General features: G+C 73.0%; 55 protein-coding genes (2 of these 55 only partly in view). 11 read left to right on the top strand and 44 right to left on the bottom strand.

Annotated features, from left to right (window positions below):
• From SLAV_RS39990 to SLAV_RS40050, 13 genes are all read right to left on the bottom strand, one after another.
• Nucleotides 1–507, bottom strand: partial view of an NAD(P)/FAD-dependent oxidoreductase gene (locus SLAV_RS39990; RefSeq protein WP_031943751.1) — the start only. The gene continues 672 nt to the left of window position 1, outside the view; 507 of the gene's 1179 nt are visible here — the first part of the coding sequence; the start codon lies at nt 505–507; the stop codon falls past the left edge of the window.
• Complete coding sequence (locus SLAV_RS39995; RefSeq protein ID WP_030237858.1) at nt 507–1835, bottom strand: lysine N(6)-hydroxylase/L-ornithine N(5)-oxygenase family protein; 1329 nt, start codon at nt 1833–1835, stop codon at nt 507–509. Before SLAV_RS39995 ends, SLAV_RS39990 begins: the two co-directional genes overlap by 1 nt.
• 57 nt (nt 1836–1892) lie before the next feature.
• On the bottom strand, nt 1893–3155 hold the full coding sequence (locus SLAV_RS40000) for an MFS transporter (protein ID WP_031943750.1): 1263 nt from the start codon (nt 3153–3155) through the stop codon (nt 1893–1895).
• Nucleotides 3145–4512, bottom strand: coding sequence for an ATP-grasp domain-containing protein (locus SLAV_RS40005; protein ID WP_031943749.1), 1368 nt, complete (start codon nt 4510–4512; stop codon nt 3145–3147). Before SLAV_RS40005 ends, SLAV_RS40000 begins: the two co-directional genes overlap by 11 nt.
• On the bottom strand, nt 4509–5714 hold the full coding sequence (locus tag SLAV_RS40010) for a saccharopine dehydrogenase C-terminal domain-containing protein (RefSeq protein WP_031943748.1): 1206 nt from the start codon (nt 5712–5714) through the stop codon (nt 4509–4511). The genes SLAV_RS40005 and SLAV_RS40010 overlap by 4 nt, the downstream gene beginning before the upstream one ends.
• Entirely contained in the window at nt 5704–6774 is a 1071-nt protein-coding gene (locus SLAV_RS40015) for a saccharopine dehydrogenase (RefSeq protein WP_030237870.1), read from the bottom strand. Before SLAV_RS40015 ends, SLAV_RS40010 begins: the two co-directional genes overlap by 11 nt.
• Before the next feature lie 90 nt (nt 6775–6864).
• Nucleotides 6865–8052: a cytochrome P450 family protein gene (locus tag SLAV_RS40020; RefSeq protein ID WP_030237872.1), complete on the bottom strand. Its 1188-nt coding sequence runs from the start codon at nt 8050–8052 to the stop codon at nt 6865–6867.
• A gap of 69 nt (nt 8053–8121) precedes the next feature.
• Complete coding sequence (locus SLAV_RS40025; RefSeq protein ID WP_030237875.1) at nt 8122–9318, bottom strand: acyl-CoA dehydrogenase family protein; 1197 nt, start codon at nt 9316–9318, stop codon at nt 8122–8124.
• An 11-nt stretch (nt 9319–9329) separates the two neighbouring features.
• Nucleotides 9330–11624, bottom strand: a complete 2295-nt coding sequence (locus tag SLAV_RS40030) for an iron-containing redox enzyme family protein (protein ID WP_031943747.1) — start codon at nt 11622–11624, stop codon at nt 9330–9332.
• Nucleotide 11625: 1 nt separating this feature from the next.
• A complete protein-coding gene (locus tag SLAV_RS40035; protein WP_031943746.1) occupies nt 11626–12678 on the bottom strand; it encodes a 3-oxoacyl-ACP synthase III in 1053 nt (350 codons plus the stop codon).
• Nucleotides 12675–13559, bottom strand: coding sequence for an isocitrate lyase/PEP mutase family protein (locus SLAV_RS40040; RefSeq protein ID WP_031943745.1), 885 nt, complete (start codon nt 13557–13559; stop codon nt 12675–12677). Before SLAV_RS40040 ends, SLAV_RS40035 begins: the two co-directional genes overlap by 4 nt.
• Nucleotides 13560–13597: 38 nt before the next feature.
• Nucleotides 13598–14389, bottom strand: coding sequence for a thioesterase II family protein (locus tag SLAV_RS40045; protein WP_031943744.1), 792 nt, complete (start codon nt 14387–14389; stop codon nt 13598–13600).
• Nucleotides 14390–14464: 75 nt separating this feature from the next.
• Complete coding sequence (locus SLAV_RS40050; protein WP_158740839.1) at nt 14465–14746, bottom strand: hypothetical protein; 282 nt, start codon at nt 14744–14746, stop codon at nt 14465–14467.
• Nucleotides 14747–15003: 257 nt separating this feature from the next.
• Here SLAV_RS40050 and SLAV_RS40055 point away from each other — a divergent pair, with 257 nt between their 5' ends.
• Nucleotides 15004–15861: a helix-turn-helix transcriptional regulator gene (locus SLAV_RS40055; protein ID WP_031943743.1), complete on the top strand. Its 858-nt coding sequence runs from the start codon at nt 15004–15006 to the stop codon at nt 15859–15861.
• Nucleotides 15862–15934: 73 nt separating this feature from the next.
• Here the strand turns inward: SLAV_RS40055 and SLAV_RS40060 are convergent, their stop codons facing one another.
• Nucleotides 15935–16852 carry a DMT family transporter gene (locus tag SLAV_RS40060; RefSeq protein ID WP_030237895.1) on the bottom strand — a complete coding sequence of 306 codons (918 nt, stop codon included), beginning with the start codon at nt 16850–16852 and terminating at the stop codon, nt 15935–15937.
• 143 nt (nt 16853–16995) lie between these two features.
• On the bottom strand, nt 16996–17832 hold the full coding sequence (locus tag SLAV_RS40065; protein ID WP_030237898.1) for an alpha/beta fold hydrolase: 837 nt from the start codon (nt 17830–17832) through the stop codon (nt 16996–16998).
• A gap of 174 nt (nt 17833–18006) precedes the next feature.
• Here SLAV_RS40065 and SLAV_RS40070 point away from each other — a divergent pair, with 174 nt between their 5' ends.
• From SLAV_RS40070 to SLAV_RS40080, 3 genes are all read left to right on the top strand, one after another.
• A complete protein-coding gene (locus SLAV_RS40070) occupies nt 18007–18462 on the top strand; it encodes a MarR family transcriptional regulator (RefSeq protein ID WP_030237899.1) in 456 nt (151 codons plus the stop codon).
• A gap of 156 nt (nt 18463–18618) precedes the next feature.
• On the top strand, nt 18619–19806 hold the full coding sequence (locus SLAV_RS40075; protein WP_030237910.1) for an NAD(P)/FAD-dependent oxidoreductase: 1188 nt from the start codon (nt 18619–18621) through the stop codon (nt 19804–19806).
• Between the two features lie 60 nt (nt 19807–19866).
• Complete coding sequence (locus SLAV_RS40080; RefSeq protein WP_030237913.1) at nt 19867–20763, top strand: RNA polymerase sigma-70 factor; 897 nt, start codon at nt 19867–19869, stop codon at nt 20761–20763.
• A gap of 57 nt (nt 20764–20820) precedes the next feature.
• Here the strand turns inward: SLAV_RS40080 and SLAV_RS40085 are convergent, their stop codons facing one another.
• From SLAV_RS40085 to gdhA, 3 genes are all read right to left on the bottom strand, one after another.
• Nucleotides 20821–21606, bottom strand: coding sequence for a thioesterase II family protein (locus SLAV_RS40085; protein ID WP_030237915.1), 786 nt, complete (start codon nt 21604–21606; stop codon nt 20821–20823).
• Nucleotides 21603–22961, bottom strand: a complete 1359-nt coding sequence (locus tag SLAV_RS40090; protein WP_030237918.1) for an AMP-binding protein — start codon at nt 22959–22961, stop codon at nt 21603–21605. Before SLAV_RS40090 ends, SLAV_RS40085 begins: the two co-directional genes overlap by 4 nt.
• A gap of 149 nt (nt 22962–23110) precedes the next feature.
• Complete coding sequence (gene gdhA, locus SLAV_RS40095; RefSeq protein WP_030237921.1) at nt 23111–24460, bottom strand: NADP-specific glutamate dehydrogenase; 1350 nt, start codon at nt 24458–24460, stop codon at nt 23111–23113.
• Between the two features lie 233 nt (nt 24461–24693).
• Between gdhA and SLAV_RS40100 the strand changes: the two genes are divergently transcribed.
• Nucleotides 24694–25191, top strand: coding sequence for an anthrone oxygenase family protein (locus SLAV_RS40100; protein WP_030237924.1), 498 nt, complete (start codon nt 24694–24696; stop codon nt 25189–25191).
• A gap of 10 nt (nt 25192–25201) precedes the next feature.
• Here the strand turns inward: SLAV_RS40100 and SLAV_RS40105 are convergent, their stop codons facing one another.
• Nucleotides 25202–25762, bottom strand: a complete 561-nt coding sequence (locus SLAV_RS40105) for an anthrone oxygenase family protein (protein ID WP_031943740.1) — start codon at nt 25760–25762, stop codon at nt 25202–25204.
• A gap of 118 nt (nt 25763–25880) precedes the next feature.
• Nucleotides 25881–26348: a winged helix DNA-binding protein gene (locus SLAV_RS40110; protein WP_030237929.1), complete on the bottom strand. Its 468-nt coding sequence runs from the start codon at nt 26346–26348 to the stop codon at nt 25881–25883.
• Between the two features lie 225 nt (nt 26349–26573).
• Between SLAV_RS40110 and SLAV_RS40115 the strand changes: the two genes are divergently transcribed.
• Both SLAV_RS40115 and SLAV_RS40120 read left to right on the top strand, forming a co-directional pair.
• Nucleotides 26574–27017 carry a nuclear transport factor 2 family protein gene (locus SLAV_RS40115; protein WP_030237931.1) on the top strand — a complete coding sequence of 148 codons (444 nt, stop codon included), beginning with the start codon at nt 26574–26576 and terminating at the stop codon, nt 27015–27017.
• Between the two features lie 123 nt (nt 27018–27140).
• Complete coding sequence (locus SLAV_RS40120; protein WP_030237934.1) at nt 27141–27728, top strand: NADPH-dependent FMN reductase; 588 nt, start codon at nt 27141–27143, stop codon at nt 27726–27728.
• A 102-nt stretch (nt 27729–27830) separates the two neighbouring features.
• Here SLAV_RS40120 and rfbA read toward each other — a convergent pair whose 3' ends face one another.
• On the bottom strand, nt 27831–28745 hold the full coding sequence (gene rfbA / locus SLAV_RS40125) for a glucose-1-phosphate thymidylyltransferase RfbA (RefSeq protein ID WP_031943739.1): 915 nt from the start codon (nt 28743–28745) through the stop codon (nt 27831–27833).
• A gap of 261 nt (nt 28746–29006) precedes the next feature.
• Between rfbA and SLAV_RS40130 the strand changes: the two genes are divergently transcribed.
• From SLAV_RS40130 to SLAV_RS40145, 4 genes are read left to right on the top strand one after another with little or no spacing between them, the layout of a single operon-like run.
• Nucleotides 29007–30152 (top strand): acyl-CoA dehydrogenase family protein, encoded by a 1146-nt coding sequence (locus SLAV_RS40130; protein ID WP_030237937.1) that lies wholly within the window; start codon nt 29007–29009, stop codon nt 30150–30152.
• A gap of 56 nt (nt 30153–30208) precedes the next feature.
• Nucleotides 30209–30679, top strand: a complete 471-nt coding sequence (locus tag SLAV_RS40135; protein WP_031943738.1) for a nuclear transport factor 2 family protein — start codon at nt 30209–30211, stop codon at nt 30677–30679.
• 19 nt (nt 30680–30698) lie between these two features.
• Nucleotides 30699–31766: an LLM class flavin-dependent oxidoreductase gene (locus SLAV_RS40140; RefSeq protein ID WP_030237942.1), complete on the top strand. Its 1068-nt coding sequence runs from the start codon at nt 30699–30701 to the stop codon at nt 31764–31766.
• On the top strand, nt 31763–32707 hold the full coding sequence (locus SLAV_RS40145) for a 3-hydroxyacyl-CoA dehydrogenase NAD-binding domain-containing protein (RefSeq protein ID WP_030237944.1): 945 nt from the start codon (nt 31763–31765) through the stop codon (nt 32705–32707). Before SLAV_RS40140 ends, SLAV_RS40145 begins: the two co-directional genes overlap by 4 nt.
• 73 nt (nt 32708–32780) lie before the next feature.
• On the opposite strand, the gene SLAV_RS40150 is transcribed toward SLAV_RS40145, so the two are convergent.
• From SLAV_RS40150 to SLAV_RS40260, 23 genes are all read right to left on the bottom strand, one after another.
• Nucleotides 32781–33617 (bottom strand): AfsR/SARP family transcriptional regulator, encoded by an 837-nt coding sequence (locus SLAV_RS40150; protein WP_031943737.1) that lies wholly within the window; start codon nt 33615–33617, stop codon nt 32781–32783.
• 272 nt (nt 33618–33889) lie between these two features.
• The gene (bpsA, locus tag SLAV_RS40155; protein ID WP_030237949.1) at nt 33890–37741 is read right to left on the bottom strand and encodes an indigoidine synthase BpsA; all 3852 of its coding nucleotides are present in this window, start codon (nt 37739–37741) and stop codon (nt 33890–33892) included.
• Between the two features lie 303 nt (nt 37742–38044).
• A complete protein-coding gene (locus SLAV_RS40160; RefSeq protein WP_030237951.1) occupies nt 38045–38986 on the bottom strand; it encodes a ribose-phosphate diphosphokinase in 942 nt (313 codons plus the stop codon).
• Between the two features lie 14 nt (nt 38987–39000).
• A complete protein-coding gene (locus SLAV_RS40165) occupies nt 39001–40083 on the bottom strand; it encodes an alkene reductase (RefSeq protein WP_030237953.1) in 1083 nt (360 codons plus the stop codon).
• A gap of 69 nt (nt 40084–40152) precedes the next feature.
• Complete coding sequence (locus SLAV_RS40170) at nt 40153–41097, bottom strand: pseudouridine-5'-phosphate glycosidase (protein ID WP_030237956.1); 945 nt, start codon at nt 41095–41097, stop codon at nt 40153–40155.
• A gap of 10 nt (nt 41098–41107) precedes the next feature.
• Nucleotides 41108–41341: a tautomerase family protein gene (locus tag SLAV_RS40175; protein ID WP_030237957.1), complete on the bottom strand. Its 234-nt coding sequence runs from the start codon at nt 41339–41341 to the stop codon at nt 41108–41110.
• 179 nt (nt 41342–41520) lie between these two features.
• Entirely contained in the window at nt 41521–42438 is a 918-nt protein-coding gene (locus SLAV_RS40180) for an EamA family transporter (protein WP_030237961.1), read from the bottom strand.
• Nucleotides 42435–43103, bottom strand: a complete 669-nt coding sequence (gene upp, locus SLAV_RS40185) for a uracil phosphoribosyltransferase (RefSeq protein WP_030237963.1) — start codon at nt 43101–43103, stop codon at nt 42435–42437. Before upp ends, SLAV_RS40180 begins: the two co-directional genes overlap by 4 nt.
• Before the next feature lie 96 nt (nt 43104–43199).
• Nucleotides 43200–43880, bottom strand: a complete 681-nt coding sequence (locus tag SLAV_RS40190; RefSeq protein WP_078950582.1) for a phosphoribosylanthranilate isomerase — start codon at nt 43878–43880, stop codon at nt 43200–43202.
• Between the two features lie 190 nt (nt 43881–44070).
• Entirely contained in the window at nt 44071–44976 is a 906-nt protein-coding gene (locus SLAV_RS40195) for an alpha/beta hydrolase (protein ID WP_030237967.1), read from the bottom strand.
• Nucleotides 44977–45003: 27 nt separating this feature from the next.
• Nucleotides 45004–45198 carry a hypothetical protein gene (locus tag SLAV_RS40200; RefSeq protein WP_030237969.1) on the bottom strand — a complete coding sequence of 65 codons (195 nt, stop codon included), beginning with the start codon at nt 45196–45198 and terminating at the stop codon, nt 45004–45006.
• Between the two features lie 7 nt (nt 45199–45205).
• Complete coding sequence (locus SLAV_RS40205; protein ID WP_030237972.1) at nt 45206–45703, bottom strand: nuclear transport factor 2 family protein; 498 nt, start codon at nt 45701–45703, stop codon at nt 45206–45208.
• A gap of 72 nt (nt 45704–45775) precedes the next feature.
• Complete coding sequence (locus SLAV_RS40210) at nt 45776–46741, bottom strand: Gfo/Idh/MocA family protein (protein ID WP_030237973.1); 966 nt, start codon at nt 46739–46741, stop codon at nt 45776–45778.
• Nucleotides 46741–48138 carry an NDP-hexose 2,3-dehydratase family protein gene (locus SLAV_RS40215; protein WP_031943735.1) on the bottom strand — a complete coding sequence of 466 codons (1398 nt, stop codon included), beginning with the start codon at nt 48136–48138 and terminating at the stop codon, nt 46741–46743. The genes SLAV_RS40210 and SLAV_RS40215 overlap by 1 nt, the downstream gene beginning before the upstream one ends.
• The gene (gene rfbH, locus SLAV_RS40220; protein ID WP_030237979.1) at nt 48135–49439 is read right to left on the bottom strand and encodes a lipopolysaccharide biosynthesis protein RfbH; all 1305 of its coding nucleotides are present in this window, start codon (nt 49437–49439) and stop codon (nt 48135–48137) included. The genes SLAV_RS40215 and rfbH overlap by 4 nt, the downstream gene beginning before the upstream one ends.
• On the bottom strand, nt 49436–50449 hold the full coding sequence (rfbB, locus tag SLAV_RS40225) for a dTDP-glucose 4,6-dehydratase (RefSeq protein ID WP_030237981.1): 1014 nt from the start codon (nt 50447–50449) through the stop codon (nt 49436–49438). The genes rfbH and rfbB overlap by 4 nt, the downstream gene beginning before the upstream one ends.
• A gap of 87 nt (nt 50450–50536) precedes the next feature.
• A complete protein-coding gene (locus tag SLAV_RS40230; RefSeq protein WP_030237982.1) occupies nt 50537–50773 on the bottom strand; it encodes an acyl-CoA carboxylase subunit epsilon in 237 nt (78 codons plus the stop codon).
• Between the two features lie 35 nt (nt 50774–50808).
• Nucleotides 50809–52371, bottom strand: a complete 1563-nt coding sequence (locus tag SLAV_RS40235; protein WP_030237989.1) for an acyl-CoA carboxylase subunit beta — start codon at nt 52369–52371, stop codon at nt 50809–50811.
• Nucleotides 52372–52401: 30 nt separating this feature from the next.
• Nucleotides 52402–53352 carry an ACP S-malonyltransferase gene (locus SLAV_RS40240; protein WP_030237992.1) on the bottom strand — a complete coding sequence of 317 codons (951 nt, stop codon included), beginning with the start codon at nt 53350–53352 and terminating at the stop codon, nt 52402–52404.
• A 30-nt stretch (nt 53353–53382) separates the two neighbouring features.
• Nucleotides 53383–54210: a 4'-phosphopantetheinyl transferase family protein gene (locus SLAV_RS40245; RefSeq protein WP_031943734.1), complete on the bottom strand. Its 828-nt coding sequence runs from the start codon at nt 54208–54210 to the stop codon at nt 53383–53385.
• On the bottom strand, nt 54207–54569 hold the full coding sequence (locus tag SLAV_RS40250) for an acyl carrier protein (protein ID WP_030237997.1): 363 nt from the start codon (nt 54567–54569) through the stop codon (nt 54207–54209). Before SLAV_RS40250 ends, SLAV_RS40245 begins: the two co-directional genes overlap by 4 nt.
• Nucleotides 54570–54649: 80 nt before the next feature.
• Nucleotides 54650–56125 (bottom strand): MFS transporter, encoded by a 1476-nt coding sequence (locus tag SLAV_RS40255; RefSeq protein WP_031943732.1) that lies wholly within the window; start codon nt 56123–56125, stop codon nt 54650–54652.
• A 147-nt stretch (nt 56126–56272) separates the two neighbouring features.
• A protein-coding gene (locus SLAV_RS40260) for an SDR family oxidoreductase (RefSeq protein WP_030238003.1) crosses the window boundary here: on the bottom strand, nt 56273–56445 show its 3' end. The gene runs 2152 nt beyond the window's last position; the window shows 173 of its 2325 coding nt (coding positions 2153–2325); the start codon falls outside the window, past its right edge — the gene reads right to left on this strand; its stop codon occupies nt 56273–56275.

A 56445-nucleotide genomic window follows, 5' to 3' on the forward strand; every position in this document is an offset into this window, starting at 1 on the left:
GCCCTCCCAGGCCCCGAAGTTCTCCGGCAAGGGCCCCACCACGGGCGGGAGTTCGGCGGTCCAGCGGAGTTTGGCCTCGGGCAGGTAGACCTCGCGCAGCCGCTCCTCGGCGCTCTCGGGGGCCAGGACGGTCATGCCGAGCGGGTGGATGGGCAGGTCCGGGCGGGCCGTGTGGAGGTCGGCGTAGAAGCGCTCGCTCTCGGCGGCCAGGGTGCGGACGGTGTCGTTCGCGCCGCGCGGGAAGTGCAGTCCGGCGGAGCGGCGGGTGGCGCCCGAGCCGATCATGTCCCGGTCGAGGACGGTGACGGTGGCGGCGGGGTCGCGGGTGAGGATCTCGCGGGCGATGAGCACCCCGAGGATGCCCGCGCCGACGACGGCGACGCCGGTGCGGGCGCCGGTGGGGCCGCCCGCGTCGGGGGCGGTGGCGCGGTAGGCGGCGGGCCCGGTGGCGGCGGGGCCGGTGGCGGCGCCGCTGAGGGGCCCCGTGGCGGGGCCGGTGGCGGGCATCAGGCGCTCCACCGTTCGTCCTGCGGGGCCTTGGAGGACCACTCGATGAAGGAGGCGAGCTGCTCGTCGCCGCGTACGCCGCACAGCCGGTCGGCGATGCGCCGGCTGCGCCAGGCGTTCAGGCTGAGGTTGGGGTCGGCGAGGCCGCGCTGGCCGCGGACCCCGTTCTGGACGAAGATCCGGCGGTCGGCGGGGCCGTCCCAGCGGACGGCGTAGTCCTCGTCGACGCGCAGTTCCTCGCCCTCGTGCTCCAGGCGGGCGGTGAGGGGGGCGAGGAAGTCCATGGCCGCGGGCCGGTATCCGGTGGCCCAGACGACGATGTCGGCCTCGAACCGCTCCACGGACTCCGGCTCGCCCGTGTGGCGGGCGCACACCTCCCAGCCGCCGAAGGGGCCGGTGGAGACGTCGAAGACCTCGCGGCCCGGGTGCAGGGCGACCAGGTCCTCGTTGCCCTCGACGAACCGGTGGACGTAGATGGTCTGGTAGATGTCGCGCAGCGTGGACTCGGAGATGCCGTCGCTGGTCAGGATGTTGCGGGAGTTCATCGACTGGCGGCGCTCGCGCGGCAGCCCGTAGAAGTACTCCGCGTGGCTGGGCATGTAGTAGTCGTTGGTGAAGGGCGAGTCGTCGATCGGGAGGTAGTTCGGCCGGCGCGAGATCCACGAGACCCGGCGGGGGAGGTCCCAGCCGCTGCGGGAGATCAGGTCGAGGAAGGCCTCGGCGCCGGACTGGCCGCCGCCGATGACCACGACCCGCTTGCCGCCGACGTCGCGGGCGGCGTTCAGGTAGTCGGCGACGTGGAACTGCGTGGGGCCGAGCTGCCCTTCGCCCTGCGGCGGGACCCAGGGGCGGCTGCCGACCCCGACCACGACGTTCTCGGCGGTCAGCTCGCGGCGGTCGGTGCGGACGGTGAACGCGCCGAGGCCGTCGTCGAAGCCGACCTCCCGGACGCCCTCGCCGAAGACGATGTTCTCGTTGCGGCGGCTGGCCCAGGCCAGGTAGTTGCGGAACTCCAGCCTCGGCACGTCGTCGAAACGGGCGTTGAGGAAGTGGTAGACCCGTCCCTTGGCGTGCAGGTACGACAGGAACGAGAACGGGTTCGCGGGGTCGGCGAGGCTCACCAGGTCCTTGAACTGGGAGACCTGGAGGGTGGTGCCCGGGATCTGCTGGCCGTCGTGCCAGCTGAAGGTCTCCTTGCGGTCGAGGAAGAGATTGGGTACGTCCGGCCGGCTGTGCAGCAGGGAGGCCAGGCTCAGGTTGGCCGGGCCCACGCCGACTCCCAGGCAGCGGAAGTGCGTGATGCCCGGCCGGAAGCTCTCGTGCCCCATGGTCGGAACCTCTCGTTCGATTCGGTAAGGGAAGAGGAGGGGGTGGGGTGGGGAGCGCTAGGCCGCGGCGGCCGGGCGCGTGCGTACGGCGATCAGGCCGAACAGGGTGGCGAGCAGGGAGCAGGCACCGACCAGCGGCCAGACCAGCCCCCCGAACTGGAGGAAGAGCCAGGTGCCGGCCATCGGCCCGAGGGCGGAGCCCAGGCCGAAGGTGAACTGGAAGCTGCCGATGTAGCGGGAGCGCAGTGCCTCGGGCCCGGCGCCGGCCGGGTAGGCGAAGACGGCGGGGCCGCCGAGGATCTCGCCCAGGGACCAGACGAGGGTGCCGATCACCACGGCGGCGGGCCCGATCGGCAGTCCGTAGCAGGCGACGCCGGCGCCGACGAGGGCGAAGCCCAGACCGATGGTGATCTTCAGGGGCCAGCGCTGCGAGACCTTGGTGACCAGCAGCTCGAAGGCGATGACGATGAAGCCGTTGAGGGCGACCGCGAAGGTGTACCAGAAGAGCGCGATGTGCGCGTCCTTCAGGGACAGCGGGAGGGTGGACAGGTACTGCATGTAGACGGCGGAGTGGAAGAAGGCGGCGACGAGGTAGAGCACGTAGCGGCGGTCGCGCAGGACCGCGCCGTAACCGCCGGTGGCGGCGGTGGGGGCGGCCTCCCGCACCGGCTCGGGGCGGACCCGGCTCCTGGCGGGCAGGGTGGCTCGGGCGACGAGCGCGTAGCCGAGGGCGAGGGCGGCCTCGCCCCAGAACAGCAGGGTGTAGGTCTGCCCGCCGGCGTTGTAGAGGGCGTAGCCCAGCAGCGGGGCGGCGGTCGCGCCGACGTTGAGGCCGAAGCGGTACATCGCGAAGATCATGATCTGCCGGTCGCCGTCGGTCTGCTCGGCGAGCAGGGTGGCCGAGGCGGGGCGGAACAGCTGGGCGCCCAGGCTGACCAGGGCGATCGCGGCGAGCAGCAGGGTGAAGTCGGGCAGGTAGAGGAGGGAGGCGGTGAGCACGGCCGTGCTGCTCATGGAGAGCACGGTGGCGCCGCGGATGCCGAGCCGGTCGGCGAGGGTGCCGCCGGCCAGGGAGCCGACGACGGCCCCGCCGCCGTAGACGCCCAGCGCGATGACGGTGTGGCCCTTGGAGTAGCCCTCGGCGGTGAGGAAGAGGACGAGGAAGACGTGCAGGAAGCCGCTGAGCCGGTTGACGAGCACCCCGGCCAGTACGGTCTTCACCGCGCGCGGGGCCTCCTTGAAGGTCACCCACACCCCGGGGGCGGCGGGCGCGGCCGCCTGCTCCGGGGCGGCTTCGGCGGGGCGGACGTCAGTGCTCATCGGCGTCGGTCTCCGGTTCGGTGACGACGGTGACGGCGGCCCGCACGGACCGCTCCAGTTCGTCCAGGCCGTCGGCGGTGGGGGCGTCGAGGAGGAAGGTCACCGCGCGGTCGTCGGAGCTGGCGAGCGGGCCCAGCCGGGCGCCGGCCTCCTTCAGCACGAGGAGCGCGCGCAGCGCGGCCGGGTCCCCGGCGGCTCCCGGCCGCCACTCGGGCCACATCCCGGCCTCGCCCACCCATTGGGGGCGTACACCGGGCCAGTCGAGGGTGACGTCGGCGAGGACTCCCGGCGCGTGGTCGAGGTAGACCTGGCGGGTGAACCGGCGCGGGGCCGGGTAGGAGGCGCGCTCGCCGAGGGCGATCTTGATGATCTCGGGTTCCATCGGCTGCCCGGTGGCCAGGTGGTAGAGGGCGAGCAGGCCGTCGCCGGGGGTGCGGGCGGCGACCTCCATCAGGCAGGGCCGGCCGTCGGCGCCGACGCGCCACTCGGAGTGGGCGATGCCGTCGCGGAAGCCGAGGGCGTCCAGCATCCGGCGGTTGGCGTCGAGCAGGACCGCGTCGTGGGTGCCGGAGGGGTCGGGGACGGAGTGGGCGAGCTCCACGAAGGTGCGCGCGCCGGACTCGGTGGTCTCCTTGCGGGTCACCGAGGTGAAGACGGGCTCGCCGTGCTGGACCAGGGTCTCGACGGAGTACTCCTGGCCGGTGGCCTTCTCCTCGATCAGCACGGTCTCGTGGGCGGGGTACTCCCCCAGCAGGACGCGCATCGCCTCCGCGTCCTCGACGGCGACCACGCCCGAACTGGAGTGCCGGGTGGCGGGTTTGGCGACGACCGGGTAGTTCAGCACGGTCGGGTCGGCGTCCTCGCGGCCGCCGGGCGGCACCACCAGGCAGGCCGGGCCGAAGGCGTCGAGGTACCAGCGCTGGAGGTACTTGCTGCGGCAGACGCGGGTGGCGCGCAGACCGGGTCCGGGCAGGCCGAGGGCGTCGCACAGCAGGCCGGTCTGCTCGACGAGGGTCTCGCCGACCGCGTAGGCGCCGCGCAGGGTGTAGCGGCCGTGCCAGGCGCGGGCCCGGGCGGCGAAGCCGGGGGTGAAGGAGCCGTCGAGGTCGAGGGAGCCGTCCACGTAGGCGATCTCGTCGATCAGGGAGGCCGGGTGGTCGGGGTCCTTGCGGGCGGTCTCGGCGGCGTCCCGGTAGGACTCGGGGGTGATCAGGAGGATCTTCAGCCCGCGGGCGGCGAGTTCCTCCAGGTAGCGGGGGTTGCGGCAGACGACCCGGAAGGCGCCGGTGAGGACGAAGGCCTCGGGGAGCGGGAGGGCGGCGGCGGGGTGGGAGGGGTGTGCGGTCGGGTGGGTCATGCCGGGACTCCTGAGGGGGTGGAGGAGGTTTCTTCGCAGGTCCCGCCCAGGCCGTGGGCGGCGAGGAAGGTGAGCCAGCGGGTGGTCTCCCGGGGCGTCTCGGCGGCCCGGTTGAGGCCGGCGGGGAGGGCGCCGGCCAGGATGCGGGTCACTCCGTAGGCGACGGGGAGGGAGACGCAGCGGGCCATCGCGGACTCGTCGCCGTCGCCGGTGAGGTCCAGCAGGTGGGAGCCGCGCCAGCGGGTCCCGGCGGCGGTGCGCAGTTCGAGGGAGACCGACAGGACGACGCGGTCGCGGTCGGCGGGGGTGGTGGGGTAGCGGGCGGCGAGGGCCGCGGCCAGCGCGCGGACGGCGGCGGGGTCCCCGGCGGAGACGGTGTCGAAGACCTCCTTCCAGGCGGTGCGCCAGCCCGCGTTGCGCAGGGTGCCGCGGACGAAGGTGGCGAGCTGCCACTGGTGCGGGATGCCGTACTGGGCGACGAAGGGGAGGCTGTCGCGGTTGGGGTAGACCTCGAACTCCTCGCCCGCCAGGACCAGCGGCCGGGTGGCCTCCCAGGGGCGGGCGGCAGTGCGTTCGGCCCCGGAGTCGATGTGCCGGGCCGGGGATCCGAGGGCCGCGAGGACCCCGTACGGGGCCCAGCTGAAGCGGTAGCGGAAGGCGTTGGGGACCGCCGGGACCCCTCCGCAGTAGGAGGTGAACGCGGCGGTCGCCGGTGCCGGGCCGATGGCCTCGCGGCCCCGGGCGACCAGGTCGTGGGCCATCAGGTGGTCGATGCCGGGGTCGAGTCCGGCCTCGGTGAGCACGACGGTACGGGTCCGCGCGGCGGCCCCTTCGGCGAGCGCGGCGAGCTCCGGGGAGACGTAGCTGGTGCAGGCGAAGTGGGCCCCACGGTCGGTCGCCAGCCGCAGCAGCGCCGGGTGTTCGGCGGCGGGGAGCATGGAGACGAGGACGTCGCCGGGGCCCACCCCGTCCGCCAGGGCGGACGGGGTGAGGGCGCGGACCTCCGCGCGGCCCGCGAGGCCGTGGGCGGCCAGGCGGGCGGCGGCGCGCTCGGCGGTGCGGTCCCACAGGACCACGCGGCGGGCGCGCTCGCAGACGAGGGACAGGCCGGAGCGGCCCGTGGAGAGGCCGGTGCCTATCCAGTGGACGGTGCCGGACGCCGGCGCCGCGGCCGCGGCGGGTGAGGGCGGGTCAGCGGACAAGGGGGGCCTCCTGGGCTTCGACTGCGGTCCGGTACGTGTGCAGGGCGCGGGCCCAGACGCCGTCCCACTCGGCCAGGCGCATCAGGTGCGGGGCGAGTTCGGCGGAGAAGGCGGTGCTGGCCTCGACGGGGAGGAGGGAGGGGAGGTTGTCGATGGCGATCAGGTCGAGGCGGGGGGCCTCGGCGCGCAGGGTGCGGACGGGCTCGGTCCAGGTGGTGGTCTCGTCGTAGACCGGCAGGACGTTGCAGTCGGAGGTGACGTCGCAGGTGACGTCGGAGAGGACGGAGAGGCGGCGGGCGGGGTCGTCGAGGTCGCTCTTGGTCAGGAACGGCGGTACGGGGGTGGTGGTCAGGACGGTGTTGACCATCAGGTCGTGGCCGAGCAGCGCGGCCCGGTCCAGGGAGCGGGTCTCGGCGAGGTCCCAGCGGGTGGGCTCCAGTCCGGCCCGTACGAGGGCGTCGCAGGCGCCGCGGCCGCTGCGGCCGAGGGCTCCGACGACGAGGGCGGTGGTGGGGTCGCCCGCGGTGGCTCCGGAGGCGAGGAGGGCGTCGAGGGCGGGGCGGTCGGTGGGGCGCAGCGGGGTGGTGAGGGTGCCGCGGTGGTGCAGGACGGCGAGGGCGGCGCCGATGTATCCGGCCCAGTAGCCGAAGGCGGCGACGCGGCGGCCGGCTCCGTCGGTGAGGTACTCCATGTCGAGCAGGGCGCCGCCGCCGGCGGTGAAGCGGGAGAGCAGTTCGGCGGCGCCCGACTGGCCCTTGTAGGCGTGGGCGAAGTAGATGTGGCGGTGGCGCAGGGCGGGGGCGGCGGGGCCGGCGGGGAGTTCCTTGAGGCCGAGGACGTAGGCGTCGGCGGGGGCCTCGGCGTGCCAGGAGGCGGTGGGGGCGGTGGCGCAGCCGGCGGCGGCGTAGTCGGCGAGGGGGAAGGCCCGCTGGTCCGACTCCTCGACGGTGATCCGGACTCCGGCCTCGACCAGGCGGCCGGCGTCGTGCGGGGTGAGGGGGGCGCGGCGCTCGGTGGGGCGGGCCTCGTGGCGCATCCAGAGGTGAGTACTGTCCGACATGATGCGTTTTGTCCTGTCTGAAGGCATAGGGGTGGGAGACCCCCGGCCTGATCGCGGTTGCGGGGGCGACGTCCTGGGAGTGCCTGCGCGCTAGAGGAGCGGGATCCGGGCGTTCGCCAGAGGGCGGTAGGCGGGGGTCGCTGTGGTGCTCCAGCCTGCCGTGCGCAGTTCGGTGACGACGGCGGTGGCGAGCGCCACCGCGAGCGGCTCCCCCGGGCAGCGGTGGGCCGCCGCCCCGAAGGTGAAGATCACGGGATTCACCCGGCCGGGGTGCAGGGTGTGGGGGTCCGGGTTGACGGCGGGGTCCCGGTTGGCGGCGGCGAGCACCACGAGGAGCTGCTGCCCGGGTTCCACGGTGGAGCCCGCGTGGGTGAAGGCCCCGGCGGCGAAGCGGCGGGTGTTCTGGATCGGGGCGTCGTGGCGGACCACCTCGCGCACGAGCGCGCCCGTGTCGGGGGCGTCCGCACCCCGGGCGAGGGCGACCAGGGTGTTGCCGATGAGCCCGGCGGTGGCGTCGTAGGTCTGGGAGAGGAAGCCGATGGCGTTGGAGAGCAGCGGCCCGAGGTCGACCAGGCCCTCCCGGTCGGCGGCCCGCACCAGCTCGGCGAGCAGTGCGTGCGCCCGGCCGGAGCCGTACCCCTCCCGGATCCCGGCACCGGACCCCGCCGCGGCCTCCGGGCCGGCGGCGGCGGCCGAGTCCAGTACCGGGCCGAGGAGTTCGCGCAGCCGGACGGCGGCCACCGAGGCCGCCTCCCGGTCCTCGGGGCCGGCGGTGGCGGGGATGCAGCGGACGAAGTCGGCGATCGCGCGGGCCGCCTCGCGGTCGGCGCCCCCGGTCAGCCCGGCGAGCACCGCGACCACCCGGGCCGGGACCCCGAACATCAGCTCCTCGTACGGGACTTCGCCGCCCCCGGCGAGCGCCTCCCGGGTGAACCGGGCCGCCAGATCCCCCGCGTACGCCGTGTCGGCGCGGGCCAGGGCCCCCGCGACGGCCCCCTTCAGGCGGGCCGTCGCCGCGCCGTCCGTCATCCGCACGAGCTGCCCGAACACCTCACCGGCCGCCGTCCCGGCGAGCCCGGCCGGAACCGGCTCCGCCACGGGCCGTACCCGCAGGACGCCGCTGCCGAGCACCGCGCGCACCGCGGCCGCGTCGGCCGCCACCCAGGCCCCGAGCGCCTCGTCGAAGGCGAAGGGGCGCTCGGCCACCAGGCGCGCGTAGAAGGGATAGGGGTCCGGGAGGCGGACGGCCTCGACGGGGGTGACGGTCGTGGTGCTCACTGGGAAACTCCTTGTCGAACGGGTGGTGCGGGTCGAACGGGTCGAGCGGGTCGTGCGCGTGGAGAAGGATCAGGCTGCCGTGGCGCGGGCCGCCCTGCGCATGTCGAGGGAGCCGGCGATGGCCATCCTCAGCACCTCCGAGGTGCCCTCGTAGACGCGCAGGGAGCGGATCTGGCGGTACAGCCGCTCGGTGACCGAGCCCTGCACGATGCCCGCCGCCCCGAGCAGTTGCACGGCCGCGTCGACGACCCCCTGGGCGGCCTCGGTGGCGTGCACCTTCGCGATGTTGGAGTGCCGGGCGAAGCGGCGGCTGCCGCGGTCGGTCTCCCAGGCGGCCCGAGCCACCAGCAGCGCGGCCGCGTTCAGCTGCACCTCCATGTCGGCGAGGGAGGCCTTCACCAGCTGGAGGTCGAACAGGGTGGCCCCGTACGCCTCCCGCCCCAGGACGTGGGCGAGCGCGGTGTCGAAGGCCCGCCGGGCGAAGCCGAGGGCCGCCGCGCCGACCGTCGTACGGAACCGCTCCAGCAGGTCGACGGCGACCACGAACCCCTTCCCCGGCCGCCCCAGCAGCGCGTCCGCGGGCAGCCGGCACTCCTCGAAGGACAGGTGAGCGAAGGACCGCGGGGCGATCGCGTCGATCCGCTCGACCCGCAGCCCGGGAGTCGACGCGGGCACCAGGAAGGCCGACAGCCCCAGCGGGCCGGGGCCCTGGCCGGTGCGGGCGATGACCACGAACACGTCGGCGATGGTCCCGTTGGCGATCCAGGCCTTGCGCCCGCTCAGCACGTACGAACCGTCCGCCGCGTCCTTCACCGCCTCCAGCCCCACCGAGGCCACGTCCGACCCGGCCTCCTTCTCGGAGACCGCGAAGGCCCCGATCAGGGTCCCGGCGGCCATCCCCGGCAGGTAGCGGCGGCGCTGCGCCTCGCTGCCGAAGCGCAGCAGCGGGGTCGCGGCGAGCGCCTGGATGGAGAAGGCGAAGTCGGCGAGGTCCTCCGCGTACGCGAGGGCCTCGCGGCGCAGGCACACCGCGCGGAAGTCGTCCACCGGCGCGCCCCGGGGGTCCAGTTCGGCCAGCCAGCCCGCCGCGCCCAGGGCGCGCACGAGCCGGCGCCCGGCCGCGTCCGGGTCGAGGGAGCGGATCTCCTCCCACAGCACCCGGTTGCTGTCGCACCAGGCCCCGGCCTCCTCGGCGAGGCGGCGGTGGGAGTCCTCGTAGAAGGGCAGGGCGAGGACCTCGGGGTCGAAGCTCGTCGTCAGTTCCATCGTCCGGCTCCTCAGATGACCAGGTCGGCGGGGGTGTCGGCGGGGGCGTCGGCCGGCTCGGCGGCGGCCTCGGCGGCGCGGACCCGCTTCACCAGGGCGTGTTCGACGAAGTAGGCGAAGGAGGCGTAGCCGCGCCAGATGCGGCGCCACTCGCGCTGCACCGCCTCCTCGCCGGAGCCGCGCAGCACCTCGTCGAGGTAGGCCACGACGATCTCGGCCGACTGGCGGGCGTGGCCCGCCGAGAAGTTGTCGATGGACAGGTGGGCCTCTTCGTAGGAGACGTCGAGACCGTGGCGGCGCAGTTTCTGGATCTCGTGCAGCCGCATCGCGCCGAGGCCGAACATCTCGATGCCCAGGTTGTAGCCGAGGATCTCGTTGTAGAGGCTGTCGGGGAAGAGCGACAGGCACACCTGGTGGATGGAGAATCCGTACAGGTGGTCCGGCAGGTCGCCCTGGTGCAGGAAGGCCTCCTGCCGGATGTGCGGCAGGTCCATGTCCATGCTGGCCAGCACCTTGTGGATGATCGTGATGTGGTTCTTGGCCATGTCGCCGCGGCCCATCTCGTCCGCGTAGATGGAGAAGAGCAGGTCGTCGCTGCGCCGGCCGCGGCGGCCCAGGTTGCCGATCCGGTGCGCCCAGGTGCCGTCGATGAGGCTGCCGAGGGCGTACGTCGACTGCTCGAAGACCACTTCGTCACGGGAGGGGATCTCGGTGAGCGGCTCGTACGGGTCCACCAGCTTGTCCCAGTAGATCCGCTCGACCCGCTCCATCAGCGCCTCGGGCGTGTACGGGAACCAGCTCGCGTCGGTCAGCACCCCGTCGGCCCCGTGCGCGAAGAGCAGTTCGGCCTCGGCCAGCCCGGCCTCGGCGCGGGCGCGGGCCTGCGGCAGCACGTTCGGGTGGCGCTCGAAGGTGACGAGGCGGTGGAAGAAGCGGCGGTGGTCGCCGGGGTCCTCGGGCTCGCGGACGAGCACGTCGGTGGGCCGCACGGTGGCGAGCCGGCCGCTCCAGGCACGGGCCGGCTCGTCGCCCGCGGTGGTGGGCACGAGGTCCGCGCCCGCGGGCTCGCCGTCGGCGACGGCCTGCGCCCAGGCGGCCAGGACGGCCGCCTCCCGCTCGTCGAAGATGCCGAACATGGGGCCGCCGAACTTGATGGACTTCAGGAAGCGGCAGGGGCCTCCGTCGCGGGCGGGCCGGATCTGGCGGGCGGTGCGGAACTCCCGTACGAAGGCGGCCGGGTCGAACTGCCCGTCGTCGAGCCAGTCGGTGAGCTTGCGGGTGCCGAGGCGCACCGCGCGGTGCTGGCGGCCCGCGTGCGGTGCGTGCCGCTCGACGATCCGCGCGACCCGGGCGTCCAGCGACAGCCCGTCGTACCAGGCGGCGAGCTCGGCGAGGGCCGCGGTGTGCTCGCGTTCCAGCCGGACGAGCAGGCGCACGGCGGCCAGCACGCGGCGGCGGTCCTCGGCCCCGGTGGGCGACTCCTCGGTGAAGGAGAGGTACTCGGCGAGCAGGGGGCGCACGTCGCCCTCGGCGAGCATCGGCTCGATGCCGAGCAGCAGGTCGTCGAGGCCGAGCGCGTGGGCCGCGTAGTGGACGCCGACGACCTCGGGGAGGAAGGAGGCCGGCAGCCGGGACAGGGCCAGGTGGAAGGCGCCGTGCAGGGCGGTGAGGGGCCGGGCGCCGGTCTCGTCGAGGAAGGCGGCGGCCTCCACCCCGGACAGGAACACCCCGTGGCCGACCAGGGCCCGGCGGCGCCGGCCGAGCATCCCGGCCTCGGCGGTGCCCTCGCCCTGGAGCATCCAGTGCTGCCCGAAGAGGCGGCCCACGATCTCGGCGGGCTGGGTGGCGGCCTGCGAGAGGGTGTCCAGCCAGCAGCCGCCGGTCAGCGCCAGGGGGGCGCGCTGGCGCAGGACGGCCGTGCGCACCTCGGGGTCGGGGTGGGTGCGCAGCGGGGCGAGGACGGCGGCGAGTTCGGCGCGGGCGGCCAGCACCTGAGCGGCGACCTCGTCGGCGTCGGCGGGCTCCGGCAGCTCCGGGTCGTCGGGCTCGGGGGCCAGGAAGGCGGCGAGGACCCGGCGGGCGGCGAGCAGGACGCCCTCGCTCTCCTGGTCGGCGAGGAGGCGGCGGAACAGCCCCGCGGGGGGCAGGGCGGTGATCCGCGCGGCCTCGGCGGCTCCGGCCGGGGAGGCCTCGAAGGGGGCGGGCGGCAGGGAGGTGGTCAGGTCGGGCAGGGTGAAGGCGGGCGCGAAGGAGCCGCGCGCCATGTCGAGGGAGGTCTCCTCGCCGGGGGTGAGGGGCGCGTTCATGTCAGTGTTCCCCCTGCCGGGCGGAGGCGGTCGGGGTCGCGGTCGGGGCCGCGGTCGGGGCCGCGGGTGCGGTCTCGGTCGCCGCGTCGGTCGCCGGAAGCTTGCGCAGCAGGACGCCGATGCGCACGCCCGGGACGCTGGAGGCGAGCAGGTAGTGCCCGCGGGGCCGCAGGTCCCCGGCCGCCTCCCGGTCGACGAGGTTGATCAGCGGGTCGGCGGCGAAGCAGTGGCCCACGCGCGGGATGTTGTCCAGGAAGAGCTGCTCGCGGGTGAAGCCGGCCTGGCGTTCTTTGAGGACGACCAGCGGCTTGAAGAGGTTGGGGTGGAGCACGCCCTGGATGTCGCCGATCTTCATGCCGGCGTCTTCGAGGATCTGCCGGTTGACCTCGCGGGCGAGGTCGGAGCTGATCTCGTTGGACCAGTCGAGACCGGCCGGGTCCTGGGCGCCGGCGCCCGCGACGATCTCGTAGGAGTCCGGGCCGAGGGGGGCGGCGCTGATCAGGCAGGAGGCGGCGCCGTCGCTGAAGAGCGCGAAGTTCTCCATGCGGACGGACTCGTCGGTGACCCGGTCGGCGGTGACCACCATGACCGTGCGGTACATCCCGGAGGCGACGTAGGCCTGGCCGGTGCGGATGCCCGCGAGGAGGTTGGCGCAGCGGCCGAGGGTGAGGCCGGTGAAGGCGGCCGCGCCGAGGCCGGTGGCGGCCAGGACGTTCTCCACGAACGCGCCGTGGGTGCGCGGGCCGCCGGGGAAGCGGGTGGAGCACAGGATGAGGCAGTCCACGTCCGCCGGGGCGGCGCCCGCGCCGTCGAGGGTGGCGCGGGCGGTCTCGGCGGCGAGGGTCTCCAGGGCCTTGGCGGTGCGGTGGACGGTGCCCCAGCCCCACAGCTCGGCACGGGGAGGCATGCCGAACGTACGGGCCCGCTCCGCCAGGCCCTCGACCGTGGTGTGGGCGGCGGGGAGTTCACCGAGGACGTAGCGGGGCGCGGACAGGTGGACGGCGGGGGCCGCGGATAACGCGGAGGCGGCGGGTGACGCGTACGGAAGGCTCACGGTGCCGGATCGCTCTCTCGGTCGGCGGACGGGGCGGGGGCGGCGGGGGCCAGGAGGGCGTTCGCCTCGGCGTACGGGAGGGCGTCCAGGCCGAAGTCGAAGGTGCCGGTCCCGGTGATCTCACGGGCGGCGCGGACGAGGGCGCCGAGGGCGGCGCGGGACAGGGCCGAGCCGGTGCTGACGCGGCGCACGCCGAGCTCCCCGAGGTCGGCGACGGACAGCTTGAGGGCGCCGGTCATCAGGACGTTGACGGGCCGGTCCACGGCGGAGCAGACGGCGCGAATGGACTCGGCGTCCGGCAGGCCCGGGGCGTAGAGCACGTCGGCGCCGGCGGCCTCGTACGCCTGGAGGCGGCGGATGGTGTCGTCGAGGTCCGGCAGGCCCTGGAAGAAGTTCTCGGCGCGGGCGGTGACGGTGAAGGGGAAGTCGAGTCCCTTCGCGGCCTCGACGGCGGCGGCGACCCGTTCCACCGCCTCGCCGAGCGGGCGCACGGGGTCCCCGTCGCGGCCCGTGGAGTCCTCGACGGAGCCGCCGACCAGCCCGGCGGCGGCGGCCAGCCGGATGGTCTCGGCGACGTCCTCGGGGCGTTCCCCGAAGCCGCTCTCCAGATCGGCGGTGACGGGCAGGCCGGTGGCCTCCACGATCGCGGTGGCGTTGTCCAGGATCTCGGCGCGGCTGAGCTGGTTGGTGCCGTCGGGGCGGCCGAGGCTGTGGGCGAGTCCCGCGCCGGTGGTGGCGAGGGCGGCGAAGCCGAAGGAGGCCAGGATGCGTGCGGTGCCGGCGTCCCAGGGGTTGGGGACCACGAAGGGGCGGGGACCGGTGTGCAGGTCCCGGAAGGCGACGGCGCGCCGGAGTCGGGCGGCGTCGGTGGTGCTGGTCATGGGTTCCTCACAAGTGCTGGGGTACGTCGGCCGGTTGGTCAGATCAGCTCAACGTACTCATCTCCGCTGCGGGTCGCCGCCGAGGCCGCGCGGGCCAGCGGGCGCAGGACGGCGGTGACGGCGTCCGGACGGTCCTCGAAGTAGAAGTGGCCGCCCGGCGTCCAGCGGAGCTCCGGCTCCGCGGCGCACTCGTGGGCCCAGGGGCCGAGCGCGGCCGGGCTGACGTGCGGATCGTCGGTGCCGTTGAGGAGGGTGAGCGGGACCGTGAGGGGGGTGTCCGGCGCGTAGCGGTAGCCGGCGACCATCCGGAAGTCGGCCTTCAGGTGCGGCAGGAGCAGTTCCTGTACGGCCTCGTCCTCGATCACCTCGGGGGGCAGTCCGCCGAAGAACCGGACGGCCTCGGTGAAGGCGCGGCCCTCCAGTGCGGCGGCCTCGACCACGCGGGGGGTCGGCAGCAGCGAGGGGGCGGAGCAGCCGGAGGCGACGAGGCCGGCGAAGCCGCGGATGCCGTCGAGGCGGCGGGCGACCTCGAAGGCGAGGGCGGCGCCGAAGCTGTGGCCGAAGAGGAGGAAGGGACGGTCGGCGGCGAGGGTGATGGCGGTGGCGGCGCCGTCGGCGAGCTCGGCGAGGGAGGCGGGGGCCGGTTCGCGGAAGCGGTGGCCGCGGCCGGGCGGGCAGACGGCGAGGATCCGCGCGTCGGGCTCCATGGCGGGCTGCCAGTCGAGGAAGGTCCGGGGGTTCCCGCCGGCGTGCGGGAAGCAGTAGACGCGGGCGGCGGGGTCAGGGCCGGCCGTGGTCTCGGACGTCAGGAACCAGGGGGAGGCAACCACGAGGATCAGCCATTCCTTTGCCGGTCGGTCGGAGGCGGGAGGGGAAGCAGTGCAGTACGGGGCCGTGGTGGTGGATCAGTTCCAGCCAACGTCGTTGGTGGAGCTGGGCTGGGGGGTGGGGGTGGTGCCGGGCTGCGGGTTGTTCCAGCCGACGTCCCCGGCGTCACCGGCGACGACGTGCGGGTTCGCGTTGTTCCAGCCGACGTCGCCGAGGCGCAGGTGGCTGACGGAGTCGGCCGTGGAGGCACCGTGGGCGAGGCCGGTGACCGCCGTGCCGACGCCGAGGGCGATGCCCGCGGCGGCGAGGACCGCACGGCCGCGGATTCCCGAAACGCGGCCGGCCCGACGAGTCACCATGTGGTTCTTCCCCATTTTGCCCAGTCCCCTCAAGTCGTTTCGCCTTTGGCGATTCCAGGAACGCCAAACCGAGGCGGGTTTCCGGCGGTGCTGATCTCCGGGGCGCCTTCTCGGTGTTCGTTCCTGCGGTGAGACCAAATCTCCCCTGCCGGGTCACGACGAGGTAGACCTACGATGGCTCCGGTTTACGCATTGCGGGAACCCACGGGGTCTCAACCGCTACAAACAGCTGCATACCGGACAGACAGGGGTGGCACGTGGACGTAGTTAAATACGTCAAAACCGCACAAAGCGGCGCACCTGAAGCGCTGTGCGCGGCTGCGGCGGGGGAACCGCAGGCGTTCTTGCGGGAACTCGCAACGCACCTGGGCCTGCTGGCGCAGGAAGCCGCACAGCAGGCGGCCCGGCCCACCCCGGCGCCCGCGGTGGAGGCCCGTCCGGACGAGGAGGTCGTGGGCCCGGGAGTCCGCTACCTGCACGGCCTGGGCAGCATTTCGGCGGCGATCAACGAGGCACTGGGCGCGGTCCGCCGGGACATCCTCACGGCGCAGCCCGACGGGGCGCGGCCGAGCGCGGTGCTGAAGGACGCTCTGGAATCCGTGCGTCGGCACATCTCGGCGGGGATCGCCATGCGGACCCTGTATCAGCACACCACGAGATTCGACGAGGCGACCAAGGAATATGTCCGCGCCGTAACGGAATACGGCGCCCAGGTTCGCACCCTGGAAGAATTCTTTGACCGTTTGATCATTGTGGACGATGTCGCCTTCATTTCTGCGAACGAGGACCGTACCACGGCGATCTCCATTACCGAACCGACTATCGTACGATTTCTTCGCGACACGTTCGACAAGGCCTGGGACCGGGCGAAGCCCTTTCCCTTCGTCCCGCTGCACGCGGCGAAGGCGGCCGACGAGGTCGTCCCGGCGATCCGGGAGTCCATCAGCCGGCTTCTGGTGGAGGGCTACTCGGACAAGGCGATCGCGCGCCGCATAGGCATCAGCGAACGCTCCCTCCAGGCCCACATCGCGGCCATCAAGCAGGAACTCGGAGCCCTCAACCGATTACAGCTCGGCTACCTCCTGGGCCGCAACGAGGCCACCTACGTCCTGTGACCCCGCCGCTCCCGCAGGGGGGACCCTCCCCCTCCCCAAGAAGGGGAAGGGGGAGTCCCTCACTCGGAGAACCTCACTCGGGCACGCCCGCCGGGCTCGGGGCCGGCCGGGGGCGCCTGCGGGAGACGGCCACGCCGCCGAGGCAGATGGCCCCGCCCAACAGGGTCAGCCAGCCGGGGACCTCGTCGAGGACGAACCAGGCGATGACCACCACGACGGCGGGCACGGCGTAGGTGGTCGCGCCCATCTTCCCGGCGGTGGTGCGCGACAGGGCGTAGGTCCAGGTGGTGAAGGCCAGGGCCGTCGGGAAGAGCCCCAGGTAGACCATGTTGAGGGTGGCGGTGAGCGGGGCGTCCGGGATCTGGTCGATGAGCTGCCCGGCGAAGGGCAGGGTGCAGGCCGTGCCGACGAAGCAGCCGTACGTGGTCACCTGGAGCGGGCTCGCGTGCTGGAGGGCGGGCTTCTGCGACACCACCCCGGCCCCGTAGGCGAGCGCGGCGACCAGGCAGAGCAGCACGCCGGTGAGGGAGGAACCGCCGCCCTTGGAGGTGGACATCCCCACGACGGCCGCCCCCGCGAAGGACACGCCCATCCCGACGAGCAGCATCGGCGGGAAACCCTCCTTGAGCAGCCAGCCGCTGAGCAGGGCGATGACGATGGGGCCGATGTTGACCACCATGGCGGCCGTACCGGCGTCGACCCCCTGCTCGCCCCAGTTCAGCGTCACCATGTACAGCCCGAACCAGAGCACTCCGGACGCCAGGATCCCGGGCCACGCCTGCCGCGACGGCGGCGGCACCCGTTTCACGAGCAGGACCACCCCCAGCGCGACGGAGGCTGTCAGCAGCCGCCCCAGCGCGAGCGCCCCGGGCCCGAAGTACTCGGCGGACGCGCGGATGGAGACGAATGCGGAGGCCCACATCACGACGGTCACGGCAGCCGCCGACAGGGCACGTTGATCGGTTCTGGACTCGCCAGCCGTTTGATCCATCCCCCGATGTTGGCAGGGATTCCCGTCTGCGGAGGGCGAGTTGGCCCGCATGCGCCACCCCGACGTCCACCTCCGGCCATCTCCGTCCGGCCCCGGCCCCCTGCCCCCGGCCCTGCGGATGACGCGGGGCGGCGGGTGGAGGTTCAGGCGGTGGCGAGGAGGGCGCGCAGGCGGGCGGCGTAGGCGCGGGGGTGGGTGGTGTTGCCGTTGTGGCCGCCCGGGAAGGTCTCTGTTCCGGTGCCCAGGAGTTCCGCCAGGGCGATGACGCAGCCGTGGTCGAAGACGGTGGCCGGGGTGGTCGCGCCGACGGCCGCGAGGATGCGGGTCGTGGAGCCGGCCAGGGCGGCGGGGTCGAGGGTGTCCTGGAGGACGGCGAGGACGTCGTGCTCCAGAAAGTAGCCGAAATTCGCGCGGCGCCGCTCGTCCATGGGCTGCGGGGTGAGGCCCGGCTCGGTCTCCTGGCGGACGGGGTCTATGCCGAGCGACCGGGCGACCGCCGCCAGGGCCTCGGCGAGTCCGGCCGTGCGGTGGAGCTCGCGGATCCCGGCGAGCTCCGCTTCGTGCCGGACGCGTCCGGCGGCCGGCAGCAGGCGCGGCGCGACCGGCTCATGGGCGACGAGGGTGGACACCTGTCCGGGGTGACGGGCGGCCAGGTGCAGGCCGATGACCGCGCCCAGGCTGCATCCGAGCATCAGGGCGGGCCCGTCGGTGACGGCGGCCAGCAGCCGGTGGACGTCCTCGGCGTGCTCGGCGATGGAGGTGGTCCGCCCCGGCTCCGCGAGCCGGCTGCGGGAGAGCCCGCGGCGGTCGTAGGTCAGGACCGTGAACGCATCGGTGAGGTGCGGGACCAGGTCCACCGTGCGGTCCGCGTCGCCCTCGCCGCTCTGCGAGATCAGCAGCAACGGCCCCGACCCTTCGAGCCGGTAGTGCAGGGTCGCGCCGGGGACGGGGAGCGAGGAGGTCTGACGGGTGCTGTCCATGGTGACGTGCTCCTTCTGCGGTCGGCTCCGTGCGGTGTGCTCGGCGCGGGCGGTGCGGTCGGCGGGCGGACCCTTCGTCCGCCGCTCTGCAACCAACGTAATCCATCGAGATCGATACATCAAGAGAGATGGATCGATTTCGATGAATCCATTGCGATGCAGTAGGCTGGAGCCGTGGACGGAATCGAACTCTTCCTGCTGGGCCGGGCCTTGATGAAACTCGGCGAGGAAGCCCTGCCCGAACCGCCCGGCGGCTCCGGCCGCTACGCCGGCGGCACCCGCTCCGTCGTCATCGTCGCCGGGGACATCGCCGCGCACCCGGACACCACCGTCGGCGAGACCGCGCAGCGCACCGGCCTGCCGCAGAGCCAGGTCTCGGGCGCCGTCGCCCGGCTGCGCGAGGCCGGCTCCGTCGAGACGGCGCCCGACCCCGCCGACCGCCGCCGGACGCTGGTGCGGCCCGCCCCCGTGGCCTCCGCGCGCGTCGCGGCCGTACGGGCCGCGGGCAGCTCAAAGGTCGAAGAGGCCCTCGCCCGGGCCCTGGGCGAGGAGGGCGCCGACCGGCTCCCGGAGGTGACACGGGCCCTGGAGGTCCTCGCCCGCCACCTCGCGGTCCGCCCCGGGCCCTGACCACGCGTCGCGACCACCCCTGCGACCACCGCCACGACCACTCTGGCGAACACCCCGCAGCCGCCCCCGCGAAGTGATCCGGCTCACACCATGTCACAACCGCGCTCCCTCCGGTGTCTTGAGGCCGAACGAGGCCGGACCCGAAGGAGAGACACCATGACGCAGCGCACCGAGGTGGTCGTGATCGGCGGCGGATACGCCGGCGTGATGGCCGCCAACCGCCTGACCCAGCGCGACGACGTGACCGTGACGCTGATCAACCCGCGCCCGGACTTCGTCGAGCGGATCCGCCTCCACCAGCTGGTGGGCGGCACCCACGACGCGGTCCTCGACTACCGCAAGGTCCTCGCCGGGGGCGTCCGGCTGGTGGTCGACAGCGCGACCCGGATCGACGCGGCCGGACGCACCGTGACCCTGGCGGCCGGAGCTCCCGTCGCCTACGACTACCTCGTCTACGCGGTGGGCAGCGGCAGCGCCGACCCCCGCGTGCCCGGCGCGGCCGAGTTCGCCCACCCGCTGGCCGGCCTGGAGGAGGCCCGGCGGCTGCGACCGCTCCTCGACGCCGCGCCCGCGGCGGCCCCGGTCACGGTGGTCGGGGGCGGCACGACCGGCATCGAGACCGCCGCCGAACTGGCCGAGCGGGGCCGCGCCGTCACCCTGGTCTGCGGCGGGCTGCTCGGGCCGTCCCTGCACCCCCGGGCCCGGCGCGCGGTGGCCCGGCAGCTGGCGAGGCTCGGAGTGACGGTGCTCGCGGGCCCCGACACCCGGGTGACGGCCGTCTCGCGCGACGCGGTGCGGCTCGGCGACGGCCGCGAACTGCCCAGCGCGGTGACCATCTGGACGGCCGGGTTCGGCGTGCCCGACCTGGCGGCCCGCAGCGGGCTGAGCACCGACGCCCTGGGCCGCCTGCTCACGGACGAGACGCTGACCAGCGTGGACGACGTACGCATCGTCGCGGCCGGGGACTCGGCCGCCCCCTCGGACCTGCCGTTCCGGATGAGCTGCCAGGCCGCCGTCCAGCTGGGCCCGCAGGCCGCCGAGACGGTGCTCAGCCGGCTCGCCGGGAGCCGGCCGCAGCCCGTGGACGTGGGGTTCGCCGCCCAGTGCCTCAGCCTGGGCCGCCGCGCCGGCGTCCTGCAGCTGTCCCACAAGGACGACACCGTCAAGAAGTACCACCTGGCCGGCCGGCCGGGCGCGCTGGTCAAGGAGCTCATCTGCAAGGGCATCCCCTGGCAGCTGGGTTACGAGGCCCGCAAGCCCGGCGCGCGCACCTGGTGGAGCAAGGACGAGAAGCGCCGGCAGCTGCTGCGCACCGAGCGCGCCACGACCCCGGCCACCCCCTGAATCCCCTGCATCCCCCCCGTACCGACCCGTCGACGACAAGGACCCCCTGTGGACGCACACCTGAGCGACCATGCCGCCGGCCCGGCGACCGACACGTTCGTCTCCCTGCGCAACCTGCTCTTCACCGTCGCCTACGAGATGCTCGGATCGGCCGCCGACGCGGAGGACGTCCTCCAGGAGACCTGGCTGCGGTGGGTCGAGGTCGACCCGGCGCAGGTCCTCGACCACCGCGCCTACCTGGTCCGGATCACCACCCGGCAGGCGCTCAACCGGCTGCGCACGATGCAGCGCCGCAAGGAGGCGTACGTCGGCCAGTGGCTGCCCGAGCCGCTGCTCACCACGCCGGACGTGGCCGAGGACGTGGAGCTCGCCGAGAGCATGTCGATGGCGATGATGCTGGTCCTGGAGACGCTCTCGCCGACCGAACGCGCCGTCTTCGTGCTGCGCGAGGTCTTCGACGTCGACTACGAGGAGATCGCGGCCGCCGTCGAGAAGACCCCGGCCGCCGTCCGCCAGATAGCGCACCGCGCGCGCCGGCACGTCGACGCCCGCCGTCCCCGCCGGACGGTCTCCGCGGGCAAGGCGCGGGCGGCCGTGGAGGCGTTCCGGCTCGCCCTCGAAACCCGCAACCTCCAGGACCTCCTCGACGTGCTCGCCCCCGAGGTCGTCCTGGTGAGCGACGGCGGCGGGGTCAAGCAGGCCGCGCTGCGGCCGGTCGTCGGCGCAGGGAAGGTGGCCCGCTTCTACCTCGGCGGCTCCGCCAAGGCCGGGTACACGGTCACCTGCGAGCTCACCACGGTCAACGGCAGCCCGGCCCTGGTCGTACGCCTCGACGGGGAGATCGACGGAATCATGGCGGTCCGCGTCGAGGACGCCCGCATCAGCGGCCTCTACTACGTCCGCAACCCCGAGAAGCTCGCCCGCGTCGCCTCGGAGACACCGCTGACCCTCCGGTGACCCCCTCGGCCCCGCGGTGAACCCCGCCGCCCGACCCCGCCCTGGACCCCCGCGCCGTCAGCCGGACGCCGGCGCGGGGACGAAGGACGCCAGGTCCTCGGCGACCGCGCGGACCACGTCCGCGTGCCGCTCCGCCAGGTAGAAGTGCCCGCCGGGGAAGGAGCGGAAGGTGAAGGCCGCCCCTGTCAGCTCCCGCCACCCCATGGCCTCGGCCACGCTCGCCCGCGGATCGGACTCCCCGCACAGCACGCTCATGGCGGTGCGCAGCGGCGGCCCCGGCTCGTACCGGTAGGTCTCGACGGCCTTGTAGTCACTGCGCAGCGACGGGAGGATCAGCTCCCGGAACTCCGGGTCCGCCAGCAGCCCGGCGTCGGTGCCGACGAGTGCCGTCAGCTGCCCGATCAGGGCGTCGTCGCCCTGGAGGTGCAGGGCGGCCTCCTCGCGGTGCGCCAGCGGGGAGCGCCGCCCGGACAGGACCAGGCCGCGCGGGCCCTCCCCCGCGCGTTCCCACCGCCGGGCCAGCTCGAAGGCGAGTACGGCGCCCATGCTGTGCCCGAACAGCACTACGGGCCGCTCCCGCCACGGCAGCAGCGCCCGTTCCACCCCGTCGACCAGCCCGTCCACCGTGTCCGGGCCGGTCTCCCCCAGCCGCTCCTGGCGGCCGGGGTACTGGACGGTGAGCACCTCGGCGTGCGCGGCGAGGTCCCGGGAGAACGGGAAGTAGAAGGAGGCGTTGCCGCCCGCGTGCGGGAGGACGACGAGGACGGGCGCGGTCGGGGGGTGCGCCGTCGGGTGGAAGCGGCGGATCCAGGGGTCGCGGCGGGTGCCGGTGGGGGCCGTCATCGCGCCTCCCCGCCGAAGTGGCCGTCGAGCAGCAGCTTCTTCTGCGGCTTGCCCATGGCGTTGCGCGGTACGGAGGCTACGAAGCGGACCTCGCGGGGGCGTTTGTGGACCGAGAGGTGGGCGGCGACGAAGTCGGTGAGTTCGGCGCCGGTGACCCCTTCGGCGACGACGAAGGCGACGATCCGCTGCCCGAGGTCGGCGTCCGGGACGCCGACGACGGCCGCCTCGCTCACCTTGGGGTGGTCCAGCAGGGCGTTCTCGATCTCGCCCGCGCCGATGCGGTAGCCACCGGACTTGATCATGTCGATGGAGGCGCGGCCGACGATGCGGTGGACGCCGTCGCTCTCGTCGACGGCCGCGATGTCACCCGTACGGAACCAGCCGTCCTCGGTGTACGCGGCGGCGGTGGCCTCGGGGCGGCCCAGGTATCCGGAGAACAGGGTGGGCCCGGTCAGCTGGAGTTCCCCGATCTCGGCGCCCGGCTCGGCGGCGATGCGGGTCCGGATGCCGGGAAGCGGGGTGCCGACGGTGCCGGGGCGCACTTCGCCGCCGGCCCGGCCGCTGACGGTGATCAGCGTTTCGGTCATGCCGTAGCGCTCGACGGGGCGGTGCCCGGTGAGGCGTTCCAGGTCCCGGAAGACGGGGGCCGGCAGCGGGGCGCTGCCGGAGACCAGGAGGCGGGCCCCGGACAGGGCGGCGGCCGACGCCGGGTCGGCGGCCACGCGGGACCAGACGGTCGGCACCCCGAAGTACAGGCTGCCGCCCGCGGCGGCGTAGGCCTGCGGGGTCGGGCGGCCGGTGTGCACCAGGCGGCTGCCGGTGCGCAGGGCGCCGAGGACCCCGAGGACGAGGCCGTGCACGTGGAAGAGCGGGAGCCCGTGCACGAGGGTGTCCTCGGCGCTCCACTGCCAGGCTTCGGCGAGGGCGTCGAGGTCGGCCGCGAGGGCGTCGGCGGCCAGGACCACGCCCTTGGGCGGGCCGGTGGTGCCGGAGGTGTACAGGATCAGTGCGGGGTCCTGCGGGGAGGCGCCCGGAGCGGCGGTGGGCGGGGCGGCCCGCCGGGCGAAGTCGGCCTCGATCGCGACGGCGCCGGAGTCGCGCAGGATGTGGTCGCGTTCGGCGGGTCCGGCGTCGGGGGGCAGCGGTACGCAGGGCACCCCGGCGAGCAGGGCGCCGACGACGGCGGCGACGGTCTCCAGCGAGGCCGTCGCGGTGACGGCGACGGCGGGGGCGCCCGCGATGTCGGCGGCCACGGCGCCGGCCGCGCCCAGCAGTTCCTCGTACGAAGCGGTGCGGCCGGCGACGCCGATGGCGTCCGCGCGGTCGCCGTACGTCCCGTCCAGTGCGGTCAGCACGCGGCAACTCCCTGTCGATGGTGGGAACCCAGGCTACGTTCCCCCACCCGGCGCGCGGCCGGGTGGTCCCGCCCCGACCCTGGGGGCGGGACGGAACCACCGCGTCCGCGCGGGACCGCACCCGGGACGGCGTCCGGGTCGGTCCGCCGCTAGATGACGCCCTGGGCCAGCATCGCGTCGGCCACGCGCTCGAAGCCGGCGATGTTGGCGCCGGTGACGTAGTCGCCCGGGGCGCCGTAGCGGGCCGCCGTCTCGTGGGAGACCTCGTGGATCGAGCGCATGATGCCCGCGAGCTCGTCCTCGACCCGGTCGCGGCTCCAGGCCACCCGGCCCGCGTTCTGGGCCATCTCCAGCGCGCTGACGGCGACGCCGCCCGCGTTGGCGGCCTTGCCCGGTCCGAAGGCGACGCCCGCCTCCTGGAAGAGGTGCACCGCGTCGGGGGTGGTGGGCATGTTCGCGCCCTCCGAGACGGCCTTGACGCCGTTCGCGACGAGCGTGCGCGCGTCCTCGACGCCCAGCTCGTTCTGGGTCGCCGACGGGAAGGCCACGTCCGCCGGGACCTCCCAGACCCGTCCGCCCTGCACGAAGCGCGCGGAGGGCCCGCGGCGGGCGGCGTACTCGGCGATGCGGCCGCGCTCGACCTCCTTGATCTGCTTGAGCAGGGCGAGGTCGATGCCCTTGTCGTCGACGACGTAGCCGGAGGAGTCGGAGGCCGTCAGCGGGTTGGCGCCGAGCTGCTGGAGCTTCTCGATCGTGTACAGGGCGACGTTGCCGGAGCCGGAGACCACCGCGGAGAGGCCGTCGAGGGACTCCCCGCGCACCTTCAGCATCTCGGCGGCGAACAGGACGGCGCCGTAGCCGGTGGCCTCGGGGCGGATCGCGGAGCCGCCCCAGCCCCGGCCCTTGCCGGTCAGGACGCCGGCCTCCCAGCGGTTGGTGATGCGGCGGTACTGGCCGAAGAGGTAGCCGATCTCGCGGCCGCCGACGCCGATGTCACCGGCCGGGACGTCGGTGTGCTCGCCGATGTGGCGGGACAGCTCGGTCATGAAGGACTGGCAGAAGCGCATGACCTCGGCGTCCGACTTGCCGTGCGGGTCGAAGTCGCTGCCGCCCTTGCCGCCGCCGATGCCGAGGCCGGTCAGGGCGTTCTTGAAGATCTGCTCGAAGCCGAGGAACTTCACGACGCCGATGTCCACCGACGGGTGGAAGCGCAGGCCGCCCTTGTAGGGGCCCAGCGCGCTGTTGAACTCGACGCGGTAGCCGCGGTTCACGTGCACGCGGCCCCGGTCGTCGGTCCACGGCACGCGGAAGATGATCTGCCGCTCGGGCTCCAGGAGCCGCTCGACGAGTCCGGCTTCGGCGTACTCGGGGCGGGCCGCGAGAACGGGGGCCAGGGTGTCGAGGACCTCCCGTACGGCCTGGTGGAACTCGGGCTGCGCGGGGTTGCGGCGCTCGATGTCCGCCCGCAGTACGTCCAGCCTGTCCTTGGCGTCGGTCACGTCTGTTTCCTCTCCGAGATGTGTCGAGGGGCGTGCGGGCCCGGCCGAAGGAGCGTACCGTGCCCGGGCTGCGCTCCGGCAAAGCTCGTTCCAAGGCTCTGAACTGGGACTTTGGCCCGCGTCGGATATGTCGGGACGTGGCCGTCCGCGAGCCGTAGGATCGCCCCGGACCGGCTCCCCGTCGCTTGGACGGTCCGACGGGGGGCGACACGAGCGCGAGGGAAGAGGGCTGCGTGGAGACGGCACGGACGGCTTCGCTGATCGCCGCGGTGGTGACGACGGGTCTGGTGAGCGGGCTCTTCTGGGGATTCGCGGTGGCGGTCATGCCCGCCCTGCGCGGCGCGGGCGACCGGACGGCCGTGGAGGTGATGCAGCGGGTCAACGTCTCGATCCTCAACGGCTGGTTCCTGGCCGGTTATCTGGGCGCGCCGCTGTTCACCGGGCTCGCCCTCGTCCTGCACCTGCCCGCGGACGGACGGGAGGTGCTGCCGCCGCTGATCGCGGCGTTCGTGGCGAGCGTCCTCGCGCTGTTCGTGACGGGGCGGGTGAACATCCCCCTCAACAACGCCCTGGAGCAGGCCGGCCCGGCGGACGGGCTGGCGGACCCGGCCGCCGTGCGCCGCGCGTTCGAGGGCCCGTGGGTCCGCGCGAACGTGTGGCGCACCCTGCTGTGCACGGCGGCGACCGGCCTGCTGGCGTGGGCCCTGGTCCTGTACGGCCAGTCCCGCTAGCCCCGGTCCGCTAGCCCCGGTCCGCCGTGGCGCGGCCGTGCAGGAGCAGGGCGCGGGCCAGGGCGGTCAGGGCGGCGGTGCAGAGCAGCGTGCGGATGATGTTCGTGGTGACCCAGGTGCCCCTGAACTTGTCGAGCACCGGGAAGGCGGTGGCCTCGGCCGCGTCGCCGACGGCCGCGAGCTCGTTGTTGAGCGGGATGTTCACCGTGAAGGTGATGACGAGGACGACGAGGTAGGCGGCGGCGGCCGCGCCCGCCCAGAGCGCGACCGTGCGCCGCCCGCCGCGGAACTCGACGACGGCCGAGGCCGCCGCGGCGAGCAGCGCGAGCAGGAAGACCGTGCCGAAGAGGCCGTTGCCGTCGATGGCGGCGTTGAAGTGCTGCATGGCGGTGACGTACGTGCGGTCGTCGGAGGCGGCCAGCCCCGGCATCACCGAGACGTCGAAGGCGAAGAACAGGCCCGCCATCAGGCCGACCAGGACGGTCGCCAGCCCCAGCAGGAAGCCCGCAGCCCCGGCCCTGGCCCTGCCCCCGTTTCCGCCACCGTGCGGTCTTGAATGTTCCGTTTCCATGGACGTGCCTCCCCGTTGCCGACGGGCCCCGCGCCCGTGCGCGGCCGATGGTGGCATCCCGCCCGGCCCCGGGGCCAGGGTTGTGCCGGAACACGCCGCGGGGCCGGTGGAGCACGGGTCAGGCGGCCGTCCCGCCCGCGTTGCGGACCAGTTGCCGGAGCACCTTCACCGTGGTGACGTAGTCCGTGTCGTCGATGCCCTCGTGGAGGGCGGCGCGGATCGCGGGGGCGTTGCGCGCGAGGTCGACGCGGGCCCGTTCCCCGTCCTCGGTGAGCCACAGCCGGTCCTGCGCGTCCCGGGTCAGCCAGCCGCGCTCCACGAGCACCTCGGCCTCGGCCGCCAGGTCGTCCTCGGCCCGGATGTAGGAGGTCATGGCCTCCCTCAGCTCGGACAGGGTCATCCCCTGCCCGTCGGGCGAGATGTCGTTCTCCGAGAGGTTGCGCAGCAGCCAGAACTGGGGCTGGGTGTAGCCCTTTTCGGCCTGCCGCGCCCGGGTGAAGGCGATGAGCGCCTCGTAGGCGACACCCGTCCAGTAGGCGGCGGGCTGTCCGGCGAGTTCGGCGTCGGAGATCTGCTGGGTGGTCATGGGAGGTCCCCTCGCGGTGTTCCGGGTGCGTGCCCGCACGCCGTGCGGGCGGGCCATGCGCAGACAGTAGGACCTCAAGTGCGCTTGGGGGCAAGCGCGCGGTGTCGCGAAGCCGCCGGTCTTCGAGTCGTTCTCCGGCGGCACCCGGCACCGTGGGACCGGCACCGCCGCACCGCCGAACCGCCGAACCGCGGCGTCCGCCTCCCCCTGCGAGGAAAGGCCCGGATGAGCACCGAATCCCCGACCCAGCCGCCCGCCGGCGCGGACTACGTCTCCGCCGAGCTGTACACCCGGATCCAGCAGTTCTACGCCGACCAGATGGCCCTGATGGACCACGGCGACGCCGAGGCCTGGGCCGCGACCTTCACCGAGGACGCGGTCTTCCCCGCCGGGGTCACCAGCCGGGCGGGCCGCGCCGACTCGGCACGGGCGCACGCCGAGAAGCTGGTCCTGGAGAAGGCGGACCTGCGTCACTGGCTGGGCATGCTCGACGTCCGCCCCCAGCCGGACGGCACCCTGCGCACCCGCGCGTACGTACTGACCGCGCGGACCGTGCGCGGCGAGGAACTGCGGATCACGGCGAGCGTGGTGTGCCGTGACCACCTCGTCGAGGAGGGCGGCCGCTGGAAGGTCGGCGAACGGACCCTGCGGCGCGACGGAACGGTCTGATCCCCGTCCCACGGAAGGGACTTGACCTCAACTCGGCTTGAGGTTCTACGTTCTCCCTTCGAGGCCCCGCCTGCACCATGCACCACTCCTGACCCACTGTTTATTGTGAATCGAGGTACCCCCATGTCCGACAGCCCCCTGAAGGTCGGCGTCCTGGTCGGCAGCGTCCGTACGGGCCGCTTCGCCGACACGGTCGCGAACTGGTTCGTCTCCGAGGCCGGCCGCCGCGACGACATGGAGATCCACGTGATCGACCTGTCGGAACCGGCGATCGTCGAGGAGCTGAAGCTGAACCTCGACCCGCTGGGCACCCCCGGCGAGGCTCCCGCCCTGGCCGAGAGGATCCAGGGGCTGGACGCGTACGTGGTCGTCACCCCCGAGTACAACCACGGCTACCCGGCCTCGCTGAAGCTGGCCGTGGACTACGTGTACGGCGGCTGGCGGGCCAAGCCGGTCGCCTTCGTCTCGTACGGCGGGATGGCGGGCGGCCTGCGCGCCGTCGAACAGCTGCGACAGGTCTTCGCCGAGCTGCACGCCGTCACCGTGCGGGACACCGTGAGCTTCCACAACGCGTGGGAGAAGTTCGACGAGAAGGGCCGTCCGCTCGACGAGGACGCCAGCTCCAAGGCCGCCACCGTCCTCCTCGACCAGCTCGCCTGGTGGGGCGTCACCCTGCGCGAGGGCCGCGCCGCGCGCCCGTACGAGGCCTGATCCGCCCGCGCCCGCCCGCACGACCCACCGGGGCCCCGCCGACGCACCTGCCGGCGGGGCCCCGTCCCGTCCGGACGGGACGGGCCGGGCCGGGCCGGAGCCTCAGGCCCGCGACAGGGAACCGGAACGCTGCTCGGGCGGGAGGCCGCGCAGCGAGTCCGCGACCTCCATCACGTAGCGCCCGTACCCGGACTTGCCCAGGAGCTCCCCGAGCCGGTGGCACTGCTCGACGTCGATGAACCCCATGCGCAGGGCCACCTCCTCGACACAGGCGATGCGCATGCCCTGGCGGCGCTCCAGGGTCTGGATGTACTGCCCCGCGTCCAGCAGCGAATCGTGGGTACCGGTGTCGAGCCAGGTGAACCCGCGTCCCAGGTCGACGAGGGTGGCCTTGCCGCGGGCCAGGTACTCCAGGTTGACGTCCGTGATCTCCAGTTCCCCCCGGGGAGAGGGCCGCAGCCCGCGGGCGATGGAGACCACGTCGTTGTCGTAGAAGTACAGGCCGGTGATGGCCCGGTTGGACTTGGGCCGGACCGGCTTCTCCTCGATGGACACCAGCCGGCCGTCCGCGTCGGCCTCGCCCACGCCGTACCGCTCCGGGTCCCGCACCGGGTAGCCGAACAGCAGGGCCCCGTCGGTGTGTGGCATGTGGCGCTGGAGCAGCCGGGCGAAGCCGGGGCCGTGGAAGATGTTGTCCCCGAGGACCAGGGCGACGGGGTCGCCGCCGATGTGGTCCGCGCCGATGGTGAAGGCCTCCGCGAGGCCGCGGGGCTGTTCCTGCTCGGCGTAGGAGAGGGACAGGCCGAGGGCGCTGCCGTCTCCGAGGACCGCGCGGAACTGTGGCAGGTCCCGGGGGGAGGAGATGACCAGGATCTCCCGGATCCCGGCCAGCATCAGCACCGACAACGGGTAGTAGATCATCGGCTTGTCGTAGACGGGCAGCAGCTGCTTGGACACCCCCAGGGTGATGGGGTGCAGCCGGGTCCCGCTGCCTCCGGCCAGGATGATGCCCTTCACCGCTCGTCACCTCGTGTCGTCGCCGGCCCCACGGCCGGCCCCGGGCCGTGGCCGTTCGAGGCTGCCGGGCTCCGGTCGAGGGCGGGTCGAGACGGCGCTCCCTCCGCACGGACCGGGCGCACGGACCGGGCGCACGGACCGGGCGCCGCCGCGCGGTACGGCGTCGAGCGGCTTTCCAGCGGAGCTGGACGCGCCGCCCCGAGGGTGGGCGCATCGCCCCCGTATGGCGTGCCGCCACGAACGAGCGAGGAAAAGGTGCCGATGCCGAGCTTCCCGACATCAGACACGGATCTGCGGGTCAAGGCGCAGGAGCTGGCGTCCGTGGCGGTCCGCCACGCGGACCGCGCCGACGCCGACCGCGCGCTGTCGCGGACGGTGACCGACGGGATCGTCGGCGCCGGCTTCGCCCGGCACTTCGTGCCCGCCCGCTGGGGCGGTCGGGCCGGTTCGGCCGCCGGTCTGCTGGACGCCGTGGCGAGCCTCGCACAGGGCTGTACGTCGGCGGCCTGGTGCGCCTCCGTCATCGCGGGTGCCGGCCGGATGGGCGCCTACCTCCCGGAAGACGGCCAGGCCGAGCTGTGGGCCAAGGGCGCGGACACCGCCGTGGTGGGCGCGCTGATGCCCCGCGGCAGCGCCACGGCCGTCGTCGGCGGCGGCTGGCGCGTGACCGGCGAGTGGGACTTCACCAGCGCGGTCGGGTTCTCCGACTGGGCCCTGGTGTGCGCGCTGGTGCCACAGGACGGCCACCGGGTCCCGTGGTTCTTCGCCCTGCCCCGCGAGGACTACCGGGTCGCCGACACGTGGACCTCGATCGGCATGCGCGGCACCGGGAGCAACACCCTGATCGCCGACAACGTCTTCGTGCCGGCCCACCGCGGCTTCACCCGCCAGGACATGATCGAGGGGCGCAGCGTCGGATCCGACGCCCGGTGCCACACGGCCCCGCTGCGGCTGCTGAGCGGCCTGCTCTTCGGGGCGCCCGCGCTGGGCGCGGCCCGCGCCGCCCTGCGGGTGTGGGCCGAGGACTCCCCCACGGGCCCCGACCAGGACGATCTCGGGCTGCGCACGGCCGCCGCCCGGGCGGTGATCACCGTCGACGCCGCCGAACTGCTGCTGGCGCGGGCCGCCCGGGTCGCGGACGCCCCGCAGGCCTCCCCGCTCGAACTGGTGCGCTCGCCCGCCGACTGCGCCTACGCCGTCGAGCAGTTGGTGGAGGTCGTCGAGCGGCTGCTGCGGGCGACCGGCAGCTCCGGCCAGCTCGCAGCCCACCCCTTGCAGCGCATCTGGCGCGACGTGCACAGCCTGGCGAGTCACGTGGCCCTGCGCTTCGACCCGGCCGCGGGCGCCTACGGATCGCGCCTGCTGTCCCCGTCCGCCGGGCTCGGCGCTCCGGCCGACACCCCGTGACCCCCGCGGACGCAAGCGATGCCGGTACTCCGGCCCACCCAGGAAAGGCAGCTCGGATGAGCGACTCCACCCCCAGTACCCCGCGCGGCTCGGCGGACCCCTTCGTCCCCGCCGAGCTCTACACGCAGGTGCAGCAGTTCTACGCCCGCCAGATGGGGCTCCTCGACGACGGTTTCCCCGACGCGTGGGCGGACACGTTCACCGAGGACGCCGTCTTCCAGGAGGCGAGCCGTCTCGACGAGCCGCTGCGCGGCCGTGACGCCATCCGGGATTCCTCCCGGGCCCGCAAGAAGCGCCTGGAGGCCGAGGAGATCGACTTCCGGCACTGGCTGGGGATGCTCGACGTCCGCCCGCAGGCGGACGGCTCGCTGCACGCCCGCAGCTACGCGCTGGCCATGCGCACCCGGCGCGGCGGCGAACTCGACATCTTCGCCAGCGTCGTGTGCCACGACCGCCTGGTGTCGGTCGAAGGCGCCTGGCAGGTGGCCGAGCGGGATCTCCACCACGACGGCTCCGGCCGCGACTGACGAGGCTGAGGAGCCCCACGTGAAATTCGGGATCGTCTTCTTCCCCACCGTCGGCCCCGCCGACAAGCCCGCCCAGCAGTACTTCGACGAGGCGCTGCGCCTGGTCGACCTCGCCGAGGAGCTGGGCTTCGACCACGTGAAGATGGTCGAGCACTACTTCTTCTCCTACGGGGGCTACAGCCCCGACCCGGTGACCTTCCTGGCCGCCGCGGCCGGCCGCACCCGGCGGGTGCGGCTCGGTACCAGCGCCACCATCCCCGCCTTCCAGCACCCGGTGAAGCTGGCCGGGAAGCTGGCCATGCTGGACAACATCTCCGGCGGCCGGGTCGACGCGGCCTTCGGGCGGGCCTTCCTGCCGGACGAGTTCAAGGCCTTCGGGATCTCCATCGACGAGTCGAAGGACCGCTTCGTCGAGGGCGTCGAGGCGATCAAGCGGCTGTGGAGCGAGGAGGACGTCGTCTTCGACGGACGGTTCCACCGGTTCGGTCCGGTCACCCTGCTGCCCCGGCCCGTGCAGGAGCCGCACCCGCCGGTGTTCGTGACGACCGCGCGCAGCGCCGAGTCCTGTGCCGAGGCCGGGCGCGACGGGCACAACCTGCAGACCGTGCCGAACGTGATGTCCACCGAGGAGCTGCAGAACCGCCTCGCGCTCTACCGGGCCGAGTGGGCCGCCTCCGGCCGCGCGCCGGGCACCGAGCAGATCCACTTCAGCTACCCGTGCGTGGTCGCCGAGGACGGCGAGGAGGCCCGCGCCAAGGGCCGCCACGACGACGACCGCAACTCGGCGGCGATCCGGGACGCCGTCGCCTCCTGGGGCACCACCCGCTCCGAGGCCTACCCGGGCTACGAGAAGCTGGTCGAGGCCACCAGGACCTCCCACTTCGAGAGCAAGATGGAGCAGCAGAAGCTGCTCATCGGCGCCCCGGAGCAGGTGCGGGCGCAGCTGGAGCAGATCGCCGAGTGGTTCGGCGACGACATCACCATCAGCCTCGGGGTGCACTCGGGCCACCTGTCCTTCGAGGACGCGGCCACCACGATGCGGCTGATGGCCGAGCAGGTCATCCCGAAGCTGGGGGAGGGCGCGTGAGCGGGCGGGAGGAGCGCGTCGTCACCGTGATCGGCGCGGGCACCATCGGACTGGGCTGGATCGCCCTGTTCCTGGGCCACGGTCTGAACGTACGGGTCAACAGCCGGCGCGAGGACGCGCCGCGCATCGTCGCCGAGGGCCTGGAGCTGTTCGCCCCGTACCTGCCGGAGGGCTCCGCGGACCCGGCGGGCTTCGCCGAGCGGCTCACCTTCGAACCGGACCTGGAGCTCGCGGTCGCGGACGCCGACGTCATCGTCGAGAACGCGCCGGAGAACCTGGAGCTCAAGCAGGAGCTGTACGAGCGGATCGGCAAGGCGGCCCCGTCCTCGGCGCTGCTGCTGTCGTCCACCTCCACCCTGAACCCGGACGACATGGGCGCCAGGATGGCCGATTCGAGCCGGCTGGTCGTGGGCCACCCCTTCAACCCGCCGCACGTGGTGCCGCTGGTGGAGGTCGTGGCCGGCGAGCGGACCAGCGAGCAGGCCGTGGCGGAGGCCGTCACCTTCTTCGAGTCGGTCGGCCGGGTGCCGGTGGTCCTGCACAAGCCGATCCTGGCGTTCGCGGCGAACCGGCTCCAGTCGGCGCTGCTGCGCGAGTCCGTGCACCTGGTGCGCGAGGGCGTGGTGACGCTGGAGGAGCTCGACCGGGTGGTCACCCACTCGATCGGGCTGCGCTGGGCGACCGTCGGCCCGTTCCTCGCCTTCCACCTGGGCGGCGGCCAGGGCGGCCTGCGCAAGTGGCTCGGCACGCTCGGCTCCGGTCTGGAGCGCGGCTGGGAGCAGCTGGGCCGTCCCCCGATGGACGACGAGACCATCCGCTCCCTCATCGAGCAGGCGGAGGCGGCGTACGGCTCGAAGACGTACGAGGAACACGTCAAGGACCGCGACGCCAAGCAGACGGCGATCCTGCGCTCGCTCGCGGAGGTCAACGGCCGGCCCTGACGCCCGCCGCGCACGAAGGAGTCCCGGTACGGCCCACGCCGTACCGGGACTCCTTCGTGTCGTGCGCCGGTGCTCAGGAGGCGGCGCGCGCCGTGACCTGCTCCCGGCGGACCTCCCCCTGCGGGGACGGGGGCCGGACGGACCGGGCGGGCTGCGGGACGGGGCTCAGCAGGCGCGCCTGGAGCTGCTTGAGCTCCAGCGAGGGCTCCAGGCCCAGTTCGTCGGCGAGCAGCCGGCGGACGTTCTGATAGGCCTGGAGGGCCTCCGCGCGCCGGCCGGCGGCGCCGAGGGCGCCGATGAGCTGGCTGTGGAACCACTCGTTGAGCGGGTAGTCGTTGATGAGCTTGCGCAGCTCCGGGATGGACTCCCGGTGCCAGCCGAGCTGCTCCTCGCAGGCGATGCGGATCTCGAACGCCCTGATGCGCAGCTCCTCCAGGTGCACGACGTGCCCGGAGAGCAGGTCGCCCGCGGGGAAGTTGGACAGCGCGGGCCCGCGCCACAGGTCGAGCGCCTCGCGGACGGTCCGCAGGGCGGTGGGTGCGTCGCCCTCGGCGAGTTCGAGGCGCGCCTGGGAGACGAGGCGCTCGAATATCCGGATGTCGATCTCGGAGTCGTCCGCCTGGATCGAGTACCCGGGCGGCCTGGTGACGATCAGCGTGCGGCCGGCCGGTGCGAGCGACTCGTTCGTGAACATCCGGCGTGCGTGGTAGATGTACGTCTGGAGCGTCGTGACGGCACTGCGCGGCGGTTTCTCACCCCACAGCTCCTGTATGAGCGCGTCGGCCGTCACGATCTCGCCCGGACGTGTGAGCAGCAGTGCCAGCGTCTGGCAGACCTTGGGGGTCCCCGGCCGGTGGGTCCTGCCGTCGTCCGTGACGATCTCGAATGGTCCGATGAGATTGAAGCGCATGGGTGATGACTCCTCGTCAGCAGAACAGCGGCAATTTCCGAACGGTCGTCGACGGAACCGGGAGCGCAATAGGCGATCCGCCTGGATTATAAGAATTCTCTTCCAGTCCTCAGATGCACGTCAACCAGCCATGTGTCAGAGCGCCGTCAACTTTCGTCAGAATTCTGAACCCCATGCACAATTCCCTTCCCGACAGGTCCTGAAATGCAAAAACACGGCCGCCCCGCCGGATTTCTCCGACGGGGCGGCCGTGTTCTGTGACCGGCTTTCCCCTACTCTCCGAGCAGGTACCGGATGTGCTTGACCAGCTCGCCGATGTCCGGGGTGCGGAGCAGGCTGTAGTGGTCGGCGTCGAGGTCGATGACCGTCGGGGGCTCGGCGGAGTAACCGTTGCTGTTCTCGATGAACGAGTAGTCGTCGCCGCGGGCCTTGAATATGGTCACCGGCGCGGCCAGGGTGCGCTCGGCCAGCTCACGGAACGAGTACTCGAATTCGTAGGTCTGCCCCACGACCGAGATGATCCGCTTCGCCAGATCGACGTCGATTCCCTTCAGTTCGCTGATGAACCCGGCGAAGGACTCCTCGTCCGTGGCGGATTCCAGGCACTTTTCCAGGTCCGGACCCGAAATGGTGCCGGTGAACACCGAGAAGAGGATGGTCGTGTAGGCGCGGTTGGCGAAGGACGCCTCACGGCCGTACACCTTGCCGTTCTCGGCGCGCACGGTCGGCGAGCCCGGGGCGATCAGGAAGAGGTTGTCCACCTTCTCGCCCGCCTGCTCCAGCTGGTAGGCGGTCTCGAAGGCGACGCGGGCGCCGAAGGAGTAGCCCCACAGGGTGTAGGGGCCCTTCGGCTGGAGCTCCTTGATGGCCTCGATGTCGGCCTTGGCCATCTCCGTGATGGTCGCGTACGGGGCCTCGCCCTCGTTGATCCCGTGCGCCTGGATGCCGTAGAACGAGCGGCCGAGGCCGATCTCGCCGGCCAGGGTGCGCAGGTTCATCGGGTAGCCGCCCAGGCCCGGCCAGCACAGCACCGGACGGTCCTTGCCGGTCTCCGCGTGCAGGCGCACCAGCCGGGAGGACTCCTGCGCGACCTCGCGCTCCAGGCGGCGGGAGAGCTTCTCGACCGTGGGGGACTCCAGGACGGACTGCAGCGGCAGGGAGACGCCCAGGCGCGAGTTGAGCTCGCGGATGAGGCCGACGGCGATCAGCGAGTTGCCGCCCGACTCGAAGAAGTCGTCCTGGACCGAGACGCTCTCGCGGCGCAGGGACTTGGCCCAGACCTCCGCGATCTCCTTCTCGGTCTCGGTGCGCGGGGCGACGAAGGGCCGCTCCACGAGCTCGGCGTTGACCTGGTCGGAGGCGGCCAGCGCCTTCGCGTCGATCTTGCCGTTGGCGGACAGCGGCAGCCGCTCGAACACCACGACCCGGTTCGGGATCATGTAGTCCGGCAGGAAGCTGACGAGGTCGTCACGGATCAGCTCCGCCGGACCGCGCATGTGGACGCTGTCCTCGCGCATGCCCTCGTGGCCGAGCTGCTCGTCGCTGACGCGGCCGCCGACGAAGAAGTACGACGGACCGCTCTCGACGCCGTTCGCCTGCAGGACGGAGTCGATCCGGCGGGAGGCCGGCAGCGGGTTGCCGGTCTTCGAGCTGTAGCCCGAGGACATGAAGCCGAGGCCGAGGCCGTTCATCATCAGGTGCTGGAGCTTCTTGCCGAGGGTGACGTAGTGCATCCACTCCTCGGGGGCACGGCTGATCACCGAGATGCCGAAGCTGGCGGCCTGGTACACCGACTGGTTGATCGCGATGACCTGCTTCTTGAGGACGATGTCGTCCGAGAAGCGGGTGAGCGTGCCGTCCGCGTAGCGGTACTGGCCCTCGGGGAGGTTCGCGACCTTGCTGCCGTGGGTCTGGACGTAGACCTCCGCGTGGTCCTCGCGCCGGCCCGTGTGCGGGACCAGCTCGAAGGTGCCGAGGTAGAAGTCCTCCTCGGGCACGTCCAGCAGGTCGCGGACGGCCGGCTCGTAGGCCAGGTCCCGGATGTCGAGGCCGTACGCCGGCAGCACCTGCTCGAAGAGGCCGACGATGTGGCCGGTCTCGATCTCCAGGACCTCCTGGATGTTGTTCTTGTAGACCGGCTCGATGCCGCCGCGCTTGCCGATGAAGTGGATGTGGGCGGTGGGCCGGCCGGTGGCGGCCTTCTCGCTGATCAGGACCAGCTGGTGGCGCTGCGGCTGGTAGTAGTAGTAGCCCGGCTGCAGCCCGCCGACGCCCTCCAGCTCGAAGTACAGCTGCGTCGCGTACAGCGCGCCCGGGGAGGCGTAGCCGTACTTGGGCAGCAGCCGCTCCTCGCTGAGGTACTGGCCGAACCAGCGCAGGATCTGGCCCAGTTCGGCCGGCGCCAGGTCGGCGGCCTTGCGCGAGTAGGCCGCGGGGACCTGGCCGCCGAGGAGCGCCAGCAGGTCGGCCTCGGTGACCGCGCCGCCCTCGTAGAAGCGGTACGTCTTGCGGGCGAAGACCCGGCTGCGCTGCTCGGGGGTCGGCTCGGCGCCCGGCAGGTCGTAGGCGACGCGGGCGGCGAGGTCGGCGTCGTCGCGCAGGCCCGGGTTGGACAGCTGCGCCTTGACCTGGAGCTTGCTCTTCTTCGAGGCGTGGTGGGAGCCGTGGTTGCCCTGGTCCATCAGGGCGGCTTCCTTCTCGCTCAGCTCGACGCAGGCGATGAGGTTCTGGAAGCCGGTGCGGCCGTCGTTCTTGACGATGACGGCGGCGTTGCGGACCCAGTCGTGGTTCTCGATCGCCAGGGATATCTCGTCCAGCTCGACGCGGTAGCCGCGCAGCTTGACCTGGTTGTCGGCGCGGCCGGCGAACTGCACGGTGCCGTCCGGGTTCCACTGGCCCAGGTCGCCCGTCTTGTAGAGGCGGACCGGACCGGCGCCCTCGGTGACCTCGATCTCCAGGAAGCGCTCGGCGGTCAGGTCGGGGCGGTGCAGGTAGCCGCGCGCCAGCTGACCGCCGCCGATGTACAGCTCGCCGATCTCGCCGACGCCGACGGGCTTGAGGTCCTCCTTGCCGAGGATGTGGTACTCGGTGTCGGCAACCGGGGCGCCGATGGAGATGGACTGCGGCGCCTCGCCCAGCTCGGCGGGGTCGACCGCGTACGAGGAGGAGTTGATGGTGCACTCGGTCGGCCCGTAGACGTTGATCAGGGCGCGGCCGGGCATCTCCTGCGTGGTCTGGATCGCCAGGAGGCGCGAGAGGGCCTCGCCACCGCTGAAGATCTGCTGCAGGGAGGTGCACTCGGGGAACTTCTCGGTGTCGAGCAGGCCCTGGAGCAGGGTGGGGACGCACTGCAGGGTGGTCACGCCGTACTTGACGATGGTCTCGATGAGGCCCTCGGGGTCGGCGTAGACGCCGGGGGCGCCCATGACGACGGTGGCACCGTTGGCCGGGGAGAGGATCTCCCACTGGGCGGCGTCGAAGCTCATCGGGGTCTTCTGCAGGATGGTCTTGCTGCGGTCGATGCCGTAGGTCTCGCGCAGCCAGCCGAGCTGGCTGACGATGCTGTGGTGCTCGATCATCACGCCCTTCGGCTTGCCCGTGCTGCCGGAGGTGTAGATGACGTAGGCGAGGCTGTCGGGGCGGGCGCCCTCGATGGCCGGGGCCACCTGGCCCTCGGGCAGGACGAACGCCTCGGACTCGCGCAGGGTGACGACCCTGACGTCCTGCGGGGCCAGCTCGCGCAGGCGGGTGACCAGGCGCTGCTGCGCCAGGATGATCTTCGCCTGGCTGTTCTCGATCATGTAGCGGAGCCGGTCCTCGGGGTACTCCGGGGACAGCGGCAGGTAGGCGGCGCCGGCGGACAGGATGCCCCAGGCGCCGACCATCAGGTCGATGGACGGCTCGACGAAGAGGCCGACGCAGTCGTCCGTCGAGACCCCGAGGTGTCTGAGGTACTCGGCGAGGGCGGAGCTTCTGGACGCCAGCTCGCGGTAGGTGAGCTTCTCGTCCCGGTAGGCGACGGCGGTCGCCTCTGGGTGCTCCGCGACCCGCTTCGCCAGCAGGTCGGGCAACGTGGTGGTGCCGCGCAGGGTGGGCTCAAGCACGCTGGTCTCCTGAAGAGTCATTTCCCGCTTCCTTACGTTCCGTTGTGGAGCAACGGGCGCGTGCGAAACGCCCCCGCACCGGGCCCCGGTGTGTCGGTGAGCCCGCGATGCGACACCTCGCCCGCGCGGGGGGCGCGTCCGCCCGGAGGCGGACACCCGGCACGGTGGGCGTCGGCGGCCGGAGCTGCGTCCGGCCGGGAAAACCGAAGAACGAGGGCGCAAGGCCGGAGCCTCACCACCCGGGATGACCGGAACGGCGCGGTGCGTGCGGCCGCCCTCCCCCAATGGACGGACGGGCCCCCGTCGGCCCGTCCGTCCGGGCGTTCACCGGCTCTGGAGGAGCCGGGTCACTGATCCGTTCTCGAAGACCTCGCGAGAGGCTCCGGCAATGAGCGGGGCGATGGACAGGACGGTGACCTTGTCCAGTCCGAGCGCCCCGGGCACCGGCAGGGTGTCCGTGAAGACGAACTCGCTGACGCGCGAGTTCTTCAGCCGGTCCGCGGCGGGGCCGGAGAGCACCCCGTGCGTGGCCGCCACGATGACGTCCTTCGCCCCCTGGGCGAAGAGGGCGTCGGCCGCGGCGCAGATGGTGCCGCCGGTGTCGATCATGTCGTCGACCAGGACGCACACGCGGTCGCGCACGTCGCCGACCACCTCGTGGGCCGTGACCTGGTGGGCCACGTCCTTGTCGCGCCGCTTGTGGACGATCGCGAGCGGGGCGCCCAGCCGGTCGCACCAGCCGTCCGCCACGCGCACGCGGCCCGCGTCGGGCGAGACCACGGTCAGGTCCTCGCGGTCCACCTTGGAGCCGATGTAGTCCGCGAGGACCGGCATGGCGAAGAGGTGGTCCACGGGGCCGTCGAAGAACCCCTGGATCTGGTCGGCGTGCAGGTCAACCGTGAGGATCCGGTCCGCGCCGGCCGTCTTGAGCAGGTCCGCCACCAGGCGGGCCGAGATGGGCTCCCGGCCGCTGTGCTTGCGGTCCTGGCGGGCGTACCCGTAGAACGGCAGGATCACGGTGATGCTGCGGGCCGAGGCCCGCTTCAGCGCGTCGATCATGATCAGCTGTTCCATGATCGACTTGTTGATCGGCGCCGTGTGGCTCTGGACCACGAAGCAGTCCGCGCCGCGCACGGAGGCGTGGTAGCGGATGTAGATCTCGCCGTTGGCGAAGTCGATCGCCTTCGTCGGGACCAGCGTCGTGCCCAGCTCGGCGGCGATCGCCTCGGCCAGCTCGGGGTGTGCGCGCCCCGAGAACAGCAGCATCTGCCCGGTCTCGCTCACGCGGCGCCGGCCTCGGCGAGGGTCGGGTAGTCGGTGTAACCGGTGTGGTCGCCGCCGTAGAACTTGCTCTGGTCGGCCTCCGCCAGGGCGGCGCCGGTCCGGATGCGCTCGGTCAGGTCCGGGTTGGCGAGGAACGCCGAGCCGAAGGCGACCGCGCAGGCGACACCGGTCTCCAGCGCCTCGGTGGCGATCTCGGCGTTGACCGGGACGCCGTTCTCCGGGTGCGGGCACAGGATGATCGTGCCGGTCCACTGCGCGCGCAGGGCGGCGATGTGGTCGCGGTTGCCGCCCTCCAGGATGTGCAGGAAGGCCACCGGCGGGAGGGCCGCGACGAGCGCCTCGTAGAGGGCGTGGGTGTCGCCCTCGACGATGTCGTTGTACGGGTTCGACGGCGAGATGCGCACGCCGACGCGGTCGGCGCCGATGCGCTCGGAGACCGCCTCGATCACCTCGATCGCGAAGCGGACGCGGTTCTCGACCGAACCGCCGTACTGGTCGGTGCGCTGGTTGCTGTTCTCCGCCAGGAACTGGTGGAGCAGGAAGCCGTTGCCCGCGTGGATCTCGACGCCGTCGAAGCCGGCCTCGATGGCGAGCTCGGCGGAGTCCGCGTGCTCCTTGACGACCTCGGCGATCTCCTCGACCGTCAGGGCGCGCGGCTCGGGGTAGTCGAGCGGGCCCTCGGGGCCGTAGGCCTGGCCGGCCGCGGCGACGGCGGACGGGGCGACCGACTGGTGGCCGCTCGGGTACAGCGAGGGGTGGCCGATGCGGCCGGCGTGCATGAGCTGCACCACGATCTTGCCGCCCGCGGCGTGCACGGCCTCGGTGACGGGCTTCCAGGACTCGGCCTGCTCCCGGGTGTGCAGACCCGGGCTGTTGCCGAAGCCCTGGCCCACGGCGCTGGGCTGCGCGCCCTCGGTGATGATCAGGCCGGCGCCGGCCCGCTGGCCGTAGTAGGTGGCCATCAGGTCGGTGGCCAGACCCTCGGCGGTGGCCCGGTTGCGGGACATGGGCGCCATGACCACTCGGTTGCTCAGGGCCAGCTTCCCCAGGGTGACCGGCTCGAACAGCTTCTCGGACATGTGTCTCTCCAGACTGAGGTCAACGCGTGGTGCGGTGGTGGAACGGAAAACGCCCGTGGGCGGGACGGATCAGCGGCCCGCGAGTTCGGCGAGGTGACGGGAGTGGGCGACGGCCAGCCGGCCGGCGGCCTCGGCGCAGGAGGCGAGGACGGCCATGTTGGCCTTGGCCGAGCGGCCCTCGGTCGCCGCGTCGACGGCGCGCATCAGGTACTTGGTGATGGCCTGGCCCGACACCCCGTCACGGGTGGCCTCGGCGACCGCGGCGCGGATGGCCGTGTCCACCTCGGTGGAGTCGATGGCGTCCTCCTCCCTGACCGGGGTGGTGATCAGGAAGGAGCTGTTGTTGCCGAGGGCCCAGTGGGCCTCGACGGCGCGGGCGATGACCTGCTCGTCGTCCAGGCGGTGGGGCGCCTTGTGGCCGCTCGTACGGCAGTAGAAGGCGGGGAAGTCGTCCGAGCGGTAGGCGACGACGGGGACGCACTGCGTCTCCAGGTACTCCAGGGTCAGACCGAGGTCGAGGATCATCTTCGCGCCCGCGCAGACGACGGCGACCTTGGAGCGGGTGAACTGGATGAGGTCCGAGGACACGTCCCAGGTCTCCTGGGCGCCCCGGTGCACGCCGCCGATGCCGGCGGACGAGAAGAACGGGATCCCCGCGAGCTCGGCGGCGACGACGGAGGTGGCCACGGTGGTGGCACCGAGGCCGCCCTGCGCCAGCACGACCGGCAGGTCCCGGCTGGACACCTTGGGGATGCCCGGCAGGGACGCGAAGCGCTCGATGTCGGAGTCGCTCATGCCGACCCGGATCTCACCGGCCTCGATGCAGATCGTCGCGGGCACGGCGCCACCGGCCCGTACGGCGTCCTCCACCTTGCGGGCGGTGGCCGCGTTGTCCGGGTAGGGCAGGCCGTGCGTGATGACGTTGCTCTCCAGGGCGACGACGGCCGCGCCCTCGTGGAGGGCCTCGCGGACCTCCTCGGTGTAGACGACGGGGATGCCGTTGCTTGCGCTCATCGGGGCTCTCTCAACTCTCGTTCCAGTAGCCGGGCGCTTTGATCAGCTCGTCCCGGCGGGCCGCTATCTCGGCGAGGACCTGGCTGTCCCAGTCCTCCGGTGTGACCGGCTCAAGGGAGATCGAGACGGTGTCCTCCCCGGTGGCGAAGGTGCTCGTCACAGCGGCGGTGACCGCTTCGTCGATGGCCCTGAGCTGCTCTTCCGTGAAGTTCCTCGGGTAGTGCCGGACGTGGATGTGGGGCACGGTCTCGGTCCTCTCACGGAGTGGTGCGCGTTCTGGTGGCTCGGACGTGCGTGTCTGTGGGGGGGTGGGCGGCACACCGCGGACGGGGGAGACCGCGGTGTGCCACCACCGCTCCCCGCCCGCGCCCAGGGGGGAAGGGGCCCGGCGGCGGGGAGTCTCGGGCGGGGGCCGTCGGGGCGTTACGCCTCGACGGATTCCCGCTGGGCAGGGCGGGCCGGCTCGGGCCGCGGCTGCTTGCGGCCCGGCCGCGGCTGGGCCAGGAAGACCGCGCCGACGACGATCAGCGCTCCGACGATCTGGAGCGGCGAGAGCGACTGGTCGAGGACGAAGTAGCCGAGCAGGGTGGCCGCCAGGGGGGAGGCGAAGCTCAGGAACGAGACGGCCAGGGCGGGCAGGCGCTGCACTCCGCGGAACCAGATCGCGTAGGCGAACAGGGCCCCGATGAGACCGAGGTAGAGGAAGCCCCAGACGTTCTTGCCGGTGATCTCGTCGGGCAGGCCCTCGCCGATCAGCGCGATCGGGAGCAGGACCAGACCGCCGACGGTCAGCTGCCAGCCCGTGAAGGGCAGCAGGCCGACGCCCTCGGGGCGGCCCCAGCGCTTGGTCAGCACGATGCCGGAGGCCATGCTGAGCGCGCCCAGCAGGCCGGCGATGACACCGGTGGCGTTCAGCCCGGCGTTCGGCTGGAGGACGAGCAGCGCCACGCCGGCCGCGCCGAGCGCGCAGGCGCCCAGGTGGATCCGCCGGATCTTCTCCTTCAGCAGGACCGCTCCGAGCAGCAGCACGATCATCGGCTGGATGGACATCACCAGCGCGGCGACACCGCCCGGCAGGTGGTAGGCGGCCACGAAGAGCAGGTAGAAGAAGGCGCCGATGTTCAGGACGCCCAGGACCAGGGCCCGCCACCACCAGATCCCCTTCGGCAGCGTACGGCCGAAGAGCACCAGGATCAGACCGGCGGGCAGGGCGCGGAGCACCGCCGCCAGCAGGGGGCGTCCCTCGGGCAGCAGTTCCGTGGTGACCAGGTACGTCGAACCCCAGATCGCCGGGGCCAACGCGGTGAGCGCGGAGTCCGCGAGGGTGCGGCTGCTCTTCATCGGGTGGCTCCCGAGTCGGTCGTGCCGAAGAAGCGGTCACCGAAGTCGCCGATGCCCGGGATCATGAACGCGTGCTCGTTGAGGCGCTCCTCGACCGAGGAGGTGACGATCTTGATGGCCGGGTGCTCGCGGTGGACCGCGGCGATGCCCTCGGGTGCGGCGAGGAAGTTGACGAAGACGATGTTCTCCTCGCGGACGCCCGCGTCGAGCAGCACGCCGATGGCGGCGTTGGCGCTGCCGCCGGTGGCGAGCATCGGCTCCAGGAGCAGGACGTGCCGGTCCGCGATGTCGGCCGGCAGGTTCTGGTAGATCAGGTGCGGAAGCTTGGTGGTCTTGTTCCGCTGGATGAGGACCTTGCCGACGCGGATGTTCGGCACGACCTCGCGCAGCTCGTCCACCATGGAGTCACCGGCCCGGATCACGGGCACGGCGCACAGCTTCGGGACGAACTTGAGTCCTTCGTACGTCTCGCCGACCGGCGTGACGACCTTCTGCTTGTCGAACGGCAGCTGGTCGAGGGCCGATTCGAGCAGGAGGCGGATGATGCGCCGGGAGTAGAACACGAAGTCCGCACGCGACGCGTCGCGGTCCCGGATGATCGTGTGCATGGCCCGGAGCTGGTTGGTCTGCGGCAGCGGGTGGACGTTGTGGTGGCCGGTCGCCATGAGAACCTGCTTCTCGTCGGTCGGTGGAGACGGGCTGCGGCCGGGCCCGGGGCCCAGGGCCCCGGGCGGCCGCAACCGCATGGTGAGGTACCGAGGTCAGGAGCCCGCGATCTCGGCGAACGCCTTGCGCGACTCGGCCACGAACTTCGCGACCTTGGCGCGGTCCTTGCGGCGGTCGTCGCCCTCCAGGAGGCTGTGGGCGTCGACGGCGGCGGGCTTGACGAAGCGGATCGCGTCGGCCACGTTCTCCGGGCTCAGGCCGCCGGCCATCATCAGGGGCTTGGGGGAACGGCGCACGAGCTCGGCGCTGACGTTCCAGTCGTGGGTGAGGCCGGTGGCGCCCTTGGCACCGGTGGCCGGGTTGAAGGTGTCGGTGATGAACATGTCCACCACGTCCGCGACCTCGTCGACGAGCTTGAGCAGCTCCTCGGCGTTGTCCTCCTTCACGACCAGGCTCTTGAGCACGTAGAGGTCGGGGCGGTTGGCCTTGAGCTTGCGCAGTTGCTCCGGCTCGACGTCGCCGTGGAGCTGAACGGCCTTGACCCCGAGCTGGGTGGTGAACGCGCTGATCTCGTCGGCATCCGTCATGTAGCTGATGAGGACGCCCTCCTGAGGTGCCTTCAGGCCGGCGATGATCTCCGTGGCCGCGGCCTCGGAGATGTCGTCCTTGCCCGACGGGAGGCGGAGCGGGAAGCCGAACCAGTCGACGCCCTCCTCGGCCAGCAGAGCGGCCTCCTCGGCGTCGATGATGCCGGCGACCTGGACCAGGTCCTTCACGTCACTCATGTGTGTTCCTTTTCGGGATGAATCTTATGAATCAAAGCGAGTTAGGGCAGAACGAGGTGACGTGCCCCGGTATGACGGATTCGTTACACGTCTCGGGATGCTCACGAAAAGCCTCATTGATACCGATCCAAGGGTCAACGGGCTTTATGTCAGATCCGCGTCAACCTTCTTCAGGTATCGGTCAGGGCGTCGCCACGGGAGCGGTGAGGGCGGCGTCGCGGGCGAGCAGACGCTCCTCCAGGAAGGCGAGGACCCGCAGGTGGTAGGTGCGGGCGGCCCAGCCGAGACTGATGTTATGACCGGAATCGGGCTGGCGGACAGCCTCCACGGGGGCCCCGGACAGCGGACTCAGGAGTTCCTCCAGAGCCCCGCCGTCGGTCCTCCACCACAGCTCCTGTTCCGCGAAGGTGAAGCGGACCGGGACCCCCACCCGGGCCGCGATCGCGGGGTACGCGTCCGGCCACCGCATGGTCTCCCGGGCCTCCAGGACCGGCACCGGACGGATCAGTTCCGCGCCTTGCCGGAAGGCGTCCGGCGGGTAGAAGCGCAGCGCCCCCCAGTGCCGGCGCCACTGGCTCCGCAGGTCCGCCGTCGTCCCGGGCAGCTGCCCGAGCTCCACGGCGAAGCGCCGGCCGAGACCGCTCAGGTCCACGCCGAGCGGCGCGAAACCGTCCCCGGCACCCGCGGCGGACAGGGCGAGCCGGCCGCCGTTGGAGTGGGCCACGAGGAAGTAGCCCGCGCCGAGTTCGTGGCCGCGGGCGAAGTCCTCCAGGGCCGCGAGCAGGGTTTCGGTCTGCCCGGCGAGCTCCTGCCCCTCGGGCAGCGCCGCCGCCGAGGCCCCGTAGCCGGGCCGGTCCAGGGAGAGGACGGTGTAGCCCAGGGAGGCGCCGAGTTCGAGCAGCGAGAGCCCGGGGCGGGCCCGGCTGTCGAAGTAGCCGGCGCTCATCCCGGCGCCGTGCAGGGCCACCACGACGGCCCGGGGCACGGGCCGCGCCGGCAGCGCGAGGAGTCCGGACAGCGGAACGCCGGCCGCGTCGAGGACGACGGGCCGGATCCCGGGGGTTGCGGGCGGCGGTGGGGCGGCCATGCGGCTCCTCCTGGAGGGGAACGGGGGTCAGCGGTGGTGGCGTACCGTCCGGCCCCGGGCGACGGCGAGGCCCCAGGCCGCCCGCCGCCGCAGGAGTGTGGTCAGGGGCGGCACGGGGTGGCCCGGGGCGCGGGGCGCGGGCTCGCGCAGCGGATCGGGTGCGGCCTCGCGTACGGGCTCGCGCGCCGGGACCCAGTACCCGGCGATCTGCACGGCGTTCATCCGGTCCTCACAGCTGGACTCCGGTCAGTTCGGGGAGGCGGACGCCCGAGTCCCACACGACGTGGAAGGCGACGTGGCTCAGCCGCCAGCCGGCCCCGGTGCGCACGGCGCGGGCCTCGGCGTACCCGCCGACGTCGAAGTGGGCGGGCGCCGCGTCCGTGATGTGGTGGACGTGGGTGGTGATCTGCTGGACGCGCAGCGTGGCCCGGTCGCCGTCGAGGTCGATGCGGTGGCCGGCGCTGAGGTGGTGGGTGCGCGCCCACCGTTCACCGGCCTCGCGCTGGAAGGCGGTGAAGGCCTCGATGCCGGTGCAGACGCCGATCGGGAAGGCGAAGGTGACGTCCTCGGTGAACAGCGAGGCGAAGCGCTCGCGGTCCCGGCCGGGCGGGCCGCCGGTGTCGAGGGCGCAGACGTAGCGGTCGAAGAGCTCGCGCAGCTCGGCGTGGTCGCGCAGGACCCGGACCTGCTCGCGCAGATCCGCGATCTCGTCGTGGGGCGAAGGCATGGCCTCTCCAGAGGGCGGACTTCATGGGCGGGTACGGCGTGGCGGCTCCGGACGGCCCCGCGCGGTGACCGCTCACAGGACGCGGGCGCGGCGCCGGATCCCGTCGAGCAGTTCCGCCTGGCGCAGCACCGCGCCGTCGGGCGCGGCGGCGGTGCGCACGGCGGCGGCGAACGCGGCCACCGTGCGCAGCACCTGGTCGTCGGCGGCGAGGACGATCTCCTCGGTGCCGGTGCGGCGTTCGAACAGGACCCGGGGCGGGTGGCCGGCGGGCGGGGTGAAGGCCCGGTCGACGGTGAGGCGCCCCGTGCTGCCGGTGATCTCGTAGCGGGAGCGGTAGCCGTGGTCGAGGCCGAAGGCCAGCTGCGCGCAGACCCCGGACGGGTCGCGCAGCAGGGCCGTGCCGGAGGTGTCGACGGCCCGGCCGGGTCCGCCGCGCACCAGGACGGCGGCCTCGGTCTCCAGCCGGTCGCCGAGGAAGTGCAGGGCGGCCCGGACGGGGTAGACGCCGGTGTCCCACAGGGCGCCGCCGCCGAGGGCCGGGTCGTGGCGGATGTCCGTGTCGGGCAGCCGGGGTATGGCGAACTCGGCGTGGAACGCGCGGAGTTCGCCGATGGCCCCGTCGGCCACGAGGGCGCGGACGGCGGCGTGCTGGGAGTGGTGGACGAACATCACGTTCTCGCGGAGCACCCGGCCGCGTTCCCCCGCCAGGGCCACCAGCCGGCGGGTGGTGGCGAGGTCGGTGGTCAGGGGCTTCTCCGCGAGGACGTGTTTGCCCGCGCGCAGCGCCGCCTCCACCCACTCGGCGTGCAGGGCCGCCGGGAGCGGGACGTAGACGGCGTCGACGTCGGGGCGCTCCAGCAGGGCCCGGTAGCCGGTGACGGCCCGGCAGCCGGCCTCGGCGGCGGTGGAGCGGGCTTTCGCGGCGTCCCGGCTGGCGACGGCAACGAGTTCGGTTGCGGGGCAGTCCCGCAGGGCGGGCAGCATCCGGCGGCGGGCGATGTCGGCGCATCCGAGGACGCCGATGCGCAGGGGGTCCATCAGAGCCGTACCGCTCCCGTGGTCAGGCAGGAGAGCAGAGTGCGGGCCTGCACGTTGAGGTAGTGGTTGTGCCGCAGCAGCGCGGTGAGCTGGCCGGGGGTGGCCCACAGGTATCCGGGCGGAGCCTGGAGCGGGGCCTGGTCCTCGTCCACGTCGAGGAAGAGGTAGCGGCTCTCGGCGTTGAGGAACCGGCCGCCCTCCTCGGAGTGCAGGGCCTCGTAGCGGATCCGCGCCGGGTCGGCGCCGAGCACCAGGTCCAGGAAGGGCGGGCGTTCGGCGTCCGGCAGGTGGGCGTAGTTGGCGGGGGTGTACTGGACGGTGGGGCCGAGCTCGACCGTCTCGGCGAAGCCTGCCTCGACCCGGGCGTGCACCAGCAGGTGGGCGACGCCGCCGATCCGGCGGGTCAGGAAGGCGGTGACGCCGGTGCCGACGGGCTCGAACAGCGGCTGCGTCCAGCCGGAGACCTCGCGGCTGCCCGCCTGGACGGCGACCGCGACGACGCCGAACCAGCGGCCCTCCTCGTGGTCGATGGAGTGTTCGGTGCGCTTCCAGCCGGGCAGGTCCGCCAGGGGCACGCGGTCGGCGGCCACGTCGTGGCGGGAGCGTTCGGCGGTGAACCAGGACCGCAGCTCGGTGTCCCGGTGCAGGGCGAGGCCGTCCGGGTCCGCGTGGGGCGCGCAGGCGAGCACGGTGCGGGCGTCCATGTTGACGAGGTTGTCCCGGTGGAGCAGCTCGCCGATCTGGCCGAGGGTCAGCCAGCGGAAGTCCTCGTGCTCGGGCACCTCGCCCACGGCCTCGACGAGCATGTTGCGGTTGCTCTTGCGCAGGAACCACGAGCCGTGCTCGGACTGGAGCACGTCGGCGAGGACCCGGCCCCGGCGGGGGTCGGTGAAGTACTCGACGTAGCGCACGTCGGCGCCCCGGTGGGCCTTGGTGTAGTTGCTGCGGGTGGCCTGCACCGTCGGGGACAGCTGGAGCAGGTTGCGGTTGCCCGGCTCCATCTTGGCCTGCATCAGGAAGTGCGGGACTCCGTCGAACTCCTTGACCAGGATCCCGAGGATGCCGACCTCGGGCTGGCGGATGATCGGCTGGTGCCACTGCCGGTCGCGGCCGTCGGTGGAGGTGGTCACCCGCAGGCCCTCGACGGTGAAGAACTTCCCGCTGCGGTGGCCGAGGTTGCCGCTGCCGGGGTCGAAGGACCAGCCGTCGAGTCCGGCGAAGGGGATGCGCTCGACCCGGAAGCGGTGGGCCCGGCGGCGTTCCTCCAGCCAGCCGTGGACCTCGTCGGTGTGCCGTACGACCCCCTGCCGGACGGCGGCGGAGCGGGCGAAGCGCTCGGCGGCGTCCGCGTCGAAGCGGGGGCCCGGCACCGGACGGGCGGGGGCGGGGGCGCTCACGCGTGGCCCCCGACGAACTCCTTGACGGAGGAGATCACGTAGTCGAGCATCTCCTCGGTCAGCGCCGGGTAGACGCCGATCCAGAAGGTCTGGTCGGTGATGACGTCGCTGTTGGTGAGGTCCCCGACGATGCGGTGGGGCTGGTCGATGTAGGCGGGGTGGCGGGTGAGGTTGCCCGCGAACAGGCGCCGCGTGCCGATCTTGCGCCCCTCCAGGAAGTCCACGAGGGCGGCCCGGCTGTAGGGGGCCTCGGGGTCCACGGTGAGCGCGAAGCCGAACCAGCTCGGGTCGCTGCGCGGGGTGGCCTCGGGGAGGATCAGGTACGGAACCCCGTCGAGGCCGTCGCGCAGCCGGCGCCAGTTGCGGCGGCGGGCGTCGCAGAACCCGTCGAGCTTGTCCAGCTGGGTGAGCCCGAGCGCCGCCTGGATGTCGGTGGCCTTCAGGTTGTAGCCCACGTGGGAGAAGATGTACTTGTGGTCGTAGCCCTCGGGGAGGGTGCCCATCTGGTAGTTGAAGCGCTTGAGGCACTTGTTGGTCTCGCCCGGCTCGCACCAGCAGTCCCGGCCCCAGTCGCGCAGCGATTCCACGATGCGGGCGAGCGCCAGGTTCGAGGTCAGGACGCAGCCGCCCTCGCCCATGGTCAGGTGGTGGGCCGGGTAGAAGCTCACGGTGGTGATGTCGCCGAAGGTGCCGGTGAGCTTCCCGTCGTAGGTGGAGCCGACGGCGTCGCAGTTGTCCTCGATCAGGAACAGGTCGTGCTCCTGCGCCAGCTGGGCGATCTCGGCGACCTCGAAGGGGTTGCCGAGGGCGTGGGCGATCATGATGGCGCGGGTCTTGGGGCCGATGGCCCGGGCGACGCGTTCGGCGGTGGTGTTGTAGGTGCCGAGTTCGACGTCGACGAAGACCGGTACGAGCCCGTTCTGGATGATCGGGTTGACGGTGGTGGGGAAGCCGGCGGCGACCGTGATGACCTCGTCGCCCGGCCGCAGCCGCCGGTCCTCCAGCAGGTGGGAGGTGAAGGCCGTCATCGCCAGCAGGTTGGCGGAGGAGCCCGAGTTGGTCAGGTGCGCCTTGCGGTGGCCCAGCTTGCGGGCGAAGCGCGACTCGAACCGGCGCGAGCTGGGTCCGGCGGCGATCCGCATCTCCAGCGCCGCCTCGACCAGGGCCGTGCGGTCGCGCTCGTCGAGGACGGCGCCGGCCGGCCAGATCTCGGTGGTGCCGGGCACGAAGGGCCGGGTGTCCTGGGCGTCCTGGTGGAACTTGGCCGTCTCGTCGAGGATGAGCCCCTTGTGGACGTTCATGACGTGGTGGTCCCTTCACGGCCCTTGCGGCCGAGGTCGTCGGTGCGGTGCTTCACGGCCTTCCACCAGCCCGGGTTGTCCCGGTACCAGGCGACGGTGTCGGCGAGGCCCTGCTCGAAGGGGATCCGCGGGGCGTACCCGAGCTCCTCGCGGATCTTCGTCTCGTCCAGGGCGTAGCGCAGGTCGTGGCCCTTGCGGTCGGCCACCCGGCGCACGGCCGAGGCGTCGGCCCCGCACAGGGCCAGCAGCCGCTCGGTGATGTGCAGGTTGGTCTGCTCGTTGCCGCCGCCGACGTTGTAGACCTCGCCGGACCGGCCCCGGTCCAGGACCAGGGCGATGGCCCGGCAGTGGTCGTCCACGTGCAGCCACTCGCGGACGTTGCGGCCGTCCCCGTACAGCGGCACCCGCTCGCCCTCCAGCAGGTTCGTCACGAACAGCGGGATCAGCTTCTCGGGGTGCTGGTGGGGCCCGTAGTTGTTGGAGCAGCGGGTGATCGACACGTCGAGGCCGTGGGTGCGCCAGTAGGCGCGGGCGATGAGGTCGGAGGAGGCCTTGGAGGCGGCGTACGGGGAGTTGGGCAGCAGCGGCCGCTCCTCGGTCCAGGCGCCCTCGTCGATGGAGCCGTACACCTCGTCGGTGGACACGTGCACCACGCGGCCGACGCCGGTGGCCAGGCAGGCGTCCAGCAGGGTCTGGGTGCCGCCGACGTTGGTGCGGACGAACTCGGCCGCGGAGTGCACGGAACGGTCCACGTGCGACTCGGCCGCGAAGTGCACCACCGCGTCGTGACCGGGCAGCAGGGAGCGCAGCAGCGCCTCGTCGCAGACGTCCCCCCGGACGAAGTCCAGCCGGGGGTGGGCGGCCGGGAGGTTCTCCCGGTTGCCAGCGTAGGTGAGCTTGTCGAGGACCGTGACCCGGTCCTCCTCGTGGCCCGGGTACCCGCCGTCGAGCAGGGTCCGGACGAAGTGCGAGCCGATGAACCCGGCCCCGCCGGTGACCAGCAGCCTCATGACGCCTCCTCGCGGCGCGTCCGTCCGAGGACGGGGTGTGTCATGTCGTCTCTCCTTGGGAGGAAGGGGGGTGCGCGGCGGGCGCCGTCAGGCGGACCGCGGCTCGCCGCGGCGGTCGCGCCAGGTGCGCGGACCGAGGAAGCCGCGCAGCCGCTCGGGGCGCTGCCAGCCGGCCAGGGCGGGACCGCTGCCCGCCGTGCCTCCGTGCCGGCCCTCGTGGGCCGCTGCCCGGGCCAGCACGACGGCGGTCAGCGCGGCGAGTTCCGCGGCGTCGGGCCGTCCTTTGACGACGCGGATGAGATGGTCGGGGGCTTGCGCGTCCACGGGCTGCTCCTCGTCTCGTGACGTCCCGCCGGCTGTCACTGCGGCGGGTTTCCGTGCTTGCGGCTGGGCAGGTCGGCGTGCTTGGCGCGCAGCATCGCCAGGGAGCGGATCAGCACCGGGCGGGTGTCGCGCGGGTCGATGACGTCGTCCACGAGGCCGCGCTCGGCGGCGTAGTAGGGGTGCATCAGCTCGCTCTTGTACTCGGCGATGCGCTGCGCGCGCACGGCCTCGGGGTCCTCGGCGGCGTTGATCTCGCGCCGGAAGACCACGTTCGCGGCGCCCTCGGCGCCCATCACGGCGATCTCGTTGGTGGGCCAGGCCAGGGCCAGGTCGGCGCCGATGGAGCGGGAGTCCATGACGATGTACGCGCCGCCGTAGGCCTTGCGCAGCACCAGGGAGATGCGGGGCACGGTCGCGTTGCAGTACGCGTACAGCAGTTTGGCGCCGCGCCGGATGATGCCGTTGTGCTCCTGGTCCACGCCCGGCAGGAAGCCCGGTACGTCGACCAGGGTGACCAGGGGGATGTTGAAGGCATCGCAGAACTGGACGAACCTGGCACCCTTCTCGGAGGCCTCGATGTCCAGGACCCCGGCCATCGCCGAGGGGTTGTTCGCGACGATGCCGACCACGTGCCCGTCGAGCCGGGCCAGCGAGCACACCAGGTTGGGTGCCCAGCCCGGGTGCACCTCGAAGTGCTCGCCGTCGTCGACGACCTCCTCGATGACCCTGCGGATGTCGTACGCCTGGCCGGACTGCACCGGGACCAGGTCGAGCAGCGCGTCGCCGGGCCGGTCGGCCGGATCCCCGGAGCGTTCCACGGGCGCCAGCTCGCGGTTGTTGGAGGGGAGCAGCCCCAGCAGGTAGCGGACCTCGGCGATGCAGGTCTCCTCGTCGTCGTACGCGAAGTGCGCGACGCCGGATTCGCGGGCGTGGACGTCGGCGCCGCCGAGGCCGTTCTGGGTGATCTCCTCGCCGGTGACGGCCTTGACCACGTCGGGTCCGGTGATGAACATCTGCGAGGTCTCGCGGACCATGAAGACGAAGTCGGTGAGCGCCGGGGAGTAGGCCGCCCCGCCCGCGCACGGGCCGAGCATCACCGAGATCTGCGGGATGACCCCGGAGGCCCGGGTGTTGCGCCGGAAGATGCCGCCGTACCCGGCGAGCGCGGAGACGCCCTCCTGGATGCGGGCGCCCGCGCCGTCGTTGAGGGAGACCAGCGGGGCGCCGGCCGCCTCGGCCATGTCCATGATCTTGTGGATCTTCGTGGCGTGGGCCTCGCCCAGCGCGCCGCCGAAGATCCGGAAGTCGTGCGCGTAGACGAAGACCGTGCGCCCGTCCACGGTGCCCCAGCCGGTGACGACGCCGTCGCCGTACGGCTTCTTCGCCTCCAGCCCGAATCCGCTGGCCCGGTGCCGGCGCAGCGGCTCCACCTCGGTGAACGACCCCTTGTCGAGCAGCAGGGCGATCCGTTCGTGGGCCGTCAGCTTGCCCTTGGCGTGCTGACGGCCGGTCGCTCCCTCGTCGCCGCTGCGCGCGGACTCCTTGATCCCCGTGAGCTCGTCGATCCGGTGGTGGATCGTGTCGTCCGCTCCTTGCATGGTTCTCCCACCCTTTCCGTGGGTCGATGGTCAGACTGTGGCGGCGGTGAGCGCGTCCACGGCCCCCAGGAGCCGGTCCGCGGTGCACGTCGGATGGACCCGGGCGCCCGGCAGGATGCGGCGCACCAGTCCGCTCAGCACCCGGCCGGGGCCCACCTCCACGTACCGGTCGACGCCCGAGCCGGCGAGCGTCGCCACCGCCTCGGTCCAGCGCACCGGGCTGGTCAGCTGGCCGCGCAGGGTCACGGCGGCCTCGGCGGCCGTCGTCACCCACCCGCCGGTGACGCCGGAGACCAGCGGGACGGCCGGATCGCGGAACTCCGTGGCGATCAGCGTCTCGGTGAACTCCGCCGCGGCCTCGCCCAGCAGGCTGGAGTGGAAGGGTCCGCCGGTGCGCAGCCGCTCCACCCGTGCCCCGGCCGCCCCGGCCTCCCGCGCGACCCGCTCCACCGCCGCGGCCTGGCCCGACACCACGGTCTGCCGGGGCTCGTTGTCCCCGGCCACCTCCACGACCTGGCCGGTGGCCGCCCGGGCCTCGGCGCACAGCCGCACCAGGTCCGAGCGGGGCGGGCCGATGACCGCCACGGTGGCGCTGCCGATCCGGTCCCCGGCCGTGGCGACGAGCTCGGCGCGCAGCCGGACCAGCCACAGCGCCTCGGTCCACTCCAGGACGCCCGCGGCCACCAGCGCCGCGTACTCGCCCAGGCTGTGCCCGGCCACGGCGTCCGGCTCCAGCCCCTCGCCGCGCAGCACCTCCAGGACGGCCAGGCTCGTCAGGAACACGGCGGGCTGGGCCACCGCCGGGTCCTCGAAGTCCCGGGGGGAACCGTCACGGCAGATCCGGGCCAGCGGGATGCCGAGGAGGTCGTCGGCGGTGCGGTAGTAGGTGTCGGCGAGGTCCGGGCGCAGGGCGAGCAGCTCCCTGCCCAGGCCGGCGCATTCGGAGCCCTGGCCCGGGAAGACGAAGGCGGTGCGGGTCATCCGGTCACGTCCTTTTCTGCGGGGTTCGGTTCAGCCGGCGAGGGCGGCGGGGCGCGGTCCCGGGGCGGTGCCCGAGCACACGGTGTGGCCGACGGACAGCCAGGCGTCCGGCACCCACCTGACGTCCACCCGCGCGGGGGCGGGCCCGGCCACGGCGACGGCCGCCGCGTGCTGGCCGTCGGCGGGGACGCCGACCATGGTCCAGCCGTCGGGGTGGCGGTCGTGGTCGGTGCCGAGGTAGTCCTCCGCGGGCGAACGGCTCAACCCTGTCCCGATCCCCTTGAGGAACGCTTCCTTGCGCGTCCAGGTCTGCCCGAACAGCTGGCGGCGCTCCTCGCCCTCCTCGGCCTCGGCTATCTCCAGCTGCTCCTGCGGGTGGAGCGCCTTCGAGCAGATGTCCACGGTCTCGGCTCCGGGGAGTTTCTCCACGTCGACGCCCAGGGGCACGGTGCCGACGCCGATCATGGCTACTCCCCCGCTGTGCGAGAGGGAGTAGTGCAAGGGCGGCGGCGGGGGCGAGAGCGCGGGCCGGCCGTGCGGCTCGCCGCATCCGGGGCAGGGCTCCCGCATGAAGCGCACGTCCTCGGGGCGGGTGGCCGTGTACCGTCCGAGCAGTCGGCGCACCGCCACGTGGGCGGCGGCGTAGAGCATGCCGTCCGTCCGGCGGATGAAGGAGTCGGTGCGCTTGCGCTCCGACTCGTCGAGCTCCTCGATCGCGAGGGCCTCGGCGTCCGCGCCGGTGGGGCGGCGGATCAGCCAGAGGTCGACGCGGTCGGCGGAGAGGGTGAAGTCCGCGCGATCGAGGTCCTGGTGGTGGACGACCGGACGCGCGGCGGGGAGGAGCGTGGTGGCCGTCATGCCGGCACCGGTGCCCCGTGCAGGTGGGCCTCGGGGCCGAACTGACCGGCGAGGCAGTCGATGAGCTCCTGCGCGCTGTTGGCCAGCAGCAGCCGCTGGAGGTTCACGTCGACGCCGAGCGTGTTCTCCATCCGGTACTGCAGTTCGATTCCGGAGATGGATCCGATGCCCAGGCAGCCCATGGGGCGGCCCGTGGTGTCCACCATCCACGGCTCGATCCCGAGGATGCGGCCGAGCTCCTCGCGGACGTACTGCTCCAGGATCCGGGTGCGCTCGGGCAGTCCGACCGCGTTCAGCACCGCCATGTCGGGCGGGGTCATGTGGACCAGGCCGTTGTCTGTTTCGTACGTCTGTGACATGTGAAGTGTGTTCATGCTGCTTTCCGGGGTCGGGGCGGACGGGTCGGTTGCTCCCCGTCCGCCCGTGGTCGGGGGGGGATTCACGGATGGTTCGGTGGTGGCGCCGCCGCGGCACGGGCGGCCGGGACCAGGCCGCCGAGGGCGACGCAGGCGCCGGCCGCGCCGATGACGGTGACCAGGCAGAGCGCCGGAGCGCGGCCCACGGTGTACAGGGCGGCCACGGGCGCCGCCGTCAGTGCGGCGCCCGCCTGGACGAAGGTCTGGTAGAGCCCGCCGGCCGCGCCCTGGAGCCGGGCCGGGACCGCGCCCGTCGCCTGAAGGTGCAGGGCGGTGAAGGCGAGGGCGAACGCGGCCCCGACACAGGCCGTCGCGGGCAGCAGTACGGTCCATCGGGGGTCGGCGTCCGGGGCCCGCGGGTAGAGCGCGTAGCCGAGCGGGGCGAGGACGGCTCCGGCGGCCACCGCCCGCGCCGGGCCCAGGCGGACGGCGATCCGGGCCGAGTGCAGTGCGCTCAGCGCGAGCGGCGCCGCCGCCGGCAGGAAGACGAGGGCGGTCTGCCAGGGGCTCCGGCCGGTCTCCCGCAGGTGCAGGGAGGCCACGAGCAGGAAGCCCACGTACGAGCCGTTGAGCGCGGCGGCGCCGAGCGCGGAGCGCAGCAGCGGCCCGTGCCGCAGCAGTACGGGGGGCACCAGCGGCCGGGGCGAGCGCCGTTCGGCCGTGACGAACACGGCCCCGAGCAGCGCCGCCCCGGCGAACGCGGCCGCCGCCCGGACCGGTTCGCGGCCGGGGCCCGCCAGGTGTGCGAGCCCGTACACGAGCAGCAGGACGGCTCCGGTCAGGGCGGCGCCGCAGGCCGCGGCGTGCCGTCCGGGGCCGCGGAGACCGCCGCCCCGGACACCTGCGCCGCGGACACCTGCGCCGCGGACACCTGCGTCGCGGACACCTGCGTCGCGGGCACCGCTGTCGCGGACGTCGCGCGGGACGAGCCGCGCCCCGGCGGCCAGCAGCAGCAGGGCGACGGGCGCCGGGAAGGCCAGGGTCCAGCGCCAGCCCGCCCCGGTGAACAGACCGGACAGCAGCAGGCCCGCGCAGAAGCCGGCGGCGCCGAAGAGGGAGTAGAGGGACACCGCCCGGCGCCGGGCCGCGCCCTCGGGAACGGCCGAGGTGATGATGGCCAGTCCGGTGGGCGCGGTCAGCGCCACGCAGAAGCCCTTCAGCACCCGGGTGGCGGTCAGCGCCGCCAGGCTGTCCGTCAGCGCCCCGGCCAGCGAGGCGGCGGCGAAGACCAGCAGCGCGGCCAGGAAGACCCTGCGGCGGCCGAGGCCTTCGACCAGCCGGCCGCCCAGGAGCAGCAGCCCGCCGAATCCGGCGGCGAAACCGCTGACGAGCCACTGGAGCCCGGCGGCGCCGGCCCCGAGGTCGGCCCCGACGGCCGGCATCGCCACCAGGGTCGCGGACACCTCCAGCGCGTCGACCAGCATGTTCGCGGCCAGTACGGCCACCAGGGCCCAGCGCGTCCGCTCACCGACGGGCGGGTTTGTCGTCGAGGGGTACATGCTCGTGTTTCGCTCGCAGGAGGGATCGGGGACCGGGGGACGGGAAGCGAAGAGGGGTGGGCCGCACGGGAGGGTTCCCGTACGGCCCACCCCGTCGCCGGCGGGCGCGGGGTAGCGCCGGCGAGTCCAGAGCGGGCGGACGAGGGCTCAGCCGAGGAGCGTGCCGCCCGTGGCGTCGACGAAGGAACCGGTGATCCACCGGGCCTCGTCGGTGGCGAGGAACGCCACCACGTCGGCGACGTCCTCCGGTTCGCCCACCCGGTTGAAGGCGGACAGCGAGGCCATCTGCTCGACCGCTTCGGGGATGTCGAAGACGGGGT

It is taken from the genome of Streptomyces lavendulae subsp. lavendulae (assembly GCF_002803845.1).
Lineage (GTDB): Bacteria > Actinomycetota > Actinomycetes > Streptomycetales > Streptomycetaceae > Streptomyces > Streptomyces lavendulae.

Coding starts and splice junctions, on each gene's coding strand:
- SLAV_RS40105 (WP_031943740.1), bottom strand. CDS start 25,762: ATGGAAACGGAACATTCAAGACCGCACGGTGGCGGAAACGGGGGCAGG.
- SLAV_RS40030 (WP_031943747.1), bottom strand. CDS start 11,624: ATGAACGCGCCCCTCACCCCCGGCGAGGAGACCTCCCTCGACATGGCG.
- SLAV_RS40025 (WP_030237875.1), bottom strand. CDS start 9,318: ATGGAACTGACGACGAGCTTCGACCCCGAGGTCCTCGCCCTGCCCTTC.
- SLAV_RS40110 (WP_030237929.1), bottom strand. CDS start 26,348: ATGACCACCCAGCAGATCTCCGACGCCGAACTCGCCGGACAGCCCGCC.
- SLAV_RS40040 (WP_031943745.1), bottom strand. CDS start 13,559: ATGACCAGCACCACCGACGCCGCCCGACTCCGGCGCGCCGTCGCCTTC.
- SLAV_RS40170 (WP_030237956.1), bottom strand. CDS start 41,097: ATGAGCGCAAGCAACGGCATCCCCGTCGTCTACACCGAGGAGGTCCGC.
- SLAV_RS40200 (WP_030237969.1), bottom strand. CDS start 45,198: ATGAACGCCGTGCAGATCGCCGGGTACTGGGTCCCGGCGCGCGAGCCC.
- SLAV_RS40235 (WP_030237989.1), bottom strand. CDS start 52,371: ATGCAAGGAGCGGACGACACGATCCACCACCGGATCGACGAGCTCACG.
- rfbB (WP_030237981.1), bottom strand. CDS start 50,449: ATGAGGCTGCTGGTCACCGGCGGGGCCGGGTTCATCGGCTCGCACTTC.
- SLAV_RS40130 (WP_030237937.1), top strand. CDS start 29,007: ATGCCGAGCTTCCCGACATCAGACACGGATCTGCGGGTCAAGGCGCAG.
- SLAV_RS40250 (WP_030237997.1), bottom strand. CDS start 54,569: ATGTCACAGACGTACGAAACAGACAACGGCCTGGTCCACATGACCCCG.
- SLAV_RS40255 (WP_031943732.1), bottom strand. CDS start 56,125: ATGTACCCCTCGACGACAAACCCGCCCGTCGGTGAGCGGACGCGCTGG.
- SLAV_RS40240 (WP_030237992.1), bottom strand. CDS start 53,352: ATGACCCGCACCGCCTTCGTCTTCCCGGGCCAGGGCTCCGAATGCGCC.
- SLAV_RS40180 (WP_030237961.1), bottom strand. CDS start 42,438: ATGAAGAGCAGCCGCACCCTCGCGGACTCCGCGCTCACCGCGTTGGCC.
- SLAV_RS40135 (WP_031943738.1), top strand. CDS start 30,209: ATGAGCGACTCCACCCCCAGTACCCCGCGCGGCTCGGCGGACCCCTTC.
- SLAV_RS40120 (WP_030237934.1), top strand. CDS start 27,141: ATGTCCGACAGCCCCCTGAAGGTCGGCGTCCTGGTCGGCAGCGTCCGT.
- SLAV_RS40245 (WP_031943734.1), bottom strand. CDS start 54,210: ATGACGGCCACCACGCTCCTCCCCGCCGCGCGTCCGGTCGTCCACCAC.
- SLAV_RS39995 (WP_030237858.1), bottom strand. CDS start 1,835: ATGGGGCACGAGAGCTTCCGGCCGGGCATCACGCACTTCCGCTGCCTG.
- upp (WP_030237963.1), bottom strand. CDS start 43,103: ATGGCGACCGGCCACCACAACGTCCACCCGCTGCCGCAGACCAACCAG.
- SLAV_RS40165 (WP_030237953.1), bottom strand. CDS start 40,083: ATGTCCGAGAAGCTGTTCGAGCCGGTCACCCTGGGGAAGCTGGCCCTG.
- rfbH (WP_030237979.1), bottom strand. CDS start 49,439: ATGAACGTCCACAAGGGGCTCATCCTCGACGAGACGGCCAAGTTCCAC.
- SLAV_RS40195 (WP_030237967.1), bottom strand. CDS start 44,976: ATGGCCGCCCCACCGCCGCCCGCAACCCCCGGGATCCGGCCCGTCGTC.
- bpsA (WP_030237949.1), bottom strand. CDS start 37,741: ATGACTCTTCAGGAGACCAGCGTGCTTGAGCCCACCCTGCGCGGCACC.
- SLAV_RS40005 (WP_031943749.1), bottom strand. CDS start 4,512: ATGACCCACCCGACCGCACACCCCTCCCACCCCGCCGCCGCCCTCCCG.
- SLAV_RS40085 (WP_030237915.1), bottom strand. CDS start 21,606: ATGACGGCCCCCACCGGCACCCGCCGCGACCCCTGGATCCGCCGCTTC.
- SLAV_RS40065 (WP_030237898.1), bottom strand. CDS start 17,832: ATGGACAGCACCCGTCAGACCTCCTCGCTCCCCGTCCCCGGCGCGACC.
- SLAV_RS40150 (WP_031943737.1), bottom strand. CDS start 33,617: ATGCGCTTCAATCTCATCGGACCATTCGAGATCGTCACGGACGACGGC.
- SLAV_RS40000 (WP_031943750.1), bottom strand. CDS start 3,155: ATGAGCACTGACGTCCGCCCCGCCGAAGCCGCCCCGGAGCAGGCGGCC.
- SLAV_RS40210 (WP_030237973.1), bottom strand. CDS start 46,741: ATGGACCCCCTGCGCATCGGCGTCCTCGGATGCGCCGACATCGCCCGC.
- SLAV_RS40015 (WP_030237870.1), bottom strand. CDS start 6,774: ATGTCGGACAGTACTCACCTCTGGATGCGCCACGAGGCCCGCCCCACC.
- SLAV_RS40160 (WP_030237951.1), bottom strand. CDS start 38,986: ATGCTGCTGTTCTCGGGGCGCGCACACCCCGAGCTGGCCGAGGCGATC.
- SLAV_RS40115 (WP_030237931.1), top strand. CDS start 26,574: ATGAGCACCGAATCCCCGACCCAGCCGCCCGCCGGCGCGGACTACGTC.
- SLAV_RS40205 (WP_030237972.1), bottom strand. CDS start 45,703: ATGCCTTCGCCCCACGACGAGATCGCGGATCTGCGCGAGCAGGTCCGG.
- SLAV_RS40050 (WP_158740839.1), bottom strand. CDS start 14,746: ATGGTGACTCGTCGGGCCGGCCGCGTTTCGGGAATCCGCGGCCGTGCG.
- SLAV_RS40075 (WP_030237910.1), top strand. CDS start 18,619: ATGACGCAGCGCACCGAGGTGGTCGTGATCGGCGGCGGATACGCCGGC.
- SLAV_RS40060 (WP_030237895.1), bottom strand. CDS start 16,852: ATGGATCAAACGGCTGGCGAGTCCAGAACCGATCAACGTGCCCTGTCG.